Below are 57,671 nucleotides of genomic sequence, written 5' to 3' on the forward strand. Positions count from 1 at the left end.
GTCTAAAGTATAAGTGGGTGCAATGATGAGAGTGAAAAAAGCGATAATCCCTGCAGCTGGACTCGGAACGAGATTTCTTCCAGCTACAAAAGCAATGCCAAAAGAAATGTTGCCAATCGTCGATAAGCCGACGATTCAATACATTATTGAAGAAGCCATTGCTTCTGGTATAGAAGATATTATTATCGTAACTGGTAAAGGCAAACGTGCAATTGAAGATCATTTCGATCATGCGTTTGAATTGGAAGACACGTTAATGAGAAAAGGCAAGCAAGAAATGTTGGATTCTGTTTTAGAAACTTCTAAAGTAGAAATTCATTTCATTCGCCAGAAACAACCGCTTGGTTTGGGACACGCCATCTGGTCAGCACGTAAATTTATCGGTAACGAACCTTTTGCTGTATTATTGGGCGACGACATTGTTGAAAACGATGAGCCATGCTTGGCGCAATTAATGGACCAGCATGAAAAGACGGGCAAGAGTGTCATCGGTGTGCAACAAGTGGCAGAGGATGATACAGACCGCTATGGCATCATCGATCCAGTATCAGTTGATGGAAAATTGATTGAAGTGAACAAATTTGTCGAGAAGCCAGCAACTGGAACTGCGCCATCCAATTATGCAATTATGGGACGGTATATTTTGACACCAGAAATCTTTGAATACTTAGGAGAGCATGAATATGGTGCAGGTGGAGAAATTCAACTGACAGATGCCATCCAGAAGTTAAACGAAGTCCAGTCTGTTTATGCTTATGAATTCGATGGACAGCGTTTTGATGTGGGCGAGAAGTTTGGCTTTATTGAAACGACGATTGAATTTGCTTTGAAGCGTCCAGAGCTGAGAGATCAGTTGTTGGAGTTGTTTGAGAAGAAATTAATAGAAGAGAAAGTAGCGACTAAGTAAAAAAGAATCTTGTAAAAGAAATGCCATCTTGGAACTTTTTAGATTTCAAAGATGGCATTTCCAATATAAGAGTAAAATCGCAGTTGAATTTACTAATGTATAACATTAAAAGAGAAGATGAATATGAATATTCATCTTCTCTTTTACATATACTATTAATTATCTATACCCATACCGTGATTTATCTAAAATAAAAAGAGAGTTGCTTTTCTAAATACGTAAAACCCACAAAATCAATCTCTTAGAAAAGAGGTAGTGTCTCTGTTAATTTTACTTGAATTTTTAGATAGGATTTTTGAATTGATTAATAAACCTATATTTATTGGTTTTATCTTACCGTTAATTGGGACAATTTGTATACCATTTATAAAATTAAAGATAAGGCATGGTGAGATTAAAGATTTTAATTTAAAGGATTGGGATATTGGTATTGATTTTGCTATTGCATCAGTAGTTATATTAATAGTTGAGTCAATCAATATACAAAGAAGAGAGCTTCCATTAGACCCTACGCGAGAACAAATTCTTATGAATAAGTATATGATTGTATTAGGTCTTGCATTGGGATTATTAATTATTTTGTGTGCAGTTTGGATAGTTAAATGGATAATCGGAAAATATTTTACTACAAACGAAAACATGAAAGATGAAGAAATTAACAAGAGAAGATATAAGTATGGTTCTTATGTTGTTTCTACTATTTACGGATTTTTATGCAGTTTAGTGGTGCTTAATATTTTGACAGCTGCGGGGGGATATATGTGAAGGGTATTGTAACTGTAATATTAAAATCTGCTATACTTCTCTGTTTGTTTTGGATAGTTGTAAGTATTCTTCCATTTCTTATAGTATTTCCAGATTTCAAATTAATTATTTCTGCATCTACTATTATAATTACGACAATATTCTTGATGATAATAATAGGGAAATCACCCATATTAATAAGTGAAATTAAGCAACATATTGAGATGTTTTTTTTGAAAAACAAGTTATAACTACTTTTCCTATGGAATTAAAATCGCGCCCCTGTGTCAGAGACAATTCAATCTATGCACAACAATTGCATACCGAAAATGCCGCATCCATGAACCCCAACGGTTTCGAGATGCGGTTTTAACATGTTTATGGGGAAGTAAGCGTCCAATAGTTCACACCTGGTTTCTTAGAAAAGAAAATGCCTTTCCGATTTTTTGCCGGAAAGGCATTTTTGTTATTTTTTCTTTGAAGAAATCGCGCCCCTGTGTTGAAGAAGATTCAGTTTATTCACGGAATATGTAGACCCAAAAGTCCAAAGCCTGATGCAGCGGGGAGTTAAGGCTTTGGATTGGGAATAATTATCTAAATAATTAAATATTTATAATTGTGTTTGACACAGGGACCATTTGGGAACTGCTGTAATTTTGAGGAGTCGAAGGCGGCGCCAATCGGTTCCACTGGCAGCGATTCGTCAGCTCGAGCTCTTGGTGGTGTTCTGTTGCAAAATTTCACTCATTTCCTTCACTGTATACCGGTGGTTCACGACATCCACCACAAAATCCTCTTCAATTGCAGCTGCCGGAAAACGCAGAACGTATCCGTTGTAGCGGAAAAAGAGTGCTGTACACATCAGCGCCGTACGTTTATTGGCATTATGGAAAGCGTGGTTTTGAGCCAGTGACTCTAACAATGCGGCTGCCTTCTCATAGAGGCTTGGGTAAGCATCTTGACCAAACAAAGATTGCTGTGGTCTTTTTAAAGCTGAATCCAATAACGCGTGATCCTTTACACCGGTCTGCTCATCGGCAGAATGCTCGAGAATCACTTTCTGGTTAATCAGGATCGCCATCTCTGCTGTCAGGAAAAAAAGGGTCATCGGTCAACGAGTCCTTTTAATGCTTCATGATGAGCTTCCATTTCTTCTTCGAGCCTGTCGAAGAAATCTAACGGGACACCGTCCGGAAGCGGAATCATTTTCGGCACTTTTTTGATGACGATTTGATTATCAACCAATTCGACTTGTACCTCATCGCCCTTTTTGACATTCATTGCTTTCAGCACATCGTTTGGCAGCGTCAACCCCAGCGAGTTGCCGATTTTCGTAATGCGTCTTTCTGTCATGGCCATTGTTTCTTCCTCCTCAAAGTTTCATTAGAGTAAGTTATAACAAAAGGTATTTGTTATAACCATAATAACGCTTGCTTCTCATACAGGCAAGAATCTGAATTTCTAGTCAAACGCAAAACGCACCTTTATTGTGTAATGCACGATACAAGTAAAGAATTTTGTAACGAATTTGTACAGAGTTCTGCAGGGAGCATCCCTAAAATGGCTTTAAGGACAATTGCGCGGGTGCCTGGCACCTTACGAACTTCCGGTTTTACATTGAAGGGATCCCGAAGGTCATTAAGTTTTGGGAAAAGTGTGAAGCGAACGAGGATACACTTCTGCTGTCAATGGTCACGGTAGGAGAATTAAGGTCGCAAATGATTGAAGTCCATCAAAAGCACAAGTCTGCCTTGCGCACATTGATTAAATTTTTTCCAACGATTGAAGTTATGGATTCGGCAGATTGAAAGGCCCATGCCTATAGAAAAATGGCAAGATGCATCAGAAGCATGCATGAGCAGGAAAAAAAGCCTTTCCAACCGAAATTACCAGAATTGGCCGACGCAAAGGGAGGAGTCTTTTCCTTTCACCAGGTTCATTGGAAACATTATATCCATCAATTCCTGGTCAAAAAATACCGTCAATTTTTGGAAATTATTAAACAGAACTAACATCATACATAAAGGTATTGGGAGAAGAAAACCTCTTTAATTGATTAATCGATTATAATCGATTATAATCGATTAATCAATAGAAGAAGACTGGGGTGATGCATGTGTTTGAAGAAAGTCAAAAACTTGAACTGAAGCGTGAAATAACGGAGGGACTGAAAAAAGAAATTATAGCTTTTGCCAATACAGATGGAGGAGAAATACTAATCGGAATTGAAGATGACGGTACAGTGGTTGGCTTGACAAACGCCCAAAAAGATTTGGAAACCGTCAGCAATATATTAAGGGATAGCATAAAGCCGGATATATTGGTGCATAGCTCCGCTGAAATCCTGACCATTGATGGCAAGCAAGTAGTGAAAATTGAAATTACACGCGGGTCGAGAAGACCTTATCATCTTGCAAGTAAAGGGATGAAGCCTTCCAGTGTTTTTGTCCGGCATGGCACGTCAGCCAGTGCGGCATCAGATGAAGCGATTCGTCAAATGATTATAGAGTCAGATGGTACTCAATATGAGAACATGCGATGCATCAATCAATCCTTAACTTTTCATGAAACGACTCAATTGTTTGAAGCTGAAGGACTGGCCTTTAGCGCAATACAGCAAAGAACACTTGGAATCATTAATTCTGATAATTATTATACAAACCTGGGACAGCTCTTGGCGGATCAGTGCGAACACTCCATTAAAGCTGCTCGCTATAAAGGGATTACCAAGTTGGATTTTCAGGACCGCAAAGAATTTAGAGGTTCTGTTATGAAGCAAGTGGATGAAGCTTTTGAATATATGCAATTGCACAACGCCACATCCGCAAGTTTTAACGGGTTACATCGCAAAGATACGACAGAATATCCAGTTTTCGCTTTACGGGAAGCATTGGTAAATGCAGTGGTACACCGGGATTATGGTTTTAGCGGAAGTATATTGATTCATATCTTTGATGACCGGATTGAAATGGTATCTATTGGCGGTTTGGTACAAGGATTAACTTTGGTGGATATTGAATTGGGGATCTCACAAAGCAGAAATCCGAGACTGGCAAACTGCTTTTACCGTATGAAATGGATTGAAAGCTATGGAACTGGCTTACAACGGATCAAGGAAAGTTATCATGGTTCAGAGAAACAGCCTTATTGGAATATTGGTCCGAACTCTTTTGTGGTTGTGTTGCCAAAAAATGAATTAGTGGAAACCGTCAGCCAGGATTCTCCCGAGATCGTGCAATGGATTGAAGAAAAAGACACCTTCACCAGCAAGGAACTTGAAGATCATTTAGAGAAAAGTAAATCATACGTCAGAAGTTTGTTGGAATCTTTGATGGAAGAGCGGATTATCGAGCGCATTGGTAAAGGACGAGCTACCAAATACAGGAAGAGGATCTAAATCCATTTGCATAATTGAGCGGGTGCCTGGCACCCGCCCAATTTCCAGTTAATAAACAGAGTGAGACAGAAACCGTTACTTTTCACGAATTAATTATCTTGCTATTCTAAATGATTTACCCGATATGCGAGCCTGGAAGCAGTCCTATGTGAAAATTTCTCCTGTTTTACTAAAAAATTTCCTTAAATTCCGTTTGAAACTATTCAATCTAGGGAAATAATTGATATCTTGAGATAACATAGGAGGAACACAGGTGGATCGTTTTTTGCAGGGGGTTGCTGATTTTTCGGCTTGGTTATGGGGGATTCCGCTCATCACCATGCTATTGATATCAGGTCTTTATATGACAGTTAAACTTGGATTTTTTCAATTCCGTTATTTTGGCTATATTGTCGGACAGACGTTCGGCAGCGTATTTAAAAAACCGAAAGGGGAAGGGACCGTCACTCCGTTTCAGGCGCTGACGTCTGCTTTGTCTTCGACCATCGGAGCAGCGAACATTGTCGGTGTGCCAGCAGCGATTATGTTCGGTGGGCCGGGAGCGGTTTTTTGGATGTGGGTCATTGCGCTGATCGGCATGGCGCTCAAATTCGCTGAAAGCGTACTCGCGGTTGAGTACCGCGAGAAAAATAGCAGGGGAGAGTTTGTCGGCGGTCCCATGTACTACATGACGAAAGGCTTGAACATGAAGTGGCTGGGCATTTGGTTTTCATTTGCCTTGATGATTGAGTTGATCCCGAGCATCATGGTACAAGGGAATTCCATCGCGACTACAGTAGAAGCGACGTTCAACATTCCGTTGTTGTGGACGGGGATTGCTACCGCTTTACTTGTATCCGTTGTTGTTTTCGGTGGCATCAAGCGAATCGGTAAGGTCACAGAAATTTTCGTTCCATTTATGGCATTGATTTACGTCGGTGGCGCTGTCGTGATTTTGTTGATGAATGTCAGTGCCGTGCCCGAATTCTTTATGCTGATTTTCAGCAATGCCTTTTCGCCTGCTCCTGTTATGGGTGGTTTCGCCGGGGCAGCGATTGTGGAAGTGATCCGGTGGGGATTTGCCCGCGGCCTTTATTCAAACGAAGCCGGACTCGGTACAGCCCCGATTGCCCATGCAGCTGCCATGACAGACCATCCTGTTCGACAGGGATTCTGGGCAGTCATTGGAGTGGTTGTCGATACGCTGATTGTCTGCACGGCAACCGCTTTTGTCATTTTGTCTTCGGGTGTTTGGACGGAAGATGGGGCAATGGAAAATTCCTCTGCTTTGACGAGCCTGGCATTTGAATCTTATTTCGGCCAATTTGGTGCAGTTCTCGTGACCATTTCCTTGATTTTCTTTGTCCTCTCCACGATTTTGGTTGTTGTTTTCTACGGCGCCAAGCAGGCTGAGTTCCTGTTTGGCACGAAAGCGTCTTATGGCATGCAAGTGGTTTATATCCTTGCGGTTGTTCTCGGCGCGGTCGGTGCAGCAGAAGTGATCTGGGGCTTCCTCGATATTATGCTGGCGGCTATCCTCATTCCGAACGTCATCGCCATTTTGCTGTTAAGCAAAAAAGTAAAAGCATTGACTACCGAATTTTTCACGTCGGACAAGTATTACATAAAAGATCAAAAAGAGAAGAAACGAAACAAAGCGAAAAAAGCAGCGAAAGCGGGTTACGATTCTTAAACAGAAGCTCCGTGTTAAAAGCCTTGAATTCCCGGGAAGGGAAGTTCAAGGCTTTTTTTGCTGGATGGCACTTTGAAGAGAGGGAATGATTAAATTGTGTGCGTGCCTGGCACGTAAAACAATTTACCAAAAATAAATATGTATTTTTTAGGGAGAATCGTCTATTCTTATGAAAGAGTATTCAATAATATGGAAAGTTTATGTGTGGAAAGGTAATAAATCAGCATAAAACTTCGAAGTGTGGTTGAGGGCTAAATTGAAAGATAAAAGGGGATTTATCATGAAAGAACTATTGCGGGTAGGTGTGATTGTTGCTTTACTATTGCCTGTTTCTCTCGGACTGACTAGTCACACGAGTGCTGAAGCGACGGACGAAACATTTATCGACGTTCAAAAAATTAAAATGGATAACCGGGTTTCTACTCTTGATGTTTTTGACGAACACTTTATCACGACCTATCGTAATTACGCCGATCAGGCTGCCGTTATTTCTTCCTATAGCGAAACAGGAGAATTGAATTGGAAAACCATTCAGAGCGGACCGAATGCCATCGCAAAAGACAAGTTTGCGACAGTGGATCGCAATGTGCTTTATATCTATTCCACCGCTACCGGGAAAGTTGTAGCCACTGGCAACTACCCGAAGCTTGTCACTTTCGGAACCGTTTCGCGCATTTATATGAATGACAACTACGTTGTTCTGACCAACAAACAATCGAAGACGAAGAATTACTTTGTTTATGATACAAACGGGAAGTTTATTATGGACGGAAAAGCTGAAGGATTTACCGCAGCGGTCCTCAATAAGAACACACTCGTCTTCCAAGACGCTAAAGGTGTCCATTCAATCAATCTGGCTACACGCGAAAAGATGTGGGATGTTCCATTGGAATCCCGCATGAACAATCAGCACACATTTGTACCTGATGAATCTGTCATTTATGCCCAGGGGGTTGAAAGCATAGCCAAAACGGATCCTCAGGCGGTAAAAGATGTTGTGGTTGCCATCAATGCAAAAACAGGCACCGTTCTTTATAAAAAAGACTTGGGCGATACTGAAGAAACAAGAGTCCAAGTAAAGGATTTCGGACTTCTGATAAGCCAAGATACAGAAGAAATCCATGATTTTCATTATGCTGATGGAAAGTTGAAAATGAAAATCGATATGGGTTCTCCCGAAATCGAACAGCTCAAGCAAAAAAACAACATCCAAGGAAACCGCTATAATTTTGTTCAAAAGTTTATCGCTTCGCAAGACGGACTTTATTACTTGAAGCAATATTCCGGTGTGCATAACGAGTACATGTTCTCGTCCATTCAAGGCGTGGATGATGCAGGAACTATAAAGTTTGAAAAGATCTTGGGTGAGCGTGTGTATGATATTGCGACAACAGATTCCAATAAGTTATTCGTGGCAAAAAGATTGGACTATTCCGGTGAACTGGACGTCTATGATTCAAACGGCAATTTACTGGATACTCTTCCAACAGAGCCTATTGAACATTTGAAGTCAGACGGCTCGAGTATCTATGGGATCAGCGGCAGTACAATGTACATCTTTAAAGAAAGTGAGCCAAAGAAAGATACAACCGCGCCAAGTGCTCCAACAATCAATGCAATCAGCAACCTGGACAGCGTATTAAACGGAAAAGCTGAAAAAGGAGCGATGGTCTACGCTTATGCCGGCGGAAAATTAATCGGAGAAACAAAGGCATTGTGGGGCGCAGTTAGCATCAAGATTCCGAAGCAGGCGGGCGGTACCGCGATTGATATCTACGCGGTGGATAAGGCCGGCAAAAAAAGTACCAAAACGACCATCATAGTAATCGATAAAATCGCGCCGACTGTGCCAACCGTCGATGTGATCGGTGACAACTCGGTTGTTGTGAGTGGTAAAGCTGAATCCAGTGCGAAAGTTTATGTGTATGCAGGAAGTAAGAAGCTGGGCGAAGCGACGGCGAAAGACGGTAGTTATTCGGTTAAGATCGCCAAACAAAAAGCAGGCACGAGCATCTCTGTCCATGCGGTAGATGCAGCTGGGAATAAGAGTGGGGTCAAGACCATTAAAGTGATCGATAAAACTGCGCCATCAGTGCCGATAGTCAATGCCGTTGGCCACAACTCCACTGCAGTGAGCGGAAAAACCGAATCCGGTGCGAAAGTCTATACGTACGCAGGAAGCAAGAAACTGGGAGAAGCGACAGCGAAAAACGGCGCTTATTCCATCAAAATCGCGAAGCAAAAAGCCGGAACGTCCATCGCTGTCTACGCGGTGGATCCCGCCAAAAACAAAAGCGGCAGCAAAACAGTGAAAGTAGCGGATAAAACCGCCCCTGCTATTCCGACTGTGAACAAAGTGACCAGTAAATCAACAGCGGTTTCTGGAAAAGGGGAAAAGGCTGCGACCGTATTGATCTATAACGGCAGCAAGAAGATTGCCCAGGGAACAGTGGACAGCAAAGGGAATTTTAATGTGAAAATCAGCAAGCAGAAAAAAGGCGTTTCTTTGAAGGTTCAGTTACAGGATAAATCTGGAAATGAGAGTGGGAGTAAAACGGTGAAGGTAAATTAAAGTTAAATGAAATTGTTTGCGTGCCAGGCACTTTCGTTATTTTGTTAAAAAATCCGCATTCTTGAGAACCTTAAAGGTTTAAGAATGCGGATTTTACTATAGTATAAGAGAATTCTTGATTGAGTTAGGGCACTTGAATTGTGTGTGTGCCAGGCACCTGTTATTAAGAACTCTTATTCTCCCCCTGCTGCAAACCCCTCTGCATCGTATGCTTAGCGCCCCATTCATGCATCGCTTGCAGGACGGGCTCCAGGCTCCGGCCGTATTCCGTTATGGAATACTCGACTTTTGGCGGGACTTGCGCGTAGACTTTGCGTTCGATGATGCCTTCGTCTTCGAGTTCGCGCAATTGCTTGGTCAGCATTTTTTGAGTGATGCCGGGCATCATCCGCTTCAGTTCGTTGAAACGTTTGGTGCCTTCTTGAAGCAGGTATAAGAGAATCATGTGCTTCCATTTGCCGACGAGGACGCCTAACGCATCATCGACCGGGCAATTTTCGGGGATTCTGTCCACATCTATTTCCTCCTAAGTATCTTTTTGTATACTATACCACTTTAGAGTGCGTACTTATAAAGATGGGGATTGGCGTTTATACTGGAAGCAGTGAGGCTACAAAAGTTGGGCATTGCCCACTGCATGTTACCATGAACTTATTCGAAAGGTGGAACTATACATGGAAAAATATCGCATCAATCCAGATGACGGCATCGAGTTTGGCATCTATACACTGGGAGACCATCTCCCGAATCCGGCGACCGGCGAACGGATTTCTGCGCAACAGCGCATTCATGACATTATCGACTATGCGGTGCTTGCTGAACAGGCAGGCGTTGACTTCTTTAGTGTGGGCGAAAGCCATCAGGAATTTTTCGCGACACAAGCGCATGCGGTGGTGCTTTCGGCTATCGCACAGGCGACGAAGAAAATCAAAATCGCCAGCTCTTCAACGATCATCAGCACGTCCGATCCGGTCCGGGTCTACGAGAACTTTGCGACGCTTGATTTGATTTCCAACGGCCGTGCGGAACTTGTGGCAGGGCGCGCTTCCCGCGTCGGGCTTTTTGAGCTGCTTGGCTACAATCTTCACAACTACGAAGAATTGTTTGAAGAGAAGTTCGAATTGCTTCGCTTGATCAATGAAAACGAAACCGTCAATTGGAGCGGGGAGTTCCGTGCACCGCTGCGTGATGCACAAGTGCTTCCGCGTCCGGTCAACGGTTCGTTGCCGATTTGGCGTGCAGTGGGCGGAACGCCGGCCAGTGCGATGAAAGCGGGCTATGCAGGTGTGCCGATGTTCATGGCGCATCTCGGCGGTTCGACTTCCCAATTCAAACGGACGGTGGACAGCTACCGTGAAGCAGCGCGGGCAGGCGGGCATGACCCTGCACAATTGCCGATCGCGACAGCCGGATTTTTCTATGCGGCGGAATCTTCCCAGCAGGCGCTGAAAGAGCTGTACCCGCACATCAATGAAGGCATGAAACGCACCAACGGCGGTGGGTTCCCGAAACAGCTTTTCGCACAAGGCGTCGATCCGCACAACATCATGAATATCGGCAGCCCCCAGCAGATTATCGAAAAAATCCTTCATCAGCATGAAATGTTCGGCCATCAGCGCTATATCGCCCAAATCGATTTTGGCGGCATGCCGATGGACAACATCAAGAAGAACCTGGAACTGATCGGTACGGAAATCCTGCCGGCCATCAAGAAATACACCGCTAAAAACAAGGAGGGGCAGGCATGAAGATTGTTGGCTTATCCGGTTCCCAAATTGGCTCGAAAACAAGAATCGCCATGGACGCCACCCTTAAAGTGATGGCGGAAAAATATCCGGAAGTGGAAACGGAATTGATTGACCTCGCAGACTACAAAATGGAATTCAGCGATGGCCGGAACTATTTGGATTACAGTGGCGACACCGGCTATGTGACAAAGACCCTGATGGAAGCGGACGCCATCATCATCGGCACGCCGATTTTCCAGGCTTCGATTCCGGCAGCGTTGAAAAATATTTTTGACTTGCTTCCGGTCAATGCGTTCCGCGACAAAGTCGTCAGCATGCTGGTAACAGCAGGATCCGCCAAGCATTATTTGGTGGCGGACACCCAGTTGAAGCCGATTCTTGCGTACATGAAAGCGCAGATGGTGCAAACTTTTGTTTTCATTGAAGAAGTGGATTTTCACCAGAAACAAATCATCAACCACGACGTGCTGATGCGCTTGGAGCGTTTGGCGGAAGATACTGTGGTGTTGACGGAAACGTTCACGAAGATCCGTGAGGAAAAAGAAGCGGAGTATGATTTTTAATAAAAGGGATAGGGAGAGAAGACGCCGGGAATTCGGCGTCTTTTTTTGATCTCTTCAGTACATGAGCTTGTAGCGTTCAGAAATGGCCGTGATGGAATTCGTGGCTATGGTTACCTCGTTGTTTTCTCGCCAGTTTCAGCAGAAACGAAGCGGCTGCAATGCCGATGGCTGGACCGTAGATGCCTCCCCAACGGAGAGGGATTTCTTTTGAGCCGAAAGAAAGCGGCTGTTTGTTGCCATACGTGTAGGCGGTCAATTGATCCACGGTCGGCATCGCGGTATTGCCCGGCCGGACCATGGCATAAAACTCGTCGGTTAAATGCTCGACTTCATCCGCTGCATTCATCAAATGGCCCATGACGTTTTCAAAGGTTGGACTCTTGGCGATTTTGCTGGCCATCAAGACAAAAACCGGCTCTGGAATCCGCTCGATTGCCCGGATCCCAGGAGGCGTGATGGTGACTCCGGCATTTTGAGTGGCCTGGAGTGCTTCATGCAGTGCGCGTTTCAACAGCACATGGGCATCCCGTGTAGCGGCGAAATCTTCTTGGTCTGTATTGCACGCGTAAACGGCTGGGGCCAGCGTCGGAATCAACAGAGCGACATGCGTCTTCAGCCAATCGTCCATGTCTGTCCGAATCTCCGCACGGAAGCCGCGCATCGAGCTCAGCACTTCTGCCACTTCACGTGTTCTGGCTGTCACGCTGCCGTCCACTTCGCCGATTGGCAAGGCCATCGGTTTCTTTTCTTCAACGGGCATCATGTGCATGACATGCCCTTTATTGAAGCCGCCAGGATGCGGAAAACCGGCCATGACCCGTTCTTTGCCGAGTGCGTCAATGAATTCCTGCTGCCCCGCTGCATTGTTCATCATGAACAGAAACGTGGGGATGGTTTTATTGGCAGCCAAGGCAGGGAGAATCTCGGACACGCGATTTTTGCGCATCGGCACGATAACCAAATCATAATGGTCTTCTTCGGTCAAATTATCCACGACTGGCAGACGTGTGACCGTCTGTTCACCGGTTTCCGTGTTTTCGGTGACAATTCCGTACGTTTTCAATTCTTGCTGCCGCTCCTCGTGGTCAAGCAGGGCAACCGGATGCCCTGCCTGTGCCAGGCGTTCAGCGAACAAGCTGCCGAAGGGCCCGACACCGTAGATCAGGATGTTCTTCTTCATGGGGATCCCTCCTTTAACATATTGGAAAGCGGCCATGGCTCGAGCGGTGGCTTTTAGAACTGCTCGTTTGAAGGAAGGACCTCCTTTTCGTTAGGGAATGTGTTATTCGCTCCAAGCTCAACGTATGAAGAGATATGTAAAATTGGTTAGTTGTGGGCTTTGATGTGCTCCAAATGTTATGTACACGTGCTATTTAATTGATTTATTATATCACTTTTCAAGGTTGGAGTATTTCATGAAATCTCAGAATGGACGTAAGGGTTGACTGGCTTTTGGTTTGATATGATTATGACATCAAACATTTTATAATTGAATATTCAGTTAAATTAATTTATGATGTGTGTAGTACTTTAAAACTAAGGAATTTACACTTCAATTTAAAAGTTAAAAAGATTCCGCATGAGGATGCAGGACAATGAAAGGCTTTTCTTCTTGATCGTTCAGGAGAAAGAAGCAGAAGGGGAAATGGAGGGATGAAGAGATTAGCGCTTCCGGCTTTATTGCTTGGCATTATTACGATTGGTTTGTTGATTTTCTGGCTGTTGGGCCAGTATTTATAGAGGATCTGCAGGGCAATAAGATAAATGGATAAAAGGCGTTTCCAGAAGTTTTATGATTCTGGAAACGTCTTTTTGTTTCCGGTTTATTAATCTAACATGTATAAATTCAAGAAGCCCCTTGGTGTGAATCGATTTTTATTAATTTTAATGAAACGAAAGGTAGAATGTGGTATAGTCCTTTAGGTAACGATAAATATCCTTTAATGAACATTATTATTCTGATAAATACAAGTATTTTACATATAAAATAGAGAATGTTAGTATAAAAAGTACTTCAAAATGAGTAATTGTTCATTATTAACAAAAATTAGCCTCCTTGTCTTTGCTTGTTTTTCATGTGGAAAACGGCAGGAAAGTATTTTTAGAAAGTCGTTCGGTTTGTTCATTGATCTCTTTATCTGGTAGAGCGGGAATGTGCCTGGCTGCTGGATGAAAAGCTGTGCAAATGAGCAAAGCTGGACCGGCTTTCTGGTGCTTTCCAATCGACGGGCGGCTTGTTGCTGATTCATGAAATTCCCGCTTTGGGTTCAACCGTTCGCATGTTTTTCAATGAGAATGGGGCGTTAAACTAACTTTTATGAAGACAGAAAAGAGGAATCAGCTTGCAAGTTAAAAAAGCGATTATACCCGCTGCGGGACTTGGGACGCGGTTCCTGCCGGCAACCAAGGCGATGCCGAAGGAAATGCTGCCGATTGTCGATAAACCGACCATCCAATACATTGTGGAAGAAGCCATTGCTTCAGGAATAGAAGACATCATCATCGTCACGGGCAAAGGGAAGCGGGCCATCGAAGACCATTTTGACCATGCGGTTGAATTGGAAGACACGCTTTTAAAGGCTGGGAAATTGGATATGCTCGATTCCGTTACAAAGACATCGAAAGTGGAAATCCATTACATCCGCCAAAAACAGCCGCTCGGACTTGGGCACGCCATTTGGTCGGCGCGGAATTTCATCGGAGATGAGCCGTTTGCTGTGTTGCTTGGAGATGATATCGTCGAAAACGATCCGCCTTGTTTGGCTCAATTGATCGAGCAGTTCGACCAGACCCAGAAAAGCGTCATCGGGGTGCAACGAGTCGATGACCAGCACACGGACCGTTATGGCATCATTGATCCGGTGGCGGTCAATGGCAAACTCATTGAGGTTAAGCAATTTGTCGAAAAGCCGGAAATCGGCACGGCATCATCCAATTACGCGATTATGGGCCGGTACGTACTGACGCCTGAAATCTTCCGTTTTTTAGGCGAGCACCAACAAGGGACGGGCGGAGAAATCCAATTGACGGATGCGATTCAGAAATTGAACGAAATCCAGTCTGTTTTTGCTTACGAGTTTGATGGAAAACGCTATGATGTCGGAGAAAAGCTTGGGTTTATTGAAACGAATATCGAGTTTGCTTTGAAGCGGCCGGAACTGCGGGAAAAACTGTTGGAACTGTTTCAGCAAAAGTTGGATGAAGCATACATAAAGAACGACTGACAAGGCTTTTATACAAATGAAGAGATCTATTTTAATCGACAAGGAGAAAGATAACGTGAAAACTGACGTAGCATTGCCGTTGAAAAAAGTGAAGAAATTAATCGAAAAGGTTTCCGGGTACAAAATCACTGTTTCCAAACCAAAGGTGAAATCCCCTGGGAAACCAAAGTCGAAAGCAGCAATCAAAAAGAAGATGGATGAAGTGGGGCTTGATTATACGTCAATTTTTTCGGAAGCCGATCTGCAGTCGGAAGAGAAACGGCTGGTCATCCAAAACATCATCAAAAAACACAGCACCAATAAAGCATTCAAGCGGACCGTCGATTACACGGGCTACTACGAAAAGCTGCCCGTGGACGATTCAGTTATTTTGTATGAAAGTTTCCACGGCAAGAACATCAGCTGCAACCCGTACGCGATTTTCAAGAACTTGGTGAAGAATCCGGAGTTCTCGGAATATCGCCATGTGTGGGCATTGAACAACCGGGAAGATTGCCCGGAATGGATTGCGTATTTGCCGAATGTGGAACTGGTCACTGTCCACAGTGATGAGTACTTGAGGTATTTGGTGTCGGCAAAATACTTGATCAACAACACGTCGTTCCCGCCGTACTTCATTAAAAAAGACGAACAGGTTTACGTGAACACGTGGCACGGCACGCCGCTGAAGACGCTCGGCAAAGACATGAACGGCACCTTGGGGCAGCACAAGAATTTGATGAAGAACTTCCTGCAATCGGATTTCATCGTGGCGCCGAACCGGTTCACTGCCGATAAAATTGTGGATTCCCATGACCTCAGAGGAATCTACAGCGGGAAAATTGCCGAGACGGGCTATCCCCGGATTGATGCAGTCACTGAAAACCACGACCACTTGAAGGCTTTATTGGGCTGCGACAGCGCAAAAGGTGTACTTCTTTATGCACCGACGTGGCGAGGGGAAGTCGGCAAAGTCAGTGCAGAAATTGACCGCTTTGTCGCCGATGCCCAGCAGCTGGAGAAAACAGTCGGGGACCGCTATACGGTATTATTGAAAGTGCACAGCTTGATGAAAAAGCACATCAAAGAAAAGAATTTAAAGTTGAATGTCGTGTCTGATGCCATTGATACGAATGAACTGCTCAGCATCACCGATGTGTTGCTGACGGATTATTCGAGCATTTTCTTTGATTTCATGGTGACGCAAAAGCCGATCATCTTTTATGCATACGACCGCTTGGAATACGAAGTGGACCGCGGATTCTATTTGAACCTCGATGACATGCCGGGGGCGATTTGCACCGATATCGGCCAAGTGACCGAGGAAATCAACCGTGCCCATACGTATCAGGAAGATCATTTCATGGAAATCCAGGAAGCCCGGAAAAACTTTGTTTCTCTTGAAGATGGAGCGAGCACGCAGCGCTTGATCGATGCGGTCTTTAACCAGGACGAGCAACATACTTATTCGGTGTTGGATGACAAAACGAATATTTTGATCTACAGCGGTGGATTCATGAACAACGGAGTGACAAGTTCCGTCATCAACCTCATGAACAATATCGATTACGCGAAGTACAATGTCATAATCGCGGATAAGAGCAATTTTGATGAAGAAAGTGCCCGGAATCATGTGAAATTGAACAAGAATGTCAAAAAGTATTACCGTGCCGGCAACATCAACTACAACTTGGATGAGTTGCTGGAACAAGAATTGCTGTTCAAGCATGGTGCTGAAACCTTCTATCATAACGGACCTGAGAATTTCCTGGATGAAAAAATCTTAGCGATTTACAGACGGGAATATAAACGGATGTTCGGCCACAGCAAAATTGACGTCATCATCGATTTCAGCGGCTATGTGAAGTTTTGGACCTTGCTTTTTGCGGCCAACGATTTTGATAAGAAGCTGATTTTCCAGCACAACGAAATGATGGAGGAATACGTCAAGGTCATTGCCGGGAAATACAAACACCAGCAAAACCTGAATGTCATCTTCCCGCTGTACAATTATTTTGATTCCATTGTTTCAGTCGCCAAGCATACCCGAAACACCAATCAGCAAAGACTGTCTCATCTGGTCGCGAACAGTGAAGAGAAAATGATCTATGTCCACAACTCGATCAATTACGAGTATGTTTTGGATGCCATCCATGAAGTGGGCGCGGATGATTCGGCTCTTCCGGATTTAGCGAATCGCGATGTTGAACCGGTCCATGCCATGCGCCAGCCCGATGCGGAGCGATTCAGTTTTGTGACGATGGGGAGAATGTCTCCTGAAAAAGACCACCAGAAATTGATCAGCGCTTTTGCGCTTCTTCACCAAAAGAGAGATGACGTGGAATTATTCATTATCGGAACCGGCCAGTTGAAAGACGAGCTGATCCAACAAATCGCTGACTGCGGCTTGGAAGACCATATCCACCTTGTCGGCCAACTGGAGAACCCATTCCCGCTGATTCAGGCATGTGATAGTTTTGTGTTGCCTTCCAATCACGAAGGGCAGCCAATGGTTCTTTTGGAATGCCTGATTTTGAACAAGCCGATTCTGGCCACCGATATTCCAGGGAACCGCAGCATTCTGGAAGACGGCTACGGAGAAATTGTCGAAAACTCCATCAACGGCCTGTTCCTTGGCATGGAGAAACTGCTGACGGAACAACCTGCTTTCAAAGTCTTTGATTACAAGACCTATAATGAAGAAGCCATGGAGATGTTCTATCAGTCGATGGGCAAAGAATTGGCGGTTGCTTATTAATATCTAGTTTGGAAAGAAGTCCGGCGTGTCTGTTGCCGGGCTTCTTTTTTATGTGGATGGGAATATGCTGAAATACAGACTGAAATGTGAGGTAGAGAAGCAGCGTTCATGTAGAGGGAGGAGAATGTGAGGTAAGGCGAGCGAAAGTGCGTGTAAGGAGACTGAAATGTGAGGTAGAGAAGCAGCGTTCATGTAGAGGGAGGAGAATGTGAGGTAAGGCGAGCGAAAGTGCGTGTAAGGAGACTGAAATGTGAGGTAGAGAGGGCGGATAGTGAGGTAAAGGAGCAGCGTTGATGTAGAGGGAGGAGAATGTGAGGTAAGGCGAGCGAAAGTGCATGTAAGGAGACCGAAATGTGAGGTAGAGAGGGCGGAGGTTGAGGTAAAGGAGCAGCGTTCAGGGAGAAGGGGGGGAATGTGAGGTAAGGCGTGCGAAAGTGCGGGTAAGGAGACCGAAATGTGAGGTAGAGAGGGCGGAGGTTGAGGTAAAGGAGCAGCGTTCAGGGAGAAGGGGGGGAATGTGAGGTAAGGCGTGCGAAAGTGCGTGTAAGGAGACCGAAATGTGAGGTAGAGAAGGCGGAGAATCAGGTAAAGGGAGCACACACAGGGAGCAATGATAGTAGAGCCAGAATACAAAAATCATTAAGTGATACATACGTTTTAATGGAATATAAAATATATTTTTCGAGACTATAGTCACTCTGCGAGTTTGCTGTTAAACTGAATTAGCTAACAATATTTGGATGTTGTTGCTTTAATGCTGTAAAAGTTATCAAAGGGAAAACTCGAAGGCGATAATTGGAAAAGGGGGATTTATTATGAAAAAGATTGGTTTTGCTATTATGTCTTTAATGCTAGTAATGAGTTTCACAATCAGCGCAGCACCGATGCCGACAGATGCTGCAGGCGTGAAGGCAAAGACGTATGCCAACTGTAAAGAAATCAATAAAAAATACAAAGGCGGCATTGCCAGTTCTTCCAAAGTGAAGAACAAAGGCGGCGCAACGAAATACAAGCCGTTTGTATCCAAAGCTTTGTACGAAGCGAATAAGAAGAGCGATCGAGATAAAGATTTGATTGCTTGCGAGCGATAAAAAAGTGCCAGGCTCTTCTATGAGCGGGGAGCACCGATTATAGAAAAAAATGCCATCTTCGATGAAATCAGCAGATTTCGAAGATGGCATTTTTTCGTTTAAAGAGAAAGAAATGGATTGGACAGTTTATATTCACTGCTTGGAGGCAGAACACTCGACAAAAAAGCATCCCAAAAATTTTTGGGGATGCTTTTTTTATTCATTTCTTCTCCAAACCGATTGTAAACCCTAAGTAGCTCAAGGCATTGCGTGCTTTGAACAAATTGCTCATGGCCATGCGTTCGAGTTCGATCTGTGTCATCTGGTGCTTGCGGAGTTCGCCGTCTTGGGCGATTTCTTCCTGCTTGGTGATGACTTGGACAAAGCTGCGTTCCATTTGATCGCGCAGCTGCAGCGTCCGGATGGTGGCGACGTTCTGGACCTGGGACAGCTCGTAGCCGAAGATGTCCTTCGACAGCCAGAATAAGGCTTTCAGCGCACCGTTTTTGGTGTCGCGGATAAACGGCTTTAGCGGGTTTTTCATGTTTTCTTCCTCGAACCAGATGCGCTGCATGCCGGCGCGCGGGTCTTTCATATCGAGCTTGTAATAATACGCGACAAATTGAGCGGTTTTTGTGAACAGCGAGAACGATTGGCGGTAAACGGCTTTCAGTTGCTCATTGCGTTCAGCGCTCGGTTTCTTTTCCTGCGCTTCGTACAAGTTCCAGCGCAACGCCGTGAATTCCGAAACCATGGCGTCCATGAAGGTTTCCAGGAAAACACCGCGTTCCTGGTCATTGGCTTCTTTGTGGCGGTAATTCAGCGTATCGATTTTCATGGTGCCTTTTGGATCGATTTCGTTGCCATCATTCAGAAGCAAACGGTGCTTGGCACACCAGTCGCGGTACTCGCGTTCGTGGCCTTCGAAAAAGTTCGGCTTGTAGCTGCCGGTCATGTCGATCGGCCCGAGTTCCTCAAGCATCTTGACGGCGAGCTTCAGGCGGTCTGCATATAAGGCGCGGCCGTTGGTGTTGCTGATTTTCTCAGCGCCTTTGTCGAGCAAGTCGCGTGACAGGTGAAGCGCTTCGGCTTTCTGGTCTTTGTCGCGCAGGAACGTCGAATAGAACAATAGCCCCCAGCCGCGTTCAGCGTCTTTGCGCTCGTAGGACGGATCTTTCTCGGCTTCGATCATATCTTCCAAGATGTCCAGCCCATCAAGTGAACGGCCTACATAAATCAACGCTTCTGCGTAGTTCAGGCAGATTTGATTCCAGATGGTGGTCGGCACTTTGGCACGGAACTGGGCGTGCAAGCTTTCAAAGAGAAACAACTGGCGCTGCTTCATCGGACTGTTCCAGTCTTTTTGAAGCTGGTGCTGGATCCCGAGTTGGCTGGTTTCCAATAGAATCGCCAGTGGATAGGAAGTTTGGCCTTCCAGGCGTTTTTTCAAATGGCTGATGATGTCGTTGAGCTTTGCCGGCTGTGTGCGGGTTTTCTGGAATTCCTGGAGCAACAGCTGTGCAGCTTGATAGACTTCTTTTAAATCAAATTGCCCGTAATCGTCTGATTGGGCAATGTCCTGTAATGTTGACATGGGAACCCTCCTTGAATAGGTGCTTCTTCTATTATTGTAACGAAGTGTGGGGCAGGGGTCACCCTTTGTTGTCGGAATTTTATGGTTTTCAGTTATTGTGCGCTTAGCGGTCTTGAAAACTGCTTTATGAAAGAGAAGCCGATGCTTTAATTAATATCTGAATTTTTAGTAATTTATAGAGGTATTCGTAAGATTTTGCTGTTAAACTAAGGTCAAGAAGCAAGCCATTAAACGGAGGAGTGACGAGCGTGAAAAAGTTGATGGGTGTGCTGGTTGTTGTGCTGTCGCTGTTTTTAGCCTTGCCTGTTGCCGCTGCTGCACCGGATTTGCCGCAGAATCACCAGTTTTATGAGGAAATGACTTATTTAATCGAGAAAGGAGTGATTACGGGATATCCGGATGGTACGGTGCGGCCGGATCAGCAAGTGACCCGTGCTGAAGCGACGGTCATGATTGGTAGACTGCAAGGGCTCGATGGCACGAAGCGCGCAACGCCATTCCGTGACGTGCCGGCTGGCCATTACGCCAGCGGCTATGTCGCAGAATCAGCAGAAGCGGGCTATATCCTGGGTTATGGAGACGGGACGTTCCGTCCGAATGCGCCGATCATTCGCGGGGATATGGCGCTGATTTTGGAGCGGGTCTTTGGTTTGGCATTTACGTTCAACCAGTCGTTTACGGATGTGCCACAAAACGCCTATTACACGGGAGCCATCAGCAAAATCCTGGCGGCCAACATCACGATCGGTTATCCCGATAATACGTTCCGGCCGAAACAGGCTGTGACGCGCGGCCAGTTTTCTGCATTTCTTGCGCGCGCCTTGGAGCCTGAATTCAAGAACGATGCGACGATCGCCCGCTCCTACCAGAAAGACAAAACCAAAACTTACACGTATCACATGTCCGACGGAACAACAGCGGTTCATCGCTTTGTCGATGTGCCGGACCGCAATGGGATGACGTACGGATTCATGTGGACAGCCGAAGTGGCTGGCAACACTTATGAATATATGGAATTTGAAAGCCATCAGCTCTTCGCATTCGGCTATCCGTATTCCGAGTACGATGTCGCACTCGTCTATCCGGTCCGAGTCGGCAAAACCTTCAATGTGGGGTTAGGCGATGAAGTGATCATCCATACCATCACCGGTGTCAACAAAACCGTCGAGACGCCATACAAGATATTCACCAACGCAACCGAAGTGACGACGCAGGACGGCCTGCGCTATTACATGGCGGAAGGGTTTTCAACGATCAAGTCGATCAACGCGCAAGGGCGTGTGGAAAGTGAGTTGGTGGGTGTGGAGTAGGGGGGATTTTGCGGAATTGTGTGCGTGCCTGGCACGCACACAATTCAATTTGCGGCGTTACGCACGCTCAGCAGAAAATACGCACGTTCAGAACAAAATACGCATGCTCAATATAAAATGCGTTTACTCAAAAAAACTTATGCACGTAAAAAAAGAAATACGCACGTTTGAGTTTTGAAATTAGCAGCTAGTTAACTATTCGCCCTCAGGTTTAGGTGCCTGGCACGCACACAATTCACTCAATTATCGCCCGCTCTGCAGTATGTAGGGCGGTTTTTATATAGATCTGAGCAATCAGTTCATATGAATTGCATATTTTGTAAAGGCGTATTATATTGTATGAGGCATCAATCATTGACCCATCAATTATATGGGTTTGACAATCAGTAGATGAAAAAGGAGTTTCGACAGTATGCAAAAATTAAAAGTAACAAATGATTTCGATCAGATCGTCAACGGCCGCCGTTCGATCAAACTATATGACCCGACGGTGAAAATTAGCCGTGAAGAAATGAGCGAAATCATCGCTCAGGCGTCCAGAGCGCCGTCTTCGATCAACTTGCAGCCATGGCGCTTTCTCGTTATTGACAGTGAAGAAGGAAAAGAAAAGTTGCTGCCTTTGGCTTCATTCAACAGCAATCAGGTCAAGACTTCTTCAGCGGTCATCGCCATTTTTGGAGATCTCAATAATTTTGACTATGCCAAAGAGATTTTCGGCAAGGCAGTGGAACTGGGCTATATGCCTGCAGAAGTGAAGGAAATGCAATTGAACTATTTCACACCTCTGTTTGAGGGGATCAGCAAGGAACAGATGAAAGACACCGTTATGCTGGACTCCGGTCTTGTGGCGATGCAGCTGATGCTGGTTGCCCGTTCATACGGATACGATACAAATCCAATCGGCGGATACGACAAAGAACAGATTGCTGAAGTATTCGGCATGGACAAAGAGCGCTATGTCCCGGTTATGCTCATTTCCATCGGCAAAGGGGTAAATGAAGGCTATCCATCTTATCGCCTGCCGGTAGAGACGATTACAACCTGGAGCTGAGCCAGCGTTTATTTCCGGTGCGTATTGGCCAGTGGTGTATACTAATGATTGACAGGTCAATGAATAGTGAACCGCGCTATCAACTGGCCTCAACGATCAGTTAGGAGGTCCCGTTATGACGTGTTCATTTTCAAAACAGGAACAAGTCCTGCAGCAGTTCAAAGGGCTCACCAACCAAGTCAGCCCAAAATTTGAACGGTGTACAGGCATCAGTGCATCGCGTTATGAGTTGCTGTCCCAGCTTTATCAAACAGATGAAATCAACCAGTCGACCTTGCAGAAAGCCGTCAATATCGACGGCGCGGCCATTACACGCCACTTGAAACAGCTGGAAGCCGGCGGAATGGTGGCAAGACGAAGAAATCCTGCAGATAATCGGGTGATTTTCGTCAGTTTGACGGAAGAAGGCCGCAAACAGATTGTCGAATACCGTAAAGAAAACATGGGATTTGTGAAGCAAATGCTCCATGATTTCACACCGGAGGAAGTAGACGTCTTGTCTGATATGCTGGACCGCATGCAACACAATATCGTCGATTACTGATACAAAAAAGTAGAGGATAGGTGAGACACAATGATCATCATTCACGCCAACATGCAAGTGAAATTGGATCAAGAGCAGGAATTTCTGGAAGCAATCAAAGAACTTCTGCCAGCAACGCGAGCGGAAGAAGGCAACATCAGCTACGAGTTGATGAAATCCATCGAGCAGGATGGCCATTACACAATGGTGGAAGTATGGAAAGACTTCGAAGCCACGACTGTCCACGGCAAAAGCGAACATTTTACGGCTTTCACTGAAAAAGCGGCCACGTTCATGGCGGCGCCAATGGACTTGAAAGTGTTTAACGGCGAATCTGTCGAAATCTAAGTTTATGAATTTTTAATGCCGCTCTGCATTTTGCAGGGCGGTTTTTTATGTATGAGTTGTTTGGGAGTTGTTTGCGTGCCTGGCACGCAAACAATTTACAAACAACTCAATAGTGAAGCAAGCAGGTCGCTTTTGCACTGTCCATCGCCGTTTTTAGTATGATAAGCTAAAAAGAAAAACGGATGGTGAGTGGATGAAGGCGTATATTTTGAAAGTGGAAATGATCGGTTTGGAGCCGGCTGTATGGCGGCGTGTCATTATACCGGCGGGGGCGACGTTTCAACGGCTGCATGCGGCGATCCAGGGCATAACAAATTTTCAAAGCGAGTATTTGGATTGGCCGTTGCATTTACATGAATTCCGTTTGCCGGAAGAGAATTTGCTGGTCACCAATGAGCCGCAAGTTTATGAAGAGTTCAAAAAACAGAAGAAAGGTACAGGCGGACCAACCGTCCGGAAACCACAATCGATTAAAATTGATGATTATTTGGAGAAATATGGCCAACTTTCCTATACGTACGATTTCGGAGACAATTGGCAATTTGAGATCCGTCTGGAAGAAGTGGTAGAGGATTATTATTTCGGTTATCCGACAGTATTAGACGGAGCGGGAGATGCGCCGCCTGAAGATGTAGGAGGGGCGATCGGATTCAAGTACTTGCTTTCAGTGCTCGCGGATGAGTCGCATCCCGATTTTGAGGAGATGTTGTGGTGGAGCAAAGAGCAATATTTTGAACCATACAATCGGAGCCGCATCAATGAGTCTCTCACCAACCAAAAAATCAAGAAAACGGAATGGGAGAAGATTGACCACGTGAACTATGAAGTATTGACGGACAAATACCGTCCAATTGAAAAAGATACCGAATGGGGCCGATTGCCCGCCGATTTTGATGCAGAGCAGTTCTGGAAATATATCAAGGCCTGTACCCATCTGTATGGTGTGGTGCCGTTCGATAAAGTTCTGGAAATCTTCAACCGGCAGAACCCCAAAATGTACATAAAAAGTGGCCAAGCGTTTAGAGTCATGAGAGAAGCAGAGTGGCAAAAGCCGATGGGGCAATCACAAGTGAGACAAGATAGCTTGGATTTTATTCATCAACAGGTAATGGAGTCCGGGACAAAAGCCTTTATTGAAAGCAACGGGTCCGGAAAAGACTGGTACATTCCGGATAAAGAGGAATTGCTGAAGTATGCGGACGATCTATACATCGAACCAACTGCTGCTTACCAGGCGTTATATCGGAAGCTCGAGCCGCATTTTCATCCGCTCAAGCCAGTCAGCCTGCAAGAGGCCTTAAAGAAAGTGTCTTTGATGATGCAGATTGAGACTGGTGCAACCCAAGCAATGCAAGAATTGATTAATTTCAGCGGCTTTGGCAGTGACCAAGACTTGAATGAGCTGGTCGGACTGTATTCGAATTTTGCTAATCATTCCCGCCATTGGGCCAATCGAGGCAACCGGCCAGTCGAGGTAACTCACCGAGATAATTTGATGCCGCTGCCAGCTATGCCCTATGAAATAACGGAGGACAGTGTAAAAGTGGGCCGCAATGATCCGTGTCCGTGCGGCAGCGGCAAGAAGTACAAGAAATGTTGCGGAGCTTGAATTGAGTGCGTGCCTGGCACCCACTCAATTACAGACATATCAATGTACGTTAACCCGGTGACGTTCCCCATCGCCATCGCGGTGTCATCGGGTATAGCATTTGCAACCCCAATCGCATCGCCAACTAACACACTCGTCATGACCGCAGGGGGCTATAAGTTCAGCGACTTCGCAAAAACGGGGATTCCGTTGCAGCTGATTATGTTCGTGGTGATGATGATTGTGATTCCTTTGTTGTTTCCGGTGTAATAGTTTGCGTGCCAGGCACCCAAACTACTTAACTAAAATCAAGGAGAATGAAGAATGAAAAAACTAGCCATTTTATTAGTTTCACTGCTGCTTTTGACAGCTTGCGGAACCGAACAAGAACTAATCGAATCTACTGCAACAACAGAAGTAATAGAGGAAAGCGGTGGTATGAAAAAAACTATTACTACTGAGACAGTGGAAACAGCAGAAATTGAAGAAATCGGAGACACGGAAATTACGGATGAAGTGATTGAGGATGAAACCGCAAGTATGGCTTCTGATCTAGAACCGATTACGTTTGAACAGATTGAAGCGATTGTTTTGGATAACACCGGCATCAACGATAAACTGATCGCCTTTGACGTGACTGATGGAAATATTCATGTTGAAATCGATATGGCACCTGATGAATTGTTTCCACCAGAAGATCTCGCTATAGCTAGATACACAGTAATCTCTGATGAACTGCTGTATTATAACGGTTGGACTCGCCTGGCCATGGAGTTCGTAGGCACCGGTACCATCAGTGTGGATACTTCTGAAGCAGAGATGAATGAGTATGGCGTTTATTTTCCGGCTGAAGCCATTGAAGAGGATTTATACTAAACTTCTATAATAAAGATAAAAGCAGCCCGCTTCTTGCCGAAGCGGGCTGCTTGTTTGCTTGTTTATATAAAAAAATTAAGTTTAAAGCGCCGCCATACCGCCATCGATCCGGTACTGCGACCCTGTAATGAACGTACTTTCATCGGATGCCAAGAACACTACCAGGCTCGCGATGTCGTCCGACTCGCCGTAGCGTCCGAGCGGAATGCTCTTGGCCATCGTGGCTTCATCCACTTCCAAACCGGTTTCCAGGGAACGCATCATGCGTGTGTTGACTGGTGACGGATGAATAGAATTGACGCGGATGCCGTGAGGCGCGCTTTCAACTGCTGCCGCTTTCGTCAAACCGACAACTGCGTGCTTCGATGTAATATAAGGCGAAACGTTTGGCGATCCGCCAAGTCCCGCAACCGAAGAGGTGTTGATGATGCTGCCGGATGCTTGCTTGATCATGACCGGCAATACTTTCTGAAGACCTAAGAAGACGCCGCGTACGTTGACGGCAATGACTTTATCGAAATCCTCCACTTTTTGTTCAGTAATCGGTGCTACTTTGCCTTCGATACCGGCATTATTGAAGAAAATATCAATTTTGCCGAATTGCTCTACGGTCTTGTCGACGTACTTCTGGACATCTTCTTCTTTCGAGACATCCGCTTGAACCGTCAGCACTTTGTCGCCCAGTTCTTTTTTCGCTTCAGCAAGCGCTTCTTCGAAGAGATCGACTAAGACGACTGACGCCCCTTCATCCAAAAACCGCTTCGCTGTGACTTTGCCGATACCTCCGGCTCCGCCTGTAATCACTGCTACTTTATCCTGTAATCTTCCCACCATACATTCCTCCTGTTAATTTCAGAATTGATGAATAATTACTAAGGTACATTTCTTATTCTACTAGTAATATAACTGATATCAATGAATAGGGGTTATTGGGTGGAGCCGACACCCTCATTATTAAATTATTATAGAAAGAAAAACAACCAGCTTCTAGCCGAAGTTGGTTGTTTTAAAGTAAAGGATGCGTATTAAGTTCGTGTGTTTATGTAATTGTGTGTGTGCCAGGCACCCATACAATTTCCCCACTATTCAAGCCACCTAATTAGAAATCCTAAAAATGCTGTTCCTTCGCTTTATGCGAAAGAACAGCATTTTTTGTGTGTGCAAATGTAACTAAAGAGTAATTATAAAGAACTATTCTTTAATTGTTTAACAAATTACTTATTTGGTTGCATATATCTATTTGCCTAGTCTTTTTTAAATGTTATAGTTTATTGAATTATCAGTAAATAATAAGTAATGAATATTCAGTTTTATTTATTATTAATTTGATATTTAATAACTTATTTGACTTACGGGAGTGAGGACTTTAAAAGGGGCGATTGTATCAAAAGCTTCAGTAAAAAATAAGGTGGGTTGAAATGAACAAGATATATGGGGTGATTTGTACGACGGCCATGCTGTACTGTACGCCGGAAGAAACGTTTCTGGAGCGGCAGCTGAGTGAATTTACTGAAGTTCAAAAGGAGGCAGTTATGGAAGTTGAGCAAGCAGATTCGTGGCAATTGGTTTGGCAAGAAGAGTTTGAAAGCAATGAAATTGAAATGGAGACGTGGAATGTGCTGGACGATGCTTTTGGTTTCGGCAACCGCAAACAGCATTACAAACCCGAAAATGTTGAAGTCAGCAACGGGGCATTAAAAATTACGACGAAAAGAGAGCGGTCTGAAGGGATGGCTTACACCTCAGGGGCGGTGACGACGAAAGGCAAAGCGGTTTTTCAGCAAGGCAAGCTTGAAGTGAGGGCTAAAATGCCTTCGGGCAAAGGCTTGCTTCCGGCGATTTGGCTTTGGACAAACAGCGGAAACACCTATCCGGAAATCGACATTGTCGAAATTCTGGGTCAGGAGCCGGGCCAGGCTTGGTCAACGATTCACTACGAAGTGGGCGGCCTTTACAGCAAAACCCATAGCTACGCGGATCTGCAGGATTTGACCGCGGATTTCCATACTTATGGCATTGAATGGGAGGAGGACAGCCTGACTTTTTTGATTGACGGCAATCCCGTCTACACCACTGCGGCTTACGTTCCGGATGAAGAGATGTATTTATTCATCAATACAGCTGTTGGAGGAGATTGGGTGGGGGAACCGGATGACACAGTTGAATTTCCGAAGGAACTTTTGGTGGATTGGATCAGGTATTACAAAAAATAAGACAGTCTGGAAGTGGGATTATGAAAATCATACTAGTGGTCGGTTTATTGTTGTTTGCTATTTTCTTCTCGTTGCAGCTTATGTATTTGTTTCTGTCGTTAAAATTGTCAAAACCCGCTAAACAGCAAAGTGGCCAAAGAGTACCTCAACAGAAATTGACCATTTTAGTGCCTGCATACAATGAAGAAATGGTCTTAAGGAGTTGCCTGGATGGCTTCCGTAATTTGGTCTACCGCAATTACGAGCTGATTATTATTAATGACGGCTCGAAAGACGGGTCCATTCCTCTGTTGATGGACGTGCTGCAATTAAGGGAATGTCCACTTCCTGCAATGAATAAGCTTGAGTACGAGGCTGTTAAAATGACCTATTGTTCCGATCTGTATCCCCATATCCATGTAATTGATAAAGAAAATGGCGGCAAAGCCGATGCTTTGAATGCAGGGGCCGACCATTCAACGGGAGATATCATCATTACGCTTGATGCCGACAGCGTACTGGAGAAAAACTCGCTTATGCACATCAATGAAGCGATGCAGGATCCTCTGGTTATCGCGAGCGGCGGCATGGTGCATGTTGGACAAATGTACAAAGGAGGCCATCCGGAATTTAAAGGAAAAGGCCTGGTGAAATACCAATTGTCCGATTACATGATGTCGTTCTATGTCAAACGCCTGGTGCAAGCAAAATTCGGCTTAATGTCCGTCGTGTCCGGCGCATTCGGTGCATTTCGGAATTACGCATTGTTTGAAGTCGGTGGCTATAAGAAAACGATTGGTGAAGACATGGAAATCACCCTCAACTTTCAGAAGCTCATCCATCAAAAATACAAAAACAGCAAAATGCTCTTTGTCCCGAAAGCGCAATGCTATACCGAAGTTCCTGCTGACTTTAAGAATCTGTCCAAGCAACGTGTCCGCTGGCAGAAAGGCTTTCTCGATTCCTTGCGGATCTACAACAAACACAAAGTCCATAACTTGGGGATGAGGTTCGTAATGTTCCTGGTTTTGGATGCATTACTGCCTGGCGTGGTTGGCATTGTCACTACATTTGCGCTCATCGTATCGCTTTTTACGGGGGATCTGGTGGGGCTGACGTTGATCTTATTGATTATGACAGCGACTTTGCAAATTTCCCTGCGTTTAACTGCCTACCGTATCGCCAGACAGTATGACCACCGGTATTCGATCGCCGACTATGCTAAAATTTTCGTTTTTTCGATTTTCGAATACCCGACTTATCGGATGCTGGATACGTATTATTTCGTCTATGGCTCGGTTGCTTACCTGTTTCAGCACAACCATTCATGGAATAAAGTAGAACGGACCGGCTTGGTTTCCATCTATCCCGAAAACCTGGCTGTAAATGGCGTACCAGAGGTGCTTCAAGTGGCCCATGCAATGGTTGTTGACACAGTCCTGGAAACCTTGGAAAAAGTAGAATCGGTCGAGTCGAATGAAACCCCAAAAACGAATGAGGGAGTTAAAAAAGTTGGATAGGGAAATGACTAGCATGAGTACGCTCGTTCGCTATTATTACATAGAATCATCTTCTTGAAATCAATAGATTTCAAGAAGATGATTTTTTGTTTTGAGGTGAATTGTGTGCGTGCCAGGCACGCACACAATTCACACACAATTAAAAAATAAAAATGAAAGTTAAAAATCATTTTAAAAATAAATGTTGAAAGTTAATTGTCATAATGGTATAGTTCGATTAATAAAATATTTCGACAACGAACAGGAGGACGGCTATCCAATTCAGCATAACCTTGAAGAAAAGAAAATGAATGAAGATAGGGAGTTTTTAAATGACGGTTTTAGAACAGATCCATAAAAAATTAATCGTTTCCTGTCAGGCGCTGGAGGAAGAACCACTTCATGATCCGTACATAATGGGGAAAATGGCGTTGGCCGCGAAAATCGGGGGAGCCAAAGGAATTCGCGCAAATACTGTAACGGATATCCAGTCAATCAAAAAAGAAGTGGACTTGCCGATTATCGGCATCATCAAGAAGGATTATCCGGGGAGCAATGTTTACATCACGTCGACACTTCAGGAAGTTGACGCACTGGTTGAAGAAGGCGTTGACATCATCGCGATGGATGCGACAAAACAGCAGCGACCGAACGGCCAAAGCTTCAATGAGTTTTTTTCCGAGGTTAGGCTAAAGTATCCCGACCAACTTTTTATGGCGGATGTATCGACGATTGAAGAAGCACTGGCGGCCGAACAGGCAGGAATGGATATTGCAGCTCCGACATTGGCCGGTTATACGCCTTACTCAGTGGGCACGGTTCCACTCGAATTGCTGAAGGAAATGACGGACAAGTTATCGATTCCCGTTATTGCGGAAGGAAATTTTGATACACCCAATAAAGCGCAGCTAGCTCTTGAGGCGGGTGCACATTGCGTCGTCGTTGGAAGCGCTATCACACGGCCGCAGCTGATTACAGAAACATTTGCAAAAGCGATAGAACAAATAGAAAAGGGACAGGTGATATGAGATGAAAGGTTTATATACAGCATTGATGTGTTCATTCGATGAACAAGGGAACGTGAACGAAAAAGGATTAAGAGAAATCGTGCGCTACAATATCGAGGTTTCTGAAGTGGATGGCCTGTACGTCAACGGCAGTACCGGGGAAAACTTCCTCATCTCGACGGAACAGAAAAAGCAAATCTTTGAAATCGTCAAAGATGAAGTCCGCGATCAAGTGAAACTGATTGCGCAAGTCGGCTCTTTGAATATTGAAGAGGCATCCGATTTAGCCAAATTTGTTACCGACCTTGGATACGATGCCATTTCAGCGGTAACTCCGTTCTATTACAAATTCGACTTTGAGGAAATTAAAGACTATTACAATACAATCCTCGAAGGCGTCGATACGCAACTCATCATTTATTCGATTCCAGCATTGACAGGCGTTAATATGAACCTGGAACAATTTGGAGAGTTGTTTGAAAACGAAAAAATCATCGGCGTGAAATTCACGGCACCGGATTTCTTCTTGCTGGAGCGCTTGCGCCATGCATTCCCGGACAAACTGATTTATTCTGGATTTGACGAAATGCTATTGTCTGCAAGTGTCTTGAATGTAGACGGAGCGATCGGCAGCACGTTCAATGTCAATGGCAAGAGAGCGAAGCAAATCTTCACGTTGGCACAGAGCGGGAAAATCGACGAAGCGCGTGAAATCCAGAAAGTGACCAATGACTTGATTGAAGAGATTTTGAACAATGGACTTTACCAGACGATTAAGGAAATGCTGAAAACGCAAGGAGTCAACGCTGGGTTTGTCAGAAAACCGATGAAACAGCTGACAGAAGAAAGAGCGGTTAAAGCACGTGAACTAGCTAAAAAATACTTGTAATGACGAACGGGGGTATGGGATAGATGAATGGGACATTTGCGGTTATCGATTATGTGATTTTATTTGCTTATCTTTTGTTTATTTTATATGTGGGAATTGCCTTTGCCAAAAAGGAAATGAAAGGCAAAGAATTCTTTAAAGGGGACGGCTCGATTCCATGGTGGGTGACTTCGGTCAGTTTGTTTGCCACCTTGCTCAGCCCGATATCGTTTTTATCACTTGCTGGAAACTCATATTCCGGAACATGGCAGTTGTGGTTTGCTCAACTTGGCTTATTGATCGCCGTGCCTGTAGCAATCTATTTTTTCCTGCCGGTTTATCGCAAACTGGATTTGGATACGGCTTATGAATACTTGGAAAGAAGATTTGATAAGCGGATGCGGATTTTAGGAAGCCTGCTTTTCATTGTTTACCAAATCGGGCGCATGTCGATCATCATGTACTTGCCTGCGATTGCATTAGCTACTGTAACCGGCATTAATGTAATCGTCATCATCTTGTTTATGGGGGTCATTGCGACCATCTATTCTGCTTTCGGCGGATTGAAATCTGTCCTTTGGACCGACTTTATCCAAGGGATCGTCTTGATCGGTGGCGGGATCTTCGCCTTAATCATCCTGCTGTTCTCCATTAATGGCGGGCTTGGAGAAGTCATCAGTGTCGGGACCAGCAATGAGAAATTCTTTGGAGATATCGCTTTATTTGATCCGAACCTCATCAATAACAGTATTTTAATCATCATTTTGGGCGCGGGATTATCGACGACGTTTTCGTATATTTCCAGCCAGGATATGGTGCAGCGCTATTTGACGACGAAAGAATTGAAGGAAATGAATAAAATGACGTACCTGAACGGTGCATTGTCATTGGGTACGGCAACTTTGTTCTTCTTGATCGGTACATCTCTGTATGTTTTCTATTCACAGCAAACGGCTGCTATGCCGACAGGGAAATCGGATTTGATCTTCGCCAACTTCATCGTCAGTGAATTGCCTGTAGGGGTTTCAGGGTTATTGATCGCCGGATTATTCGCAGCCGGCCAATCAACGCTTTCAACAGGACTGAACTCAGTGGCGACAAGCTGGACGCTTGATATTCAGCAAGTATTAAGAAAAGACATGAGTGATGAAAAGAGCACACGGATGGCCCGTACAGTATCGACGGTTGTCGGGATTTTCTCTATCGCCTTTGCGATTATTCTTGCGTACTCCAATGTTGGTTCTGCTTATTCTTGGTTTAATGGATTGATGGGCTTGGCACTTGGGATTATCGGTGGGACCTTTACGCTTGGTGTCTTGACGAAACGTGCAAATGCAAACGGTGCTTTGTTCGGTTTTATCGCTACCACGATCTTGGCTGTCTACATTTCTTACTTTACGGATATCACATTGTGGGCGTATTCGATCATTAACTTGGTCGCTTCGATCGTCTTCGGCTATGGCTTCAGTCTACTGTTCGCCAAAAAAGAAGAAAAAGACGACGATGAAGGAGTCACATTCTTCGATTACAATAAAGTGATTAAAGAAAAATAAGCTTTAGATTTAGGTGGGAGCATGTTGGAAATCTCTCGAAAGATCAAAACAGACGTTTTAGTGGTCGGCAGCGGACTGGCAGGAATTAAAGTTGCAAAAGAATTAGCCGATCAAGGACATGAAGTCTTGCTGGCAACAAAAATGAAATTGGCTTCTGGTTCAAGTTTTTATCCGTTGAAAGCTTCGCTGGGTACACAAGTTACGAGTAGTAATTCCGATAAGCATGTCTTTTTGGCGGATATTACAGCATCGAGCAGAGGCATGCACCGCCAGGATTTGGCGGAAGTATACGTGGACGAAATTCAGGATCGCGTCAAAGAATACAGCGATATCGGCGTGGTTTCCAAAAAGCTCGAAGGCGAACGGAAAGCTTGTTTTGCTGAGCATCCAAGAGATATTTACTTGCTGAGTGATTGGGACCAAATCAGGGAAAACGTATCCGGAATTTTTGGGCGCTATGAAAATTTGGCGGTGTTGGAGCGGACAGTGGTCATTTCACTGATAAAAAAAGAAAATCGGATTGCGGGCGCATTGATGTTGGATCAATTCAATCAAGTGGTGCTGGTGGAATGCAAGGCAGCCGTGCTTGCCACGGGCGGGTTCGGCAGCATCTACAAGCACAACCTGAATCCGAATGATGTTGACGGATCAGGCCATATACTCGCTCTTGAAGCAGGAGCCAGGCTGGTCAATATGGAATTTATCCAATTCATCCCAGGCATTACATCTCCGCGCTATAAGACCCTATTCGGCGAACATACTTTGGCGTATTGCCGAGATATTGTCAAAGATAGTGGAGAGAGCCTGTTGGATGGAGTCCTTCCGGCAGGGCTCGCGAAAAAAGAATGTCTGGATATCCGCAGTACCCATGGGCCGTTTACAGACTCACTGGAATCCAAATATGTGGATATTGCGATGATGAAGGAAATCATCACTGCCAAAAATGAGAAGGGCTTTAAATTAGTTTTCCATAAAGAACTATACGAAAATGAAGAAGAGTTTTATACCGTCTATTTAAATTGGTTGAAGACAAAAGGAATCGATATGCTGAAGGATGAGGTGCGGATTGCGCCTTTCGCCCATGCCAGCAATGGCGGTGTCCACATCGATCCATACGGGCGCTCGGGTGTGCCAGGATTGTATGCCATCGGTGAACTGTCTTGTAATATCGAAGGAGCCAATCGGCTTGGGGGCAACTCGACTGGCGCCTGCATGGTTTTTGGCAAGCGTGCAGCAGCGGACTGCAGCCGTTATCTGGCAAAAGCCAGACTTTGTGCCATCAGTGATCAAGATGCCAAGCGCCACTTAAAAACTGTATTGGGCAACGGCGATGGCAACAGCGTTGGAGAGAACAGTTCGCCAGAGTCTGACAAAGAGCAACTCCACCAGACCATAGAGAAAATCAGGGAAATACTGTGGTATTCTGGAAATGTCGTCCGTTCGGAAAAACAATTGCTCGCCGCACTGGAGAAGATAGCCGAGCTGCAGTCCAAAATGGATATCAGCCGTTTATTCGAACAGCAGGAAACCAGAAAAATGGTGATCAAAGCAAAGAACTTCATGGAATTGTCCCAATTGTTGCTTCGGGCGATGCTGGAGCGAAAAGAAAGCCGGGGAGCGCATTACCGCGAGGATTATTCTGCTGAAAATCCAGCATTCTCCAAACGCTTGTTTATTTCAAGAAACCCTGCAGGGACCTTATCGCTGGAATTCCTGGATCAGTAAAGAGCAACTTCAAGTATCAAGAAAAGAGAAAATCCTAGTCGTGGTTTTTCTCTTTTTATTCATTCAGAAAAGAGGAAAACAAAATGCAGCTTGGTGTAATTGATATTGGCGGTACGTTTATCAAATATGCAGTCATGGACGAAGAAGGGGCATTTCTGTTCCATGACTCGGTTCCGACGGATGCAGACCATGGCGCCAATAGCTTAGTGGCCAAAATAGTGGGCCTCTGCGGCCGAATCATGAATGATTTTGAAATCGACGGAATCGCCATCAGTTCAGCAGGACAAATCGATTCACGGCAGGGAGTGGTGGTCTTTGCGACCGATAATCTCCCGGGCTATACTGGAACCAGACTGGCCGAGTTGATATCTGACCATACCGGCTTGCCGGTGACAGTGGAAAATGACGTTAATTGCACAGCACTCGGCGAATCCTGGAAAGGGGCTGCCCGTGGAATAGACAATTTTCTCTGCGTCACCATCGGTACCGGAATCGGGGGAGCACTGTTTTTGAACGGACAGCTGTATACTGGAGCAGGCTTTTCAGCTGGTGAAATTGGACACATGGTTTTGCATCCGCATGGTCGTGAATGTACGTGCGGCAGCCGGGGCTGCTATGAACAATACGCTTCAAGTTCGGCGCTCCATCGTTCAGCGGTAGAAACATTCGGAGACGAAATGACTGTAAAAGCGCTGTTTGAACGCGTCAAATCAGGCGATCGAGAAGCAATTGGCATATTTGAAGTATGGATAGATAACTTGACGACCGGCCTTCAGTCGCTCGTTCATCTATTCAATCCCGAGTTGATTGTCATCGGTGGTGGCATTTCCGCACAAGGCGAATTTTTGCGTCAGGCGATTAATCAGTCACTGGAACAGAAAATCATGCCGAACCATCAAAAATGGCTGCAGATCAAAATGGCTGAACATGACAACAAATCAAATTTACTGGGAGCAGCAAAAAGCTTCCTGACACATTAAAAAGGAGGTGGACACGATGGAATCTAAAACAATGGCAGGACCAAAACCTTCTATTTTAATGGAACAGCACAAACATACTTTCACCAAATCAGAACACAAAATCTATGATTACATCCTGTCGCACCCGGACAAAGTCCTTTACCATTCCCTGACGGAGCTTTCGGAATACAGCAAAGTGGCTGAGGCGACAGTGTTGCGCTTTTTCCGCAAGCTGGGGTTCAAAGGCTTTCAGGACTTTAAATTCCTCTTCGCCCAGGAAGTGCCTCAAGCCAATCATGCGCCACAAGACGAATCGTTCGTTCATCGAATTCGCTACAACATCGTCCAGGCCATCGAAGATTCTTCGGAAGTTGTGGATTTGGGCACGTTGGAGAAATGCATTAACGCGATCGATGCTTCTCAGGATGTGGTGATTTTCGGAATCGGTTCATCGGGCATTGCCGGCTTGGATATGCAAAATCGTTTGATGCGGATCGGCAAGCATGTCAATGCCATTACAGACTCCCATTTCCAGATCATGAGAGCTTCATCGCTCAACGAAAACTCAGTGGTGATCGCCATCAGTTTGACGGGAAGCACCAAAGATATCGTTGACGCCGTAAAATTAGCGAAAGAAAAAAAGGCTACAGTCATTGCCCTGACCAATTATGTGAAGTCGCCATTGACCAAATATGCTGATCATGTTCTGTTGTCTTCTGCGAAAGAAAGTCCGCTCGACAGCGGTTCGCTGGTATCGAAGATTGCCCAATTGTATTTGATTGATTTGATTTGTACGGGTCTGACAATGAATAATGTGAAAGATGCTGAAAGTGTTAAACGGGAAATTACCGAACATATTGCTGGAAAACTATATTAGGGACGAAGAGTTCTTTACATATGGCTTTCATTAAGAGGTGGAAAAGTGCAAATCATTAAAGCAAAGAATTATGAAGAAATGAGCGAAATCGCTTGCTCAATGCTCGTGGAGCATGTTCAACAAAACGAATCCCCGGTACTCGGATTGGCAACAGGCTCTACGCCTGAAGGGCTTTACCGCTCACTGATCACTGAATACCGCAAAGGAACAGTGTCATTCCAAGGTGTGACGACGTTCAATTTGGATGAATATGTCGGCTTGGACGAAGAGGATGCCAATGGCTATCAATTTTATATGAATGAAAAGCTTTTCAACCATATCAACATTCCGAAAAGACAGATCAATTTGCCTAACGGTGTATCGGCAGATTTGGACAAGGACTGTTCAGACTACGAGTGGAAGATCCAAGAAGCCGGCAACATCGACATCCAAGTCTTGGGACTGGGCTTGAACGGCCATATCGGATTCAATGAACCGGGTACATCGTTTCTAAGCAGAACGCATGTCGTCGATTTGGACGAATCGACGCGCGAAGCCAATGCCCGCTTCTTCCCAAGCATTGACGAGGTGCCGACCCAAGCCATCAGTATGGGGATCGCTTCCATCATGGAAAGCAAGAAAATCCTGCTTTTGGTATCCGGAAAAGAAAAAGCCGAAGCCTTGTATCAGGCGATGAACAGCCCGGTGTCGGAAGAATTTCCGGCAACGATTCTCCAACTGCACCCTGAAGTCACCGTCATCGCCGATGAATTGGCGTTGTCGAAAGTGCTCGAGTCATATGGAGAAGACACCATCGCTCATGAACTGCAAGTGAAATAGACATACAGACAGAACCTACCCCCTGCCGTCACGGCAGGGGGTTAATTGTTTGCGTGCCAGGCACGCAAACAATTCCCTTTGAATAGGAGAAAAATACTAGTCAATTTTCATCGTGGGTCTTATAATGAAAAGAATCAAGTTGCTCTATAAAATTAGAAGAATTAATGATATAGCTATTCGATAAACCCAGTCTATTTTTCATCAAGGCTCAACCCATTTGAATCACCATGCAAATAGAGGACTTACGACTATAGAAGAAAGCTGAAGGGAAGAACGCTTTGAAAGCTAAATACATACCGGTTGTGCTGTGGGCTTTGTGCATCCTGCTGGCCACCAACAACTACAATTTTCAGTCCCTTTTATTCGCTCAGGAAATCGATTTCCACATTCGCCTGTTCCCGAACTTTTCGGATCTGTTCATCACGAGCGATATCCATTTGGAAAGCAAGACCTATGTGTTTCAGAAAGTCGGTCATGCCCTGTCTTTTGGCATCCTGTTCTTGATCTTGGCCAAAACCATTGCCAACGATACCAAAGCCATCATTCTATGCAGCTTGTTTGCCTTCTTCACGGAAGTGCTGCAGTTGTTCTTTGAACGGAGCGGCAGGTTGAGTGATGTGCTGATCGACATCGGCGGCATTTATCTTGCGTATCGTTTGAGTGTTTACGTGAAAGCACAGGGAGGACCGGTTCCGGCTTTCTGGAAAACCGTCCAGAAAATTTCCGGCGCCTTTGCGGATCAGAAATCGCGTTAGTCTTAATAATAAAAATCGCCGCCTCTTCGATGGTTGAAGAGGCGGCGATTTTTATTATTTATGGATAGAACGTCAGTAAAAGAACTTATTAATTTAAATAAAAGTTACCACGTTAAAATTATTTCCTAGGACCTCTGAAATGGTGTTGCATCCTATAATTTTCCACTATATAATAAATCAACCACATTTTCATGGGGCAATGGGAGAGGCGGGAATAAGAAATGAAAGCGACAGAGATACAGACAGCACAGCAAGCCGTGGAAGCGATCCGTCAGTTATGGGCGGGGCGTTCAATCCGGAAATTGCGTGCGTTTTTAGGGGAACTCGAGACAGAAGATGATTTTTACCGGCTGATGCGTTTGACGGATCAGGCGGATTTATATACGTATAGCCATTTGCTGGCAACTCAGGCGCATAAGCGTTTCGGGACGCTGCGGACATTTACGTGGAGTTGTGCGCGGCTGCTTGAAACCGGGCGCAGCCTGGAAGCGGAAGAACGCATGATGGGCAGGCTGCAGGGCATTTCGTCCGCCAACGATTCGGTGGAAGAGCTGGCGTCGGCGCATCAATTGCTGCTGCGGGTATTTGCCCAGCTGAACCGCCTGCCGGAAGCGAAAGCGCAACTGGGTCGTTACGCGGAACTGAAAGGTTTTGTCTGGCCGGACCTGGAAGGCTTTTATTTTATCCACAGCGGAGAATGGGCTGAAGCGGAACAGGTATTGGAAAAAGTCTTAAGCGATGATGTGACGGAACGCAGCTCGTATGTAAGGTTGCAATATGCGGATGTGCTGGCGATGACCGGCCGCCAAAAAGAGTCGTTGGACGTTCTGGAACATGGAGAGCAGATCGAGCCCGGCACATGGACTTACCGTGCGGACATCATCCGCACACTGTTTTTCCTGGGCCATTATGAAAAAACACTGGATTTGATCGCGGCATACAATGAAGAAAATCCATACCATGTCCACCGTCCGTCCTTTATTTACATGACTGCCGAAGCTCTCTATAAACTGGAGCGCTGGGAGGAGTTGAAGGCCTGGGTCGCGGATCACCCGAAAGTGCTGGAGAAAAGTGTCTACGGCAAAGGGGAAATCCGGCAGGAAGCCGAGCGCCGGGAGCTTCAATTGACGCCGAACATCCAGAAGCTCAATTATTGTGTGCCGGCATCACTCGCATTGATGCTGGAAGCGTATGGCATGAAAAAAGGCCAGGATGAAATCGCCGAGCATGTATTCGATGTGACGGGATCAGATCTGCAAAAGACCATGGAATACATGGAGACGCTTGGGTTTACAGCGCGTTATTTCAAAGGGACAATCGACGTTTATAAAGGGCTGATCGATGCTGGAATTCCGGTGCTGCTGAGCATGATGATTGAAAACAATGCGCATGTGCAAGTGGTCATCGGTTATGATGACCGGCTGCAGGCGCTGATCATCCAGGATCCGAATGACCTCGGGCCGTATTTATTGTCCTACTTGGATGTCGCGGATACGTTCAAGTTGACCGATTCCTTGAGCATGGTATTTTTGATGACGGAACAGCTGGAAATGCTGGAGTTGCTGGACAGCAAGCAGCACGACTTTTTCAATGAATTATTCACCATTTGGGGAGACGACACGAAAGGCCGCGACAAAAACCGGTCGATCGAGTTTTTGAAGGCGCATCCCGATGAGCGCTATGCGGCAGTAGTCGGTTTGGTGACTTTGTTCTCAGAAGAAGCGAAAGCCCTTCATTCGACATGGCTCGAAAAGATCCACCAGGACCTCGGCAAAGAAGACGGCGAAGTGGCTTTGCTTGCGGCGCATATGCATTACCAGAAAGATGAGACGGAACAAGCGCTGGCAAGCCTTGCGCTGGTGAAGGAAAAGAATTCGCCATACGCGCTGTTTTTGAAAGCGGCGATTTTGATGAGCCGCAATGAACACCAGAAAGCGATCCCGCTCTTGAAACGCTCGATTGAGTTGGACAATTACCAACCAATGGCGTACAGCCATTTGGCGCGCTGTTATTTGGAAGTCGGCAAGACCTACCAGGCATTCAAATGGTCAGGAATTGCGCTTGACCAGGTGCCGAACGACATCTCGACGCGCATTACGCATAGCCTGATCCAATACGAATCGGGTGCTTATGAGAAAGCGTTGGCGCGTTTCCGTGAACTTTCCGACGAACAGCCGGAAGATGGGTATTTCATTTACGAAATGGGCCGCTGTCTGTTGGCGCTCGGGGAAGAAGAGAACGCCATCGAGGCATTCGGGCGTGCTCGGGATATTGATCCGAAAGAGCCGTTTTCGTATTTGCGGATTGCTGAAATCCACCTGGCCGCAAAAGACTGGCCAGAGGCGGAAAGCGTTCTGCATGCCGGCATCGCCAATTGTGAAACGGCTGATGTGCTGCATCAGTATTTGGGCCATCTCGACATGGAAAAAGAGCAGTATCCGGAAGCGGAAGCGGAATACCGCAAATCGCTTGAAATGGACCCGAATGATTTGTTTACGGTGACGCACATTGCCCATGCGCTGCTCAAGCAACAGAAAATGGCCGAATTGGGTAACTGGGTCGCGCATTATGCGGAAACCGGCGATACCGATTATTTTGTCCGGACAGCAGCGATGCTGTGGCAGGAGTCAGAGGACGATGCGGGCAAAGCACTGGCGCTGGATCTGCTTGAAAACGGCATGGCGCGTGTTGCGCTGGATCTCCATGAAATGGCTGAGCAGTATGCGGATTTCGGCGACGCACCGCAGTTCCGCAGCCGCTTGTTTGATTTCTTCAAAGGCCTGCGTGAAAAGAAAGCGGATGCGCTTTTGCTGTGCTATGAAGCGAGTCTTTACGAACTGGAGGACCATCAGCGTTATGCACAGAGCCTCTACAGCCAGGCGGCGGAACTGGAAGGACTGGCGCTTGCTCCTTACCGCCTTGGCCTGCTAGCCGAACAAGCCGGCAAATGGAATGAAGCACTGGCTCATTTCACGAAATGTGCGGAAGCGGAAGCCGGCTTCACAGGAGCTCATGAAGGATTGATGCGGACGCACTTGGCGTTGGAAAATAAAACACAAGCGTTTACAGCGGCTTTGCATGTGCTGGAAAATGAACCGCTGCTGCTTGATCTGGGTGAGCTGTTCGGTCTGATCGACAATGAAACACAGCTTGCGGCTGTAGAGAATTCATTGAAGAAAGTGTCCTTGCAAGTACCAGAGGAATGGCTGCTTGCAGCACAAGCTCATATAGCAGAGAAAAAAGGCGATTTATCGGGAGCAGAATCGTTGTTCCAACAGGCGAAAGCGGTCAACGGGGCCTATCCATCGCATTACCAGCATATCGAATTTTGCGTCCGCCAAGGGGATGTAAAGCGTGCAGTCGGATTGCTGGAGGAATTGATTGCCGAGCATCCGGACGAGGAAGGTTTGTATGCCGAATACGTCCGTTTGCTGATGGACATGCGCAAAACCGGCGACCTGCACAAACGGTTGAGAAAACGCCTGAAAGGCGAGGAATTGGCGATGGCGCAAACGTACAGCGCAGATCAATTGGCGGAATGGGTCGATGAAGAGGATGAAGAAGCGCCGAAGCATTTTATCCGCAGGCTGCGTGACAAGTCACGGCGTTTCCTGATGCTTTCGAACATCATTTCGTTGTATTTGGACGCCATGAAAAATTTCAAGGACAGCGAAGTGCCGGTGCTGCATCTCGCCGACTTCTATATGAACCGCGGAATGGCGGATGATGCGGCGGAAGAACTTGCCCCGTTCGTCAAACGCACTGGCCATTTTGGAGCTGCCAAAGCGCTGCTGCAGGCGACGCTGCAGGAAGCGAACGAAAAACAGTCCGAAAAGCTGTTGAATAAAGCCATCAAACAGGCGGAACAACTTCATTTGGAGCAGTCGGCAGATATCGATATTGTATTATGGCAAGGCGATATGGCGGCTGTACTCGGCGAAATCGCACGGGCAGAGGCGTATTACGAGCAGGCGATTGCTTTGAATCCATACCACAGCGAAAGCTATGTCCGTTTGCTGCATCTGCTGGCAGAGCACCGGCCGGAAGACGCCAAACGTTTCGAAAGCCGTCTGCCCGAAGAGCTGCAAGTCAATGAATGGATTCGCTTGTCGCTGGCCATGATCTACACGAAGATGGGCGACAGCGCAACTGCCACAGAACGGCTGTTGGCGCTGCAGGATGATGAACCCACTTACTTGCCGGTAGGCTATGAACTTGCACGTGCTGCGATGAAAGCCGGGCAACCCACGCGTGCCAAAGAATTGCTGAGCCAGTTGTTCAACACCGAAGGCGGCGAACAATTTATCGAAACCGCCATCGAAGAAGAATTATTTGAAGAAATACTGGAAGACGTTTTTGCCGTAGGGGTTTAACTTCTTCAACAAATAAATGCCTTCTCTGAAATCAATTGATTTTAGGGAAGGTGTTTATTTTTGTGCAGCAAAGTGGTAAATGTGTGCACGTACGATTTCCTGAATTTATTGAAAAGAGTTGAATTTGGTACTATGGTTCTTCATACTTGAATGGGGATATAGTCGTATATTAAATACAAGAGGTTTGAGGAGTGGCAAAAGAATGAAAACATTGATCAAAACGATAAGTCTGACAATCGGCGTATTGGCGTTGTTGGCAGGAGCTGGTTATTATTTCTTCACGCAAAATTCCACGAGCGGCGGAGAAATTACGAAAGTGGCAGAGAAAATCGAAAAACGCGAAGGAACAGACGGCAAGCCTGAAAAGACCGAAGCCGACGAAGATGATCCAGATATGGAAGAGGTTGATCTGCAAATTCTTCTCCACCAGATGACGCACCAAAAAATCAGCGCTGGCAAAAAGAAAGGCGCTGTCGAAATGACACAAGCGAACATCGATGGCTTGCTGCTGATTGTACAAGCCAACAAGCATCTGTATGAGCATGGCCCTTTTTATGAAGACGCCTTGACTGAGTGGCAGCAAGGCGATTTTTCCAACGCCGTCACGGTCCACAACACCATTTGGGATTGGCATAAAGGGACAGTCGGCAGAGCTACGGGGCTGATGAGCGCCGAAGAAGAACAAGAATTTGTTGAAAGACATTTTAGATGAAAATACTATACATAGAAGAAGAGGCTGTCCGCGGACAGCCTCTTTCTTCAGCTTCTTGCCGATTTGTAATTATTGTACTCAGGCACCACCGAGCGGTCCACATAAAGGTGGAAGAACCACTCGCCGGCTGACAGGACCAATGCGCCAACCAGCGCCGGCGTCACCATTTCGAAATTCTGGCCGGTCAACAGCCAACCGATCAGCCAAATGGTCAGGAACGCCATGACGAAATCGACAAAAGTTGCGATGGTATTGCGTCCTGACTGATTTTCCGGTCTGCCGGCATTCAGGAAAATCATGATGTCGCCCATTGCGTAGGACAACGCTGTCAACGCCAAACTGATCAGCAGCGTATCCACGAACGAGACATCAAAAATCAAGGTAAGAACGATCAATAAGACAACAGCCACCATTACAAATTTAATTGCCAGTGCAAGCAAATGCCTCAATAGCTTCTCCTCCTCAAAAACTCTATTAAGGAGAATTTACCCGTTTTTTGGATAGAGTATGCCAAAATGAAAAAAATAACAAGAAAAGCCGCCTCTCCATTTCCTGAAGAGGCGGCTTTCAACCGATTAACGCACATTCATTTCATTCGGATGGGCGCCTTTGCGGCGGTCTTTGTTGAGCGCATTGATTTCATTCATTTCCGCTTCCGACAGCTCGAAATCGAAAACATTGAAGTTCTCTTCGATGCGTGACGGCGTAACGGATTTGGGAATCACGATTGTGCCATTTTGCAGGTGCCAGCGGAGAACAACTTGAGCAGGCGATTTGCCTTTGGCTTCGGCAATTTTCTGGATAGTCTCATCTGTCAGCACTTCGCCGCCTTGATCAAGCGGGCTCCACGCTTCAACAAAGATATCATGCTTAGCGCAGAATTCCTTCAATTCGTTTTGTGCCAGGTACGGATGGCATTCCACTTGGTTCAGGACCGGGGGGATGTCGCATTCCGCAAGCAGGCGCTCGAGGTGCTCAATTTCGAAATTGCAGACACCGATCGCTTTGACACGGCCATCTTTATACAGCTGCTCCAACGCTTTATAGGTATCCACATAATTATCGAATTCCGGAGTCGGCCAATGGATCAGATATAAATCGACGTAATCTAGGCCGAGGCGCTCCAAGCTTTCTTCGAAGGCGCGCAACGTATTGTCGTAACCTTGGTCGCTGTTCCAGACTTTCGTCGTGATGAACAACTCTTCACGCGGCACAGTCGTTTCCTTCAACGCTTTGCCGACACCTTTTTCATTCTGGTAAATCATAGCGGTATCAATCGACGTATAACCCGTCTCCAACGCTTTTGAAACAGCTGCGGTTGCCTGGTCGTCTTCAACTTGCCAAACGCCAAAGCCCAGCTGTGGCATTTTTATCCCATTGTTTAATGTAATAAAGTCCATTATGCATTTCTCCTTTAGATTTATTCGGTTAGAGTAGATGTTTACCCGGTACTTCGGAACTCTAAGCATTATTATAAAGGAATCTTTCAACTTCTGTCGAAATAGTTTTGAGAGAGGAGTTGAAAGCCATGAGTATGCAAAAAATTGTCGAAATGGATTTGGTGCGCGACGAGTACGGCAACTATTACAAAGTGGTCGGCACCCATATGGAAGAGGATAAATTGACTGCCATCGAGGTTTCGAACCTGTATTTCGAGAAATCTTTCGAAGCCGGCACAGACAGCCTGGACGAGAGTTACCAAAGCAAGCCGTTCGGCGTCTATATCCAGGACCAAGTGAACGCCTACATCGAGGACATTCAGCAAAACGAACGCCCGATCTACGGCATCCGCGACTTGATGGTCAACCGCATCAAAGTCTACGCGGTCGACATCACCCAACCGCACCCAAAACGCAATCTTTAATAGAAGATATAAAGCCATCGCCAAGCTCACAATGATCTTGGCGATGGCTTTTTGCGGCTTGGAAAGTATTTCGTGGCTGCTGGAAAGTATTCCGCCGTTAACAGAAAGTATTTGCGCTCCATTGGAAAGTATTTGCCTCCAAACAGAAAGTATTTCCATATAACTGGAATAAAACGTCGTGGAATCCTCTCGATTCTGGAAATACAATCCCCAACAGAAGAAATACGCCTCTTAAGCGGAAAGCGCAGCAGGCGTTTTCCTTCTCTTGGCCATCCAGTGCTCTCCTACAATGATTATTTCCAGCGCCAGCGGGTAAAGAAGAAGCAACGACAGATTCAGGAGGAATGGATCATGAACAACAATGACGCCCACGATAAGAACCTGCACCACAACAAGGATAACGAGGAATCCACACTCGATAAAGTCGTCAAAAAGACCAGCGAAATGCTGAGCGGTAGCGATGAAGGCTGGGAATCCTCAGGCAAAACCGACGTAAGAGAAACTGCAGGCGACGATTTTCAAAACGCGCCGGATGAAAGCTCGGAAGATGTGCCGACGGAAGACCAAGTCATCCGCGATCCGAAAAACGGCGAAGAAACTATTGTAAAGAATGACAATAAAAAATGGTCACGTTAAGCGAGACCTAAGAAAACCCATTCCACTGCCTGGAATGGGTTTTCTTCGTCCAATTGTGATAAACTTTTTCTGAAGGTAATTAATAGAATATTAAATTTTTAATTGAAAAATATAGCCTATACGTCGGAAGGGGATGGAAGAGGATGGCCAAGAAGATGGAACAGATCCAGCAGGAAGCATTGCAGCGTTATTTGGCATTTGAGGAAGAGAGCCGGGTGGAAGCAAGGGCAGCAGCATCAACAGAACGGATGATGACGCGCTCGAGCATTATCAACCACCACGATAATTTGGCGATGGAGCGGATCATCAACCAAAGCGATTTGTTTCCGATTGCGCATCTGCAGGCGGGGCTCGACGTCAGCAAAGCCGTTTGCCGCATTTCGATCCGCAGCCAATCCGGCCAGCTGGAAAGCTACGGCACGGGATTTCTGGTGGCACCGAATTTATTGCTGACGAACAACCATGTGCTCGAAACGCCCGAGGCGGCGATGTACGCAGTGGCGGAGTTCAATTACGAAGACGATGTCCGCTTTATGCCGCTCGACATCATCAGCTTTCGCTTGGATCCGGAAACGCTTTTCATTACCGATGAGGCGCTGGATTTTACACTCGTGGCGGTAGAGGAAAACAATCAGCACGCCATTCCGCTGATTGATTTTGGCTATTTGCCGCTGCTGCCGAAACCGGGGAAAATCCTCGAAGGCGAATACGTCACCATCATCCAACACCCGAATGGCGGTCCGAAAGCAATCACCATCCGTGAAAATGAAGTCAAATTCATCTCTTCGGATTTTGTCCATTACGTCAGCGATACCGAGCCCGGATCATCGGGGTCGCCGGTTTTCAATGATCAATGGGTAGTCGTGGCGCTGCATCATGCGGGTATTCCAGATCCAAATGACCCCACTAAATGGATTGCCAATGAAGGAATCCGCATCAGTTCGATCATCCAGCATCTCAGCGAGGCGCGCAGCAGCTTGGAAGAAGAACATTCACGTGAACTGCTGGACCAGCTGCTCACTGTTGTCATGCCGGGCTCTGCTGCAGAGCCGATGGAAGTCGGCGTGTTGGCCGAGGATTGGTATGTGGATGCTTCCGGATATAATCCAACTTTTCTTGGACAAGGGTTCGACGTACCTTTACCCGCATTAGGCGAAGCGCTAATAGACGATGTGGCACAAACTGTGGACGGCAAGAGAGTCCTTGATTACATGCATTTCTCGATTGCGATGAGCAAGTCGCGCCGATTGGCGTTTTACACAGCCGTCAACATCGACGGCAACCAGTTGGTGGACGTCAAACGCAGCAACGACCGCTGGTATTTTGATCCGCGGATTGATGAAGCTTACCAGATCGGACCGGAATTTTACCAATCAAACGATATCGACCGCGGCCATTTGGTGCGGCGCCGCGATCCGAACTGGGGCATTGATGCGGTGAAGGCCAATGAACACACATTCCATTTCACCAACTGCTCGCCCCAGCATAAGAATTTCAACCAAAAAGCGTGGCTGGATCTGGAAGATTATTTGCTCGATAATGCCCGCGACCACGGTATGAAAGTCTCGGTGTTCACAGGTCCTGTGTTCCGGGACGATGACGTGCGCTACCGGGATGCCCAGATTCCGGATCAGTTCTGGAAAGTGGCGGTGATGCTGAAAGGCGATGCGGCCTTATCCGCTACCGCTTATCTGCAGACACAGGAAGATTTGATTGGCGGAGACCTGGAATTCGTCTACGGCCAGTTCGGGACTTATCAAGTGCCGGTCACGCAAATCGAAGCACTGACAGGCCTTGATTTTGGCGAATTGCGTGAAGCCGATCCGATGGCAGCGGGGCAAGCAGCTCGTGTCCAGCGGGCGGAGGATATCCGTCTATGAAAATGATGCTGGAACTGGAAGGAGTCACCCGAAAAAGAGACGATAAAACCGTGTTGAATGGCGTCAATTGGCAGGTCCGAAAAGGCGAACATTGGGTGCTGTACGGCTTGAATGGCGCCGGGAAAACCTCACTGCTGGATTTGATCAATGCTTATTTTTTCCCGACGGAAGGGAAAGTGACAGTACTCGGAATGGAATTCGGCAAGACCTATCTGGCAGAAAAGCTGCGCAGCCAGATCGGCTTTGTGTCTGCCTCTATCCAGCAGAAGTTGCCGATCTACGACAATGCATATGAAGTGGTGCTGAGCGGAGCGTTCGCTTCTCTCGGCCTGTATCAGGAAACGACGGATGAAATCGACCGAAAAGGCGTCGAGATTCTTCGGGAACTCGGCTGCCTCGATTACGCCAACCGCGATTATCAAACCTTGTCGCAAGGCGAAAAGCAGCGCGTGTTGATCGGGCGCGCGTTGATGGCGGACCCCGAGTTGCTTATTTTGGACGAACCGACCGCTGGCCTCGATTTCATTGCCCGCGAAGAACTGCTCGAGTCGATCGCCGCCATCACACAAAAGCCGAACGGCCCGACCATCATCTACGTCACCCACCATATTGAAGAGATCTTGCTGCAATTCAATAAAACTTTGCTCCTAAAAGCGGGCAGCGTCTTCGCTTCGGGCAACACGGAAGAGCTCATCACCAGTGAACAGTTGTCCGATTTCTTCGACATGCCCGTAAACGTCGTCTGGAGCAACGGACGGCCCTTGCTGTCAAAAATCCGAAACCACTGAATGGCTAAGGGCGGGCCCCCAAGCCTGCTTGGGACCGAAAGTACTCAGCGGAAAGCGCAGGCTTGCGCTTTCCTTGGGTTGGGCATTCAAGAGGTCTTGGTTGAATTGGACAGTATTGTGTGGAGATTGGACAGTAAATCCATTTATCGGACAGTATTTGCGGCAATTTGGACTGTATCTCACCTCAAACGGACTGTATATCCAATTCACTGGAAGAACTTTGCAGCAATACACCGAATAACTTCAACAAACCCTGTCCGACAAGACATGCTCTTGCCGGACAGGGTTTTATTCTGCTGAAAATCACCGGTAAACTATCTGAACTATCTGCAAACTATGATAAACTGTCGGTAGACAACCCAGATTCTCAGACGTTTTCAAACTATCCGAATGGGAGGAATTGCTATGGCAGAGGGCATTCACAGGATTTTAGAAGAACGTGGGATTCAAGTACCGGAAGCGCATCAGGACATGCTGGTGCAGCAGATGAAAGCGGTGCAGCAATTGCGGGAAACCGTGGACAATTCGCAGCTGAAAGATTTCGATATGGGGCTGGCGCATGTGCCGGGAGGTGAGCGGCCATGAATGAAGAATTGGCAGCACAATCCATTGGGGAATTGGCACCGAAGCTGCGCGACAAACAAGTGTCGCCTGTTGAAGTGACGGAAGCTGTATTGGCCAATGTCAATGCGTATGACGGAGAAATCAACGCCTTTATTCGTGTGCAGAAAGAGCAGGCGCTGGAATCAGCCAGACAGGCGGAGCAGGAAATCCAAAGCGGCAATTACCGCGGCTTCCTGCACGGCATTCCGATGGCGCTGAAGGATATTTTGTATTTTAAGGACGAACCCGCGACGATGGGCTCGAAAATCCATGAAGGATTTATCGCTGATTTTGATGCGACCGTAGTATCGAAGCTCAAGCTGTCTGGCGCGACTTTCCACGGCAAGCTGAATATGCACGAGTATGCATGGGGAGCGACAACGACCAATCCGCATTACGGAGCCTGCAAGAATCCGTGGGACCTCAGCAAAATTCCAGGCGGCTCAAGCGGCGGGTCGGGTGCTGCGGTGGCGGCGAATATGACGATTGCTTCGCTTGGGACAGATACCGGCGGTTCAATCCGGATACCGGCGTCGAGTTGCGGCATTATCGGGTTGAAGCCGACGCATGGCCGCATCAGCAAATACGGCTGTTTTCCGCTGTCGTGGAGCCTCGACCACATCGGCCCGATGACAAAAACCGTTTTCGACGCAGCGCTCCTGCTGGAAGTGCTCGGCGGCTACGATCCAAAAGACCCGACTTCCGTCGACCGGCCGACACAGAATTATTCGGGAGGATTGAATGAAGACGTCAAAGGGATGGTCATCGGCATCGAGGAAGGCTATTTCTTCAAAAATGTCGACAATCGTGTCAATGAAGCGGTACGAAATGCCTTACAGGAGTTGGAGAAGCTCGGTGCTCGAATTGAGACCGTCCGCATTCCATCGCTTGCACAAGCCGAATTTGCGGAACTTGTCACCATCACAACCGAAGCAAGCGCCATCCATCATGACAATCTGGTCAAGCAGCCGGAAAAATTCGGTGATGACGTCCGCTTTTTATTGGAAGTAGGCGAGCTGATGTCCGGTGTCGATTATGTTCAGGCACAACAGATCCGCCGCAAGCTGGATCTCGATTTTGCGGCAGCGTTTGAAAAAGTAGATGTGCTCATTACGCCGACTCTTCCATTCCTGTCACCGCCGATCGGCGACAGCACCGTCGACATCAACGGACAGCCATTAAGCTTTTTGGATGAAGTCATCCGCTTCACGGGACCGGGCAACCTCACCGGCTTGCCGGCACTCAGCATTCCATGCGGTGTCCGCGACGGATTGCCGGTCGGTCTCCAGATTATGGGCCCGGCGTTTCAGGAGGAAAAAGTCCTCAACGTCGCCTACGCAATCGAAAAGCTGGAGCTGATGAAAGGCCATAAGCCGGATTTGACAGCGATTAAGCCCATCTAATTTGAGCCATATAATAAAAGCTGATTTTAGAGCGGAAAGCGCAGGCTTGCGCTTTCCTGGGCTTGGGCATTTATCGTGGTTTGGAAAGTATTTTGCTTCTTCTGGAAAGTATTTAGGCTCAAACAGAAAGTATTTTCAGCCATATGGAAAGTATTTGCCTTAAAACAGAAAGTATATCCAGTTATCTGGAAGAAAACCGCTGATTCTATGCCAATTCAACCTGAAAGGATGACGAAATATGGCCAATACGCATCAATTTCCGGAAGACCGCGTGCATTACACATGGGATAAGGACCCGCAGCCGGTATTGACGATCGACAGCGGGGACCAAGTGGATTTTTCCACCCGGGAAGTGGCGGACGATCAATTCAATAAAGATTCCAAAACCGAAGACATCGCAACGCTCGATTGGGCGAAGGTCTATCCGCTCGCAGGACCCGTCGAGATCCGTGGTGCGGAACCGGGTGATACGTTGGAAGTGGAAATCCTCGACCTAAAGCCGGGAAGTTGGGGCTGGATGGCGATTTTACCTGGGCTCGGCTTGTTGCCGGAAGAGTTTCCAGATGCCTACTTACGGACGTTCGATTTGAGTGACGGTGAATCTATCCATTTCAGCGACAACATCAAAGTGCCCATCACCCCGTTTCTAGGGACGATGGGCGTCGGTCCAGCGAATGCTGAAGGGCAAGCCATTATGCCGCCTGGAACATTCGGCGGCAATATGGACACACGGCAACTGACGGTTGGCACCAAATTGTATTTGCCGGTGCAAGTAGCGGGCGTCATGTTCAGCTGCGGCGATGCCCATGCAGCGCAAGGTGACGGGGAAGTTTGCGTAACGGCGCTCGAATGCCCGATGCAGGCATCGCTGAAATTTCGTCTCATCAAAGGCAAATCGATTCCGGCACCTCAGTTCCAGACAGCTGGCGCATTGACGCCAAAGGTCGACCATAAAGGGTTTTACGGCACGACCGGTGTCGGTCCGGACCTGATGGAAGCGGCGCGCGACGCCATCCGTGCCATGGTCGATCATCTTGTAGAAAACTACGCGCTCGAACCAAAAGACGCTTATTTATTGTCCAGCCTGTGCGTCGACCTGAAAATCTCCGAAATCGTCGATGCGGGCCAGTATGTAGTGAGTGCGTTGCTGCCGCTTGCCGTGTTTCAGGAAAGTTGAATGATCAGAACCAATACACTGCCAAAACGGCAGTGTTTTTCTAATGAAAAAATAAACTCTCTTTAAAGTTATCTGAATTAACTGCATTTTTAATAAACTATATGTTAAACTAAGATAGGATTCAGAAGAGACTAAAATCATCCAATTACTTCCTATTATAACTACACAAGGGAGAGATTTTCTAAATGGAAGACATCTATTTTAAAAAAGACTATGCGCGCTTGTATGAAAAAATCGAGAAGGGAAAATGCGAAGAGTTTATTTTTAATCATCCATCAGGGAAAGTCAGCCACTTATTTATAAAACGCGAAATCCCTATAAAACTGGATGGCCGTGTTTTCTATGATCTGGTGACGCCTTATGGATACGGCGGTCCGTGTATTACTGGCTGCAAAGACGAAGACAGGTTGGCGTTGGCCGCTGCATTCCAGCAGGCTTTCGGCGATCATTGCCTTAAAAACGGAATCGTTGCCGAGTTTGTCCGTTTTCATCCGGTCGTGAAAAACCACTTGGATTTCAGTGGCTGCTATGAATCGAGCTTTAAACGCCATACCATCCAGACCAACCTTGCAGATACAGATGATCCCATTCTTACTGAGTACTCAGCTTCCTGCAGAAGAGATATCCGGCGTGCGTTGAAGGCCGGTGTAGAGTACCGGATTATGGAGCATCCTGAAAATCTGAATGCCTTTAAGGAATTGTATTATTCGACTATGGAGCGAAATGATGCCCAAGCGATTTATTATTTCAATGATGAGTACTTCCAGAATTGCATTGATTTGCTGGGGCCTTATTTAGTGGTGGTGGAAGTGACTTATCAGGGCAACATTATCGGCATGAGCTTAAGCTTTGTCTGTGGTGACTTTATTCACGTTCATCTGACCGGAACGCTTCAGGAATACCACGGGTTGGCTCCCGCTTATGTACTGCAATATGCCCTTGTGCTATGGGGCAAGGAAAAAGGGAAAGCATTGATTCATCATGGTGGCGGGCGGACTGGTGAACCGGATGACAAGCTCTACCTGTTCAAGAAAAAGTTCGGGCGTAATGAGGAATTCGATTACTTTATCGGCCGGAAGGTTTGGAACCCGGCAGTTTACGGCTTATTGTGCAGGTACGCAAATCCGCCACTGGATAAGGAACAGTTTCCTGCCTACCGGCATCAAAGCTCTCTTGTAACCATCAATTAACGGTGCGTTGTCTCATCTGTTTTCAGGAATTACAAAAAAGGTCAAAAGGGCACCGATTTCTGAGTTCGGTCTTGGCCATTTAATAAAAAATCAGCAAGTAAAAAGTTTGTTCCAAGAAACAGTAGGAGGTTCGTTATGAAAGAGATTGGTGGATACTTTGGGTTGGATAATCTGGCAGGCGATGAATTTTATAAAGACCTGATTGGGCTTAATACCGGTCGGCATGCCCTGCAGTACTTGCTGAAAGCGCGGCGCATTACAAAATTGCATATTCCCTATTACTTATGCGACTCGGTCAGCAGGCAGCTGGTGAAGTATGGCTATGAATTTGAGTATTATCATGTGGACCAGGAGTTTCAGCCGATTTTTGACGAAGAACTGGCACCTGGCGAATATTTGTACATCGTGAATTTTTATGGGCAAATTACGGAAGAAAAGACACAGGCATTGAAGCAGCATTATGGGCAGGTGATTCTGGATCACAGCCAGGCTTTTTTCCAGAAGCCGTTGCCTGGTGTCGACACGATCTATTCCTGCCGTAAATTCTTCGGTGTGCCGGACGGTTCTTATTTGGCGACCGATGCGATTCTGCATGAAACGCTCGAGCAGGACATTTCTAAAGACCGCATGAAGCATATACTTGGCCGTTACGAGGCGCCGGCAAGTGAATATTACCATGATTTTCACAGCAATGACGGTGTACTCGATGAAACGCCGCTCCTGACAATGTCGAAACTGACGCGCAATCTGATGGGCGCTATTGACTACGGCCAGAGCTGCCGCATCAGAAATGAAAACTACGCTTACCTGGAACAACAATTGGGTGCAGAAAATCAGATGAATCTGACCAAACCGGAAGGCGCGTTCGCTTATCCGTTGCTGGTGGAGGACGGCATTCCCATCCGAAACAAGCTTGCCCAACAGAAAATCTACATCCCGCTGCTTTGGCCGAATGTTCTTGACGACTGTCCGGAAGACAGCATCGAATACCAATACGCTGCGAATATCCTGCCGCTGCCATGTGATCAACGCTACAATTTAGAGGATATGGCTTACATGGTAGAGATGGTGAAAAAACAGTTGATGTAAAAAGGAGCTCCGGCTTCTTTTTTTGGTTTTATCAATGAAATCAGTGGATTTACAGTTTCTGAAGTAAATCGACTGTAAAAAACATTCCGGTTTTATTAATAAAATCAAAAAAAGATGCTATACTAAACGGAATAATCCACGATCGGAATAGTTTGTATAGAGTTCGAATTACAGAAAAGAGTGAGTCCGTTGTTTACTAATCTTTCTAAGACAATCACCGTCAAAAAACTCATCGTCTGGATGCTGACTGTATGTTTTATGGTTGGCTTGCCGTTTCTCACGTTGTATGTCAGCGAAACGATTGTCCGAAAAGCGTTGGACATGCCGTTTTCTGTCTGGACGACGGAGTTTACCAAACGTTTTGCCTTGAATATCATCATCTTAATTGCCATCTTCAATGTCTTGTATATCCTGCCGCGCAAGTGGTTCATGTTCACCAGTTTTCTGGTGAGCTGTATCCTGGTTATTTTTGCGGTGGCCAATAATATGAAAATCGAGCTGCGCAATTCCCCGATTTCCCTTGGCGATTTCGCTTTGCTCAATGAACTGCGCGGTCTGGAAAATCCCGTCGATTTGTCGATGCCGCTCATCATCGGGGGCAGTGTGGCTTTTCTTGCCATCACGGCTGCGATTTTCTGGCTGGTGCCGAAAGTCAAAGAATTGTGGGTGCTGAAAATCGGCGTATCCATCCTGTCCATGGCTTTCCTGGCCATTTTATGGACGGGCTATCCGTTTTCACCGATGGAAAAAGTGCAATTCCAAAATACCTGGTGGCAGCAGGAAGTCGGAACGATGAGGAATGGCTTGTTCGGCAATTTTGTCTTGCTGGCGCAACAGGCAAAAATCGACCCGCCGGAAGGCTACTCGAAAAACACCATTGAATCGATCGGCAAGGACTATGTGCCGGCCGAAAGCACGGCAGAAGAAAAGCCGAACGTCATCATTCTCATGAGCGAAGCCTTCATCGACCCGTATCATTTTGGGGAAGAGCATTTTACCCAGGACCCGATTCCAAATTTCCGCATGCTGTACGATGAATCGATGCACGGTACCATGTATTCGCCGGAATTCGGCGGGGGAACGGCGAACGTGGAGTTTGAAGCGTTGACCGGTTTGAGCCGACAGTTCATGCCGGACAGTTCTGTCGCTTATCAGCTGTATGTCAAGAAGCCTTTGCCTTCCGCTGCTTATGCATTCAAGGACGCCGGATATGAAACGACCGCCATCCATTCGTATTTCGGCTGGTATTACCAGCGGGAATCGGTTTATCGTCTGCTGGGCTTTGATCAATTTATTTCCGGGGAAATGATGGATCTGGACCACGCGCTTGGTTCCGGCTGGGGCTTTCCGAAAGACCATAACATTACCAATTCGGTGCTGGAAACCCTGGACACGACCGAAGGACTGGATTTTGTCCATGCTGTAGCGGTTGAGGGACATCAGCCTTATAAGCCGCAGGAAGAGTCCGAGTTGGTGAAAACCGGTGAACTTCCGGACATCACCCGGCAGTACTTGAATAAATTCACCGATAAGATGAACAGCGTCGACAAAGAAATCGGCCGCCTTGTAGAAGAACTCGAAAAACGCGACGAGCCGTCGATTTTGGTTTTCTTCGGCGATCATTACCCGACTTTCGGGAACAATAACCAAGTCTACGGTTCGCAAGGGACGCAAATCGCGAACAATATGCTGGGGGATTACGACGATTTCATCAATACTCACAACGTCCCTTACTTCATTTGGAAGTCGGAAGGCAACGAGCCGAAAGAACTGGACTTGTCGCCCAATCAATTCGGGGCCATCGCTTTGGAAATGGCCGGCGTCAAAGGGAATACAGTGACCGCCATTCTGGATGATATGCGGGCAAAAGGCGATGCTGTCATTCCGTATAACCAGTGGCAAAAGCAGATGGGCGCACAGACAGAAGAAATGGGTGACCTGCATCAAATCCAATTTGATTTGCTTCACGGCAAACGCCATGTTGAAAAAACGATTCCTGGTTTGATTGCCATGCCGGCGAACGATTACCACCTGGGACTGTATCCCGAAATGGATGTCCAGAAAATCATCAGCAACGGCAATTCCTTTGAAATCCTGACCAAGGGCGTTCCGAAGTTCACAAAAATATTGAGTGAAAATGATGAGGAGCTAGTGGCCGAATGGAATGAACTCGGCAGTGGGCTTTCGACATTTACGGTCAATAAAAGCGATGTGGAAGCCGGAGAAAAATTCCGGTTTGCCCTATACGATTCATTGGAAAATATTCTGCGGAACACCGATTATTTTGAAATAGCGGAAACGCCGTAATACGCAAAAGGAGCACATGAAGTCGAAACTTCATGTGCTCCTTTTTTATCTTTTATTCAAACCAAAAGTTGGTAAAGTCATATTTATATGCGCGGTAAGAGAACGTGCTCGCCTCATACTTGAACTGGGCCAAAAGCTCGCCTTCTGCGCTGTATTCTTCCAAGGTCTTGGCCATGCCGCTGTTGATGACGATCGAGTCGCCAGTCGATTGTGCATTGCTGACGATGGAGGAATAAGGAACGTCGAATTCCTGGACCAGGTCATAGCTGCGGTTGGTTTCGTCCACCAGGAACTTCGTGAATTTGGAACGGTCCTGGTCATTTGCTTCGAAAGTCTGGCTGGTGTCACGGATGACTGCCCCTGTGTAATCCGGGCGGCTTTCGTACCACCAGTAATTATTGTTGTACATATACAAGTAATATTGGCCTTCCGGCAAGCTGTCGTCCGCCACATAGGTAACGGAATGCTGGCCTGCTTGGCTTGGAAATTCGCTGCTTTTTTTGAGCCGCAGTTCTTCGCCTTCAGTGCCTTCCCAGACATCGTGGATGCCGATCAAGTAATTGATGGTCGGCTGCGTATAGATGTCATCAACTTTGATGATGGTCGAATTTTCCCGCGCGCTGAGGATCAGCGAGTCGCCTGCCAAGTCAATGGAGTTGAAATGAAGCCAATCCCAAACACTTTTTCCGTCTGTTTCAACGGGTTTCGTTTTTTGCTTATAGCCGCTCAGCAGTTCATTGAAATCGACCAGCAGTTTTTGTTCACCGGTGTTCAAGTCAATGCTCATCACCAAGTCTTCAACGGTGTTTTTAGCCGGATCGGAAACGAGTGTCAGCACTTGGCCGTCTTCGTTGATGACAAAATCATGGTGCATGACATAACCGTTAAGTTCGAATGTATCAGTGATTTTTCCGAGCGGGTTCATCCGCGCGAGCTTTTGGTCGGTCGTGGTGAAGACCATCGAATCTTCGTAAGCCACCATCCGGTCCATGCGGTAATCTTCCGAAATGATTTCAGCGCGCATGGTGCCTGCGTTATCGAACAGGAACGTGTAGCCATCATAATTATTGACACCCATCAACGCGAACAAGCCGTCAGCGAGTTCCGTATTTCCGGAAGACGCCGTCTGTTCCATGGTGATCGGGTAGCCGGAAGTGGTTGCAGGTGCCGCCACTTTGAATGAATAAGTATCGCCTTGTGTGCCTTCTTCATTGATATAGGTCACTTCAACCGTATTTTCTTTGCCTGGCACTAGACCGATCACTTGATATTCTGCTTCTGCAGCAGCGGGATTGGCGTCTTTTGCATCACGCGTAAAATCCGATGCGCCTTCTGCAGAAACCGTATACGTCAATGTACCGGAATCCGCTGCCTGAAAATGAAGATAAAGCCCGGTGGTATTGGTGCCGAATGGATTCATGACCGCAAGCGGCTCGGACACTTTATAGTTTTCTTCCTGTTTCAGGGCATC

Annotated in this window: 50 protein-coding genes (1 of these 50 only partly in view); 40 read left to right on the plus strand and 10 right to left on the minus strand. The window is 46.4% G+C overall.

Annotation, left to right across the window (positions count from 1 at the left end; all coding sequences use genetic code 11):
- Positions 1-22: 22 nt before the first annotated feature.
- Positions 23-907, plus strand: coding sequence for a UTP--glucose-1-phosphate uridylyltransferase GalU (gene galU / locus IRE19_RS01890; RefSeq protein ID WP_203339123.1), 885 nt, complete (start codon positions 23-25; stop codon positions 905-907).
- Between the two features lie 300 nt (positions 908-1,207).
- On the plus strand, positions 1,208-1,672 hold the full coding sequence (locus IRE19_RS01895) for a hypothetical protein (RefSeq protein WP_203339124.1): 465 nt from the start codon (positions 1,208-1,210) through the stop codon (positions 1,670-1,672).
- A gap of 682 nt (positions 1,673-2,354) precedes the next feature.
- Here IRE19_RS01895 and IRE19_RS01900 read toward each other — a convergent pair.
- Positions 2,355-2,759: a type II toxin-antitoxin system death-on-curing family toxin gene (locus tag IRE19_RS01900; protein WP_203339125.1), complete on the minus strand. Its 405-nt coding sequence runs from the start codon at positions 2,757-2,759 to the stop codon at positions 2,355-2,357.
- Complete coding sequence (locus tag IRE19_RS01905; RefSeq protein ID WP_203339126.1) at positions 2,756-3,010, minus strand: AbrB/MazE/SpoVT family DNA-binding domain-containing protein; 255 nt, start codon at positions 3,008-3,010, stop codon at positions 2,756-2,758. The genes IRE19_RS01900 and IRE19_RS01905 overlap by 4 nt, the downstream gene beginning before the upstream one ends.
- A 751-nt stretch (positions 3,011-3,761) precedes the next feature.
- On the opposite strand from IRE19_RS01905, the gene IRE19_RS01910 reads away from it, so the two are divergent.
- The 3 genes from IRE19_RS01910 (at position 3,762) to IRE19_RS01920 (ending at position 9,292) form a co-directional block, all read left to right on the plus strand.
- Complete coding sequence (locus tag IRE19_RS01910; RefSeq protein WP_203339127.1) at positions 3,762-5,048, plus strand: RNA-binding domain-containing protein; 1,287 nt, start codon at positions 3,762-3,764, stop codon at positions 5,046-5,048.
- Between the two features lie 253 nt (positions 5,049-5,301).
- Entirely contained in the window at positions 5,302-6,720 is a 1,419-nt protein-coding gene (locus tag IRE19_RS01915) for an amino acid carrier protein (RefSeq protein WP_203339128.1), read from the plus strand.
- 280 nt (positions 6,721-7,000) lie between these two features.
- On the plus strand, positions 7,001-9,292 hold the full coding sequence (locus tag IRE19_RS01920) for an Ig-like domain-containing protein (protein ID WP_203339129.1): 2,292 nt from the start codon (positions 7,001-7,003) through the stop codon (positions 9,290-9,292).
- A gap of 163 nt (positions 9,293-9,455) precedes the next feature.
- Here the strand turns inward: IRE19_RS01920 and IRE19_RS01925 are convergent, their stop codons facing one another.
- A complete protein-coding gene (locus tag IRE19_RS01925) occupies positions 9,456-9,806 on the minus strand; it encodes a winged helix-turn-helix transcriptional regulator (RefSeq protein WP_203339130.1) in 351 nt (116 codons plus the stop codon).
- A 160-nt stretch (positions 9,807-9,966) separates the two neighbouring features.
- Between IRE19_RS01925 and IRE19_RS01930 the strand changes: the two genes are divergently transcribed.
- Together IRE19_RS01930 and IRE19_RS01935 are read left to right on the plus strand one after the other, a co-directional pair.
- On the plus strand, positions 9,967-11,040 hold the full coding sequence (locus IRE19_RS01930) for an LLM class flavin-dependent oxidoreductase (RefSeq protein WP_191713647.1): 1,074 nt from the start codon (positions 9,967-9,969) through the stop codon (positions 11,038-11,040).
- Entirely contained in the window at positions 11,037-11,603 is a 567-nt protein-coding gene (locus IRE19_RS01935; RefSeq protein ID WP_191713648.1) for an NADPH-dependent FMN reductase, read from the plus strand. Before IRE19_RS01930 ends, IRE19_RS01935 begins: the two co-directional genes overlap by 4 nt.
- A 76-nt stretch (positions 11,604-11,679) precedes the next feature.
- Here IRE19_RS01935 and IRE19_RS01940 read toward each other — a convergent pair whose 3' ends face one another.
- Entirely contained in the window at positions 11,680-12,783 is a 1,104-nt protein-coding gene (locus IRE19_RS01940) for a ketopantoate reductase family protein (RefSeq protein WP_203339131.1), read from the minus strand.
- An 817-nt stretch (positions 12,784-13,600) separates the two neighbouring features.
- Complete coding sequence (locus IRE19_RS01945) at positions 13,601-13,852, minus strand: hypothetical protein (RefSeq protein ID WP_203339132.1); 252 nt, start codon at positions 13,850-13,852, stop codon at positions 13,601-13,603.
- 93 nt (positions 13,853-13,945) lie between these two features.
- Here IRE19_RS01945 and galU (IRE19_RS01950) point away from each other — a divergent pair, with 93 nt between their 5' ends.
- The 3 genes from galU (IRE19_RS01950) to IRE19_RS01960 all read left to right on the plus strand — a co-directional run bounded on the left by galU (IRE19_RS01950) (position 13,946) and on the right by IRE19_RS01960 (position 18,655).
- Positions 13,946-14,827, plus strand: a complete 882-nt coding sequence (galU, locus tag IRE19_RS01950; RefSeq protein WP_203339133.1) for a UTP--glucose-1-phosphate uridylyltransferase GalU — start codon at positions 13,946-13,948, stop codon at positions 14,825-14,827.
- Between the two features lie 55 nt (positions 14,828-14,882).
- Entirely contained in the window at positions 14,883-17,564 is a 2,682-nt protein-coding gene (locus IRE19_RS01955) for a CDP-glycerol glycerophosphotransferase family protein (RefSeq protein ID WP_349291243.1), read from the plus strand.
- Positions 17,565-18,379: 815 nt separating this feature from the next.
- Positions 18,380-18,655, plus strand: a complete 276-nt coding sequence (locus tag IRE19_RS01960) for an excalibur calcium-binding domain-containing protein (RefSeq protein WP_203339135.1) — start codon at positions 18,380-18,382, stop codon at positions 18,653-18,655.
- A 199-nt stretch (positions 18,656-18,854) separates the two neighbouring features.
- Here the strand turns inward: IRE19_RS01960 and IRE19_RS01965 are convergent, their stop codons facing one another.
- Positions 18,855-20,228, minus strand: a complete 1,374-nt coding sequence (locus IRE19_RS01965) for an LA2681 family HEPN domain-containing protein (RefSeq protein ID WP_203339136.1) — start codon at positions 20,226-20,228, stop codon at positions 18,855-18,857.
- A gap of 248 nt (positions 20,229-20,476) precedes the next feature.
- Between IRE19_RS01965 and IRE19_RS01970 the strand changes: the two genes are divergently transcribed.
- The 7 genes from IRE19_RS01970 to IRE19_RS02000 all read left to right on the plus strand — a co-directional run bounded on the left by IRE19_RS01970 (position 20,477) and on the right by IRE19_RS02000 (position 25,924).
- Positions 20,477-21,538 carry an S-layer homology domain-containing protein gene (locus tag IRE19_RS01970; protein WP_203339137.1) on the plus strand — a complete coding sequence of 354 codons (1,062 nt, stop codon included), beginning with the start codon at positions 20,477-20,479 and terminating at the stop codon, positions 21,536-21,538.
- A 412-nt stretch (positions 21,539-21,950) separates the two neighbouring features.
- Complete coding sequence (locus IRE19_RS01975) at positions 21,951-22,589, plus strand: nitroreductase family protein (RefSeq protein WP_203339138.1); 639 nt, start codon at positions 21,951-21,953, stop codon at positions 22,587-22,589.
- A gap of 115 nt (positions 22,590-22,704) precedes the next feature.
- Positions 22,705-23,133, plus strand: coding sequence for a MarR family winged helix-turn-helix transcriptional regulator (locus IRE19_RS01980; RefSeq protein WP_203339139.1), 429 nt, complete (start codon positions 22,705-22,707; stop codon positions 23,131-23,133).
- A 30-nt stretch (positions 23,134-23,163) separates the two neighbouring features.
- Complete coding sequence (locus IRE19_RS01985) at positions 23,164-23,460, plus strand: putative quinol monooxygenase (protein ID WP_203339140.1); 297 nt, start codon at positions 23,164-23,166, stop codon at positions 23,458-23,460.
- A gap of 193 nt (positions 23,461-23,653) precedes the next feature.
- Positions 23,654-25,069, plus strand: a complete 1,416-nt coding sequence (locus IRE19_RS01990) for a plasmid pRiA4b ORF-3 family protein (RefSeq protein WP_203339141.1) — start codon at positions 23,654-23,656, stop codon at positions 25,067-25,069.
- 42 nt (positions 25,070-25,111) lie between these two features.
- Entirely contained in the window at positions 25,112-25,318 is a 207-nt protein-coding gene (locus tag IRE19_RS01995) for an anion permease (RefSeq protein WP_203339142.1), read from the plus strand.
- Between the two features lie 54 nt (positions 25,319-25,372).
- Positions 25,373-25,924 (plus strand): hypothetical protein, encoded by a 552-nt coding sequence (locus IRE19_RS02000; protein ID WP_203339143.1) that lies wholly within the window; start codon positions 25,373-25,375, stop codon positions 25,922-25,924.
- 81 nt (positions 25,925-26,005) lie between these two features.
- On the opposite strand, the gene IRE19_RS02005 is transcribed toward IRE19_RS02000, so the two are convergent.
- The gene (locus IRE19_RS02005) at positions 26,006-26,758 is read right to left on the minus strand and encodes an SDR family NAD(P)-dependent oxidoreductase (RefSeq protein ID WP_203339144.1); all 753 of its coding nucleotides are present in this window, start codon (positions 26,756-26,758) and stop codon (positions 26,006-26,008) included.
- A gap of 584 nt (positions 26,759-27,342) precedes the next feature.
- Between IRE19_RS02005 and IRE19_RS02010 the strand changes: the two genes are divergently transcribed.
- The 12 genes from IRE19_RS02010 (at position 27,343) to IRE19_RS02065 (ending at position 43,263) form a co-directional block, all read left to right on the plus strand.
- Positions 27,343-28,137, plus strand: a complete 795-nt coding sequence (locus tag IRE19_RS02010; protein ID WP_203339145.1) for a glycoside hydrolase family 16 protein — start codon at positions 27,343-27,345, stop codon at positions 28,135-28,137.
- A 20-nt stretch (positions 28,138-28,157) separates the two neighbouring features.
- The gene (locus IRE19_RS02015; protein WP_203339146.1) at positions 28,158-29,636 is read left to right on the plus strand and encodes a glycosyltransferase family 2 protein; all 1,479 of its coding nucleotides are present in this window, start codon (positions 28,158-28,160) and stop codon (positions 29,634-29,636) included.
- 311 nt (positions 29,637-29,947) lie between these two features.
- The gene (locus IRE19_RS02020; RefSeq protein ID WP_203339147.1) at positions 29,948-30,643 is read left to right on the plus strand and encodes an N-acetylmannosamine-6-phosphate 2-epimerase; all 696 of its coding nucleotides are present in this window, start codon (positions 29,948-29,950) and stop codon (positions 30,641-30,643) included.
- 1 nt (position 30,644) lies between these two features.
- Positions 30,645-31,511, plus strand: a complete 867-nt coding sequence (locus IRE19_RS02025) for an N-acetylneuraminate lyase (RefSeq protein ID WP_203339148.1) — start codon at positions 30,645-30,647, stop codon at positions 31,509-31,511.
- Between the two features lie 23 nt (positions 31,512-31,534).
- Positions 31,535-33,043, plus strand: a complete 1,509-nt coding sequence (locus IRE19_RS02030; protein ID WP_203339149.1) for a sodium:solute symporter family protein — start codon at positions 31,535-31,537, stop codon at positions 33,041-33,043.
- Between the two features lie 21 nt (positions 33,044-33,064).
- On the plus strand, positions 33,065-34,768 hold the full coding sequence (locus IRE19_RS02035; protein WP_203339150.1) for an FAD-binding protein: 1,704 nt from the start codon (positions 33,065-33,067) through the stop codon (positions 34,766-34,768).
- 83 nt (positions 34,769-34,851) lie between these two features.
- Complete coding sequence (locus IRE19_RS02040; RefSeq protein WP_203339151.1) at positions 34,852-35,748, plus strand: ROK family protein; 897 nt, start codon at positions 34,852-34,854, stop codon at positions 35,746-35,748.
- Between the two features lie 16 nt (positions 35,749-35,764).
- Entirely contained in the window at positions 35,765-36,604 is an 840-nt protein-coding gene (locus tag IRE19_RS02045; RefSeq protein WP_203339152.1) for a MurR/RpiR family transcriptional regulator, read from the plus strand.
- A 45-nt stretch (positions 36,605-36,649) separates the two neighbouring features.
- Positions 36,650-37,423 (plus strand): glucosamine-6-phosphate deaminase, encoded by a 774-nt coding sequence (nagB, locus tag IRE19_RS02050; RefSeq protein WP_203339153.1) that lies wholly within the window; start codon positions 36,650-36,652, stop codon positions 37,421-37,423.
- A gap of 278 nt (positions 37,424-37,701) precedes the next feature.
- On the plus strand, positions 37,702-38,178 hold the full coding sequence (locus tag IRE19_RS02055; protein ID WP_203339154.1) for a VanZ family protein: 477 nt from the start codon (positions 37,702-37,704) through the stop codon (positions 38,176-38,178).
- A gap of 221 nt (positions 38,179-38,399) precedes the next feature.
- Positions 38,400-42,551, plus strand: a complete 4,152-nt coding sequence (locus IRE19_RS02060; RefSeq protein WP_203339155.1) for a tetratricopeptide repeat protein — start codon at positions 38,400-38,402, stop codon at positions 42,549-42,551.
- A gap of 202 nt (positions 42,552-42,753) precedes the next feature.
- Positions 42,754-43,263 (plus strand): DUF6241 domain-containing protein, encoded by a 510-nt coding sequence (locus IRE19_RS02065; protein WP_203339156.1) that lies wholly within the window; start codon positions 42,754-42,756, stop codon positions 43,261-43,263.
- Between the two features lie 47 nt (positions 43,264-43,310).
- Here IRE19_RS02065 and IRE19_RS02070 read toward each other — a convergent pair whose 3' ends face one another.
- Together IRE19_RS02070 and IRE19_RS02075 are read right to left on the minus strand one after the other, a co-directional pair.
- Positions 43,311-43,712: a DUF2512 family protein gene (locus IRE19_RS02070; RefSeq protein ID WP_203339157.1), complete on the minus strand. Its 402-nt coding sequence runs from the start codon at positions 43,710-43,712 to the stop codon at positions 43,311-43,313.
- Positions 43,713-43,838: 126 nt separating this feature from the next.
- Positions 43,839-44,663, minus strand: a complete 825-nt coding sequence (locus IRE19_RS02075; RefSeq protein ID WP_203339158.1) for an aldo/keto reductase — start codon at positions 44,661-44,663, stop codon at positions 43,839-43,841.
- Positions 44,664-44,791: 128 nt separating this feature from the next.
- On the opposite strand from IRE19_RS02075, the gene IRE19_RS02080 reads away from it, so the two are divergent.
- The 11 genes from IRE19_RS02080 (at position 44,792) to IRE19_RS02130 (ending at position 56,200) form a co-directional block, all read left to right on the plus strand.
- Entirely contained in the window at positions 44,792-45,127 is a 336-nt protein-coding gene (locus IRE19_RS02080; RefSeq protein ID WP_203339159.1) for a hypothetical protein, read from the plus strand.
- Between the two features lie 351 nt (positions 45,128-45,478).
- Positions 45,479-45,763, plus strand: a complete 285-nt coding sequence (locus IRE19_RS02085) for a hypothetical protein (protein ID WP_203339160.1) — start codon at positions 45,479-45,481, stop codon at positions 45,761-45,763.
- Positions 45,764-45,906: 143 nt separating this feature from the next.
- Positions 45,907-47,643 carry a DNA/RNA non-specific endonuclease gene (locus IRE19_RS02090; protein WP_203339161.1) on the plus strand — a complete coding sequence of 579 codons (1,737 nt, stop codon included), beginning with the start codon at positions 45,907-45,909 and terminating at the stop codon, positions 47,641-47,643.
- Positions 47,644-47,645: 2 nt separating this feature from the next.
- Positions 47,646-48,431, plus strand: a complete 786-nt coding sequence (locus IRE19_RS02095) for an ABC transporter ATP-binding protein (protein WP_203339684.1) — start codon at positions 47,646-47,648, stop codon at positions 48,429-48,431.
- 100 nt (positions 48,432-48,531) lie between these two features.
- A complete protein-coding gene (locus IRE19_RS02100; RefSeq protein ID WP_203339162.1) occupies positions 48,532-48,672 on the plus strand; it encodes a hypothetical protein in 141 nt (46 codons plus the stop codon).
- Between the two features lie 164 nt (positions 48,673-48,836).
- Entirely contained in the window at positions 48,837-49,016 is a 180-nt protein-coding gene (locus tag IRE19_RS02105) for a hypothetical protein (RefSeq protein ID WP_203339163.1), read from the plus strand.
- A complete protein-coding gene (locus tag IRE19_RS02110) occupies positions 49,013-50,437 on the plus strand; it encodes an amidase (protein WP_203339164.1) in 1,425 nt (474 codons plus the stop codon). The genes IRE19_RS02105 and IRE19_RS02110 overlap by 4 nt, the downstream gene beginning before the upstream one ends.
- 238 nt (positions 50,438-50,675) lie before the next feature.
- Positions 50,676-51,614, plus strand: coding sequence for an acetamidase/formamidase family protein (locus IRE19_RS02115; RefSeq protein ID WP_203339165.1), 939 nt, complete (start codon positions 50,676-50,678; stop codon positions 51,612-51,614).
- A gap of 185 nt (positions 51,615-51,799) precedes the next feature.
- Complete coding sequence (locus IRE19_RS02120) at positions 51,800-52,804, plus strand: GNAT family N-acetyltransferase (RefSeq protein WP_203339166.1); 1,005 nt, start codon at positions 51,800-51,802, stop codon at positions 52,802-52,804.
- A 135-nt stretch (positions 52,805-52,939) separates the two neighbouring features.
- Positions 52,940-53,893, plus strand: a complete 954-nt coding sequence (locus tag IRE19_RS02125) for a hypothetical protein (protein ID WP_203339167.1) — start codon at positions 52,940-52,942, stop codon at positions 53,891-53,893.
- Positions 53,894-54,082: 189 nt separating this feature from the next.
- Positions 54,083-56,200 (plus strand): LTA synthase family protein, encoded by a 2,118-nt coding sequence (locus IRE19_RS02130; protein WP_203339168.1) that lies wholly within the window; start codon positions 54,083-54,085, stop codon positions 56,198-56,200.
- 52 nt (positions 56,201-56,252) lie between these two features.
- Here IRE19_RS02130 and IRE19_RS02135 read toward each other — a convergent pair whose 3' ends face one another.
- On the minus strand, positions 56,253-57,671 hold the 3' portion of the coding sequence (locus IRE19_RS02135; protein WP_203339169.1) for an aryl-sulfate sulfotransferase. The gene runs 198 nt beyond the window's last position; only the last 1,419 of its 1,617 coding nucleotides appear in the window; its start codon lies beyond the right edge, outside the window; the stop codon is at positions 56,253-56,255.

The organism is Planococcus beijingensis, from assembly GCF_016820615.1.
Classification (GTDB): domain Bacteria; phylum Bacillota; class Bacilli; order Bacillales_A; family Planococcaceae; genus Planococcus; species Planococcus notacanthi.

Excerpts from the sequence above, each read along its gene's own strand:
- galU (WP_203339123.1), top strand. The coding sequence starts at position 23 with ATGATGAGAGTGAAAAAAGCGATAATCCCTGCAGCTGGACTCGGAACG.
- IRE19_RS01900 (WP_203339125.1), bottom strand. The coding sequence starts at position 2,759 with ATGACCCTTTTTTTCCTGACAGCAGAGATGGCGATCCTGATTAACCAG.
- IRE19_RS01905 (WP_203339126.1), bottom strand. The coding sequence starts at position 3,010 with ATGGCCATGACAGAAAGACGCATTACGAAAATCGGCAACTCGCTGGGG.
- IRE19_RS01910 (WP_203339127.1), top strand. The coding sequence starts at position 3,762 with ATGCATGTGTTTGAAGAAAGTCAAAAACTTGAACTGAAGCGTGAAATA.
- IRE19_RS01920 (WP_203339129.1), top strand. The coding sequence starts at position 7,001 with ATGAAAGAACTATTGCGGGTAGGTGTGATTGTTGCTTTACTATTGCCT.
- IRE19_RS01930 (WP_191713647.1), top strand. The coding sequence starts at position 9,967 with ATGGAAAAATATCGCATCAATCCAGATGACGGCATCGAGTTTGGCATC.
- IRE19_RS01935 (WP_191713648.1), top strand. The coding sequence starts at position 11,037 with ATGAAGATTGTTGGCTTATCCGGTTCCCAAATTGGCTCGAAAACAAGA.
- IRE19_RS01940 (WP_203339131.1), bottom strand. The coding sequence starts at position 12,783 with ATGAAGAAGAACATCCTGATCTACGGTGTCGGGCCCTTCGGCAGCTTG.
- IRE19_RS01945 (WP_203339132.1), bottom strand. The coding sequence starts at position 13,852 with ATGAATCAGCAACAAGCCGCCCGTCGATTGGAAAGCACCAGAAAGCCG.
- IRE19_RS01960 (WP_203339135.1), top strand. The coding sequence starts at position 18,380 with ATGAAAAAGATTGGTTTTGCTATTATGTCTTTAATGCTAGTAATGAGT.
- IRE19_RS01965 (WP_203339136.1), bottom strand. The coding sequence starts at position 20,228 with ATGTCAACATTACAGGACATTGCCCAATCAGACGATTACGGGCAATTT.
- IRE19_RS01975 (WP_203339138.1), top strand. The coding sequence starts at position 21,951 with ATGCAAAAATTAAAAGTAACAAATGATTTCGATCAGATCGTCAACGGC.
- IRE19_RS01980 (WP_203339139.1), top strand. The coding sequence starts at position 22,705 with ATGACGTGTTCATTTTCAAAACAGGAACAAGTCCTGCAGCAGTTCAAA.
- IRE19_RS01985 (WP_203339140.1), top strand. The coding sequence starts at position 23,164 with ATGATCATCATTCACGCCAACATGCAAGTGAAATTGGATCAAGAGCAG.
- IRE19_RS01990 (WP_203339141.1), top strand. The coding sequence starts at position 23,654 with ATGAAGGCGTATATTTTGAAAGTGGAAATGATCGGTTTGGAGCCGGCT.
- IRE19_RS01995 (WP_203339142.1), top strand. The coding sequence starts at position 25,112 with ATGTACGTTAACCCGGTGACGTTCCCCATCGCCATCGCGGTGTCATCG.
- IRE19_RS02000 (WP_203339143.1), top strand. The coding sequence starts at position 25,373 with ATGAAAAAACTAGCCATTTTATTAGTTTCACTGCTGCTTTTGACAGCT.
- IRE19_RS02005 (WP_203339144.1), bottom strand. The coding sequence starts at position 26,758 with ATGGTGGGAAGATTACAGGATAAAGTAGCAGTGATTACAGGCGGAGCC.
- IRE19_RS02010 (WP_203339145.1), top strand. The coding sequence starts at position 27,343 with ATGAACAAGATATATGGGGTGATTTGTACGACGGCCATGCTGTACTGT.
- IRE19_RS02015 (WP_203339146.1), top strand. The coding sequence starts at position 28,158 with ATGAAAATCATACTAGTGGTCGGTTTATTGTTGTTTGCTATTTTCTTC.
- IRE19_RS02020 (WP_203339147.1), top strand. The coding sequence starts at position 29,948 with ATGACGGTTTTAGAACAGATCCATAAAAAATTAATCGTTTCCTGTCAG.
- IRE19_RS02025 (WP_203339148.1), top strand. The coding sequence starts at position 30,645 with ATGAAAGGTTTATATACAGCATTGATGTGTTCATTCGATGAACAAGGG.
- IRE19_RS02030 (WP_203339149.1), top strand. The coding sequence starts at position 31,535 with ATGAATGGGACATTTGCGGTTATCGATTATGTGATTTTATTTGCTTAT.
- IRE19_RS02035 (WP_203339150.1), top strand. The coding sequence starts at position 33,065 with ATGTTGGAAATCTCTCGAAAGATCAAAACAGACGTTTTAGTGGTCGGC.
- IRE19_RS02040 (WP_203339151.1), top strand. The coding sequence starts at position 34,852 with ATGCAGCTTGGTGTAATTGATATTGGCGGTACGTTTATCAAATATGCA.
- IRE19_RS02045 (WP_203339152.1), top strand. The coding sequence starts at position 35,765 with ATGGAATCTAAAACAATGGCAGGACCAAAACCTTCTATTTTAATGGAA.
- IRE19_RS02060 (WP_203339155.1), top strand. The coding sequence starts at position 38,400 with ATGAAAGCGACAGAGATACAGACAGCACAGCAAGCCGTGGAAGCGATC.
- IRE19_RS02065 (WP_203339156.1), top strand. The coding sequence starts at position 42,754 with ATGAAAACATTGATCAAAACGATAAGTCTGACAATCGGCGTATTGGCG.
- IRE19_RS02075 (WP_203339158.1), bottom strand. The coding sequence starts at position 44,663 with ATGGACTTTATTACATTAAACAATGGGATAAAAATGCCACAGCTGGGC.
- IRE19_RS02080 (WP_203339159.1), top strand. The coding sequence starts at position 44,792 with ATGAGTATGCAAAAAATTGTCGAAATGGATTTGGTGCGCGACGAGTAC.
- IRE19_RS02085 (WP_203339160.1), top strand. The coding sequence starts at position 45,479 with ATGAACAACAATGACGCCCACGATAAGAACCTGCACCACAACAAGGAT.
- IRE19_RS02090 (WP_203339161.1), top strand. The coding sequence starts at position 45,907 with ATGGCCAAGAAGATGGAACAGATCCAGCAGGAAGCATTGCAGCGTTAT.
- IRE19_RS02095 (WP_203339684.1), top strand. The coding sequence starts at position 47,646 with ATGATGCTGGAACTGGAAGGAGTCACCCGAAAAAGAGACGATAAAACC.
- IRE19_RS02105 (WP_203339163.1), top strand. The coding sequence starts at position 48,837 with ATGGCAGAGGGCATTCACAGGATTTTAGAAGAACGTGGGATTCAAGTA.
- IRE19_RS02110 (WP_203339164.1), top strand. The coding sequence starts at position 49,013 with ATGAATGAAGAATTGGCAGCACAATCCATTGGGGAATTGGCACCGAAG.
- IRE19_RS02115 (WP_203339165.1), top strand. The coding sequence starts at position 50,676 with ATGGCCAATACGCATCAATTTCCGGAAGACCGCGTGCATTACACATGG.
- IRE19_RS02120 (WP_203339166.1), top strand. The coding sequence starts at position 51,800 with ATGGAAGACATCTATTTTAAAAAAGACTATGCGCGCTTGTATGAAAAA.
- IRE19_RS02125 (WP_203339167.1), top strand. The coding sequence starts at position 52,940 with ATGAAAGAGATTGGTGGATACTTTGGGTTGGATAATCTGGCAGGCGAT.